Below are 57,671 nucleotides of genomic sequence, written 5' to 3' on the forward strand. Positions count from 1 at the left end.
ACCCCCCCCGCGTGGGGGGGGGGGGTTCCCCAAACCCCCCCCCGTGTTCGCCCCCCCCCCCCCCGACTGCAAGATAGGCTACCCGGCTGGCATCACAAAAGGAGGGCGTTTGTTACCTGGAGGCCATTTGTAGCGCCTGCGTGGTGGTGTAGTATTTTGCCAGCATGTTGGGTACTTCCCAGGCGGGGAGCTTTCTGGCGCTCAGATACCGGAAGTACGCGTCGGCTACCTGTTTGAAATGGGCTTCGTGCCCCACCTCGTAGCGTTCGGGAATCCCAATCTGCCATTTGTCGCCCTGCCGGATGAGCGTCAGGCCGGGGTACGTTGTCTGAAGCGTTGCCAGAGCGGTTTGGAGTGCTTTCTCAAACGAGTCGGTGGTTTGCCCCGCCACTGGTTTTACGTACAAAACAGGCTTGTACTGCTGGGTGGCTCCTTGTTCGATAATCAGGTGGGCCCGGCTACCCCGCATGAGCGAGTAGTGAAGATCACCGGTACCAGCGGGTGGTTCAAAGTTCCAGCGAACGGCTACTTTGGCCGTTACTCCTTTGAGCCGGTACACCATTTCGCCGTTGGCGTACACGTCGAGCAGGCTATCGCGCCGACTGTTCTGAAGGTAATCCGGGTACGTAGATTGCCGGGTCACCTGTTTAAACTGGGCCGGGGTGAGGGTGGTGGGCCAGCGCCGGGCGCTGTGCATGGCTACATCGGTCTGGTAGTTGAGCTTCACATCCGGGAAACACGACCACTGAATCAGGTCGACGAGGTGGGTGGTCACATCAACCAGTCCTTCGCCCTGCTGACTGACATCGAAAAACCAGGCCGGGCGCACCAGCGGTTGGCCCGATACGTATTTGAAAAAATGGTGCACGCTTTCTTTGATCACGGCCGGGTTGTCGGGGGTGCCGCGCTCCAGTTGCCCAAACACGGCGGGTACCCCAGCCAGTGCGCGTTGCAGCGCGTTGGTAATCTCGTACCGCTCGGTCATGATGTCGTATAGGAGTACCTTTTTGCGCTCGGCCGTGGCAAATGCGGCTTTGAGCCGGTCAAAATCAGCCTTGTCGATCGCCATGGGTTTGTCGGACAACACGTTCATACCCGCCCCCACGAGCTGCGGAATGTAGCCGTTTTTGCGTCGGTTATTCCCCGACAGCACCACTACATTGCCCGGCTTGTCGGTCAGGAGCCGGTTCAGGTAGTCGGAGCCGGTGTACACAACAGGTTTCCAATGGGTCGGGTTATCGGCGCGGCTGTTGTACTGCCGGATACGGTCTTCGTAGGCCTGCAAGTCGGGCCCGGCGGGTGCAAACACCGATACCTGAGGGCTCACCGTGGGGTACATTGATTTTTGTACCAGCGCGGCATGAAAGTGGCCGGGGTCGAGCACAACCAGCCGAACCGGTGGAGCGGCCGGCCCCGGTTGCGAAGCGGGAGTTGGGATCAACATGGTGGCGGCAAGCGCGACGGTGGCGCTGAGGGTAGGCCAGAATAAAGTCATGCTACAGAGTCTTGGGCCGAGTGTTCATCGAGTACGGGCAGGAGCGAAGCGCTATCGGCATCCATAAACAGGGTAGCGTCTTCGTGTCGGCGCAGAATGGTCGATGGGTACAGTTCGGTAATGTCTGATTGTAAGGTATGCGCAATGGCCTGTGCCTTGTTGCGCCCCGGCACCATGCAAAACACGTGCGGAGCCTGCGTCAGGGCGGGTACGGTGAGCGTGAGGGCGTGTGTCGGTACATCGTCGAAACGGGCAAAACAGCCGTCGTTTACCTGCTGCTGTCGGCAGGCCGTGTCGAGGTCAACCACCTTCACCAGCACCGGGTCGTCGAACAGGGCCACGTGAGGGTCATTGAACGCGATATGGCAGTTTTCGCCAATGCCCATACACACAATATCGACGGGGAACTGAGTGAGCAAAATAGCGTAGCGGTTGCATTCGGCTTCTATGTCGGGGGCGTTGCCGTTCAGGTAATACACCTCTCCAAAAGGCACCCGGTCGAACAGGCGTTCGCGGAGGAAGTTGCCAAACCCCTGGGGAGCATCGGCGGGGAGGCCTACGTATTCATCCATGTGAAACGCCCGCACCCGGCCCCAGTCGATGTCGGGTTGGTCGCGGAGGTTTTCCAGAAACTCCTGCTGCGAAGGAGCTGCGGCAAAAATCATGGCAATACTATCCTGTTGGGCAAGTAGGGCGCGCATCTGCTCGGCAACGGCCAAAGCGGCCTGTTGGCCCAACTGAGCGCGGTTGGCGTGCAGGCGCAGGGCCAGTCGGTCGGTATGGGTTTGTGTGGGCATATCGTTTTCGGGTTATCTCGTGTTTGGTTTGCGTTAGAGAGGAGGTTTCTGCTAGAGTACGGTTTCGGGTTCGCGTTGATACACAATTCGGCCACCGACCACGGTAAGGGCTACCCGGCAATCGTCGTCGAACACCACCAGATCTGCGTCTTTTCCGGCTGTAAGGGTGCCTTTTCGGTGGTCCACGCCCATAATGCGGGCGGGGGTGCTGGTGAGCATCTGCACGGCATCGAGCAACGGAATATCGGTTTGGGTTCGGATGGTCTGCAGCAACCTGTCGGCCGTAGCCACACTCCCCGCAAACGCCTGTCGATTGGGCATTTTGGCGACACCATCCTCCACAATCACGGGCAGGCCATTGTCCCGGTTGCCCAGTATGCTCGGCCCCGGCGGCATACCAGCTGCCCGCATGGCGTCGGTAATGAGGGCGGTGCGGTCGGGGCCTTTGATTTTATACGCCAGCTTGAGTAGTGGCCCCGGCAGGTGAGCCCCGTCGGCAATCAGCTCTACGTCCAGCTCATCGATCAGGTACGCGCTTTCAACCACTCCCGCAAACCGGAACCCATGCCGCCGTGTCACTGTCGACATGGCGCTGTAGAGGTGCGTAGCCAGGCTGTAGCCATTCGCTACGGCGGCTACCACTTCGTCGTACACGGCATCGGTATGGGCAATAGCGGCTATCACGCCGTTGTCGAGCAGATACCGGCCAAACGCCAGCGCCCCCTTGCGTTCGGGGGCGGCACTCCAGCGGGTTACGGCATTGCTATAGCCCAGCACAGCCCGGTACTCGGCCGGGTCGGGGTCGCGAATGTAGCGCGGGTCCTGAGCGCCACGCTGATTCAGGGCAAAGTACGGCCCCTCCAGGTGCATCCCCAGAAACTCGGCCCCTTGCGTGTTCTGGCTGTGGGCTCGTTCGTAGCAATCGAGCGTGTGCAGTAGCTGGTCCTGCGTACTGGTGAGCGTAGTGGGTACCAGGGCAGTGGTGCCATGCCGGGCGTGTAGCTCGGCAATGCGCAGAAACGCCGTTTCGGTGCCATCCATAAAGTCGTGCCCCCCGCCCCCGTGTACGTGAATGTCGATAAAGCCCGGTGCGATGTATGCCCCGGCTACGTCGATTTCAACCGCGTCGGGCACATCGAGCGGGCCTTCGCAAACCTCGGTAATCTGCCCGCCTGTGACCAGCACCGTTCCGTTCGGGATGATGCGTTGGGCCGTTACCACCTGCCCATTGGTTAGTTTAAGGCGTTGCATAGCCGCTTCCCTGTTGTTCATGAACGAGCGATTTAGTGGTGACCGGCAGGCCCCACCGGCGCAACCGATGCCCCCGGAAGGCGTAGTACGCCAGATACAGATAACAGGGAAATAGAACCCAGTAAGCTTCGCGCAGGCCGTATTGATCGGCCAGCAGGCCATACACCAAGGGCAGCAGGGCATTGCCGCTAAGGCCCATGATGAGCAGGGCGGCCCCCACTTTGGTAAACCGACCCAGTCCGTCGAGTGCCAACGGCCAGATACTGGCCCAGACGAGCGAGTTGGCAAGGCCCAGCAAGACCACAAACCAGACCGACAAGTCGGCTTGCAGGCCCAGCACCGCGAGGTTGCCCCGGCTGAACAGAATCAGTAATGTAAACACCATCCCCAGCACCGTGCAGATTCGGAACATGTTTACCTGACTGATAACTTTCGGGATGAGGGCGATACCGATGATGTAGCCGCAAATGGTAGCAAACAGGGTGTACGAAGGCAGCACTTTGGCGTCGAGCAGGGGAATACCCATAGAGCCCGCGTACCCGATAATGGTGTCGATGGCGATAACCTGTGTACCCACGTGCAGAAAAATGGCCAGGGCCCCTAAAATCAGGTGCGGAAACTGAAAAATTGAGGTTTTGTCGACGTTGGCCGCGGCTACATCGGCTGTTTCGTGCTCGGTGTTGATTTCGGGCAGGGGCGATATCCGTACCAGAATCCCCAGCCCAATCAGTACGGTGCCGATGACCGAGTAGGGAACAATAACCCGGCGCACCAGCTCGTCGAGGGCGGCTGCTTTTTCGGTGGCAGGCATGGTGGCGAGTTGGCTGAACAGGTCGGTGTCCGTAGCGCGCAGAATCACGGCCGCAAACAGTAACGGAGCCAGAATACCCGCGCCCTTGTTGCAGATGCCCATGATACTGATGCGTTGAGCCGCCCGCTCTTTAGGCCCCAGAACGGTGATGTACGGGTTAGCCGCTGTTTGCAAAATGGCCAGCCCGACACCGATGGTAAACAAGCCGAGCAGAAACGTCGGATACGAACGGGCGAGGGCGGCCGGTACAAAAATGAAGGCCCCCAGTGCCATCACCCAGAATCCCAGCATCATGCCTTTTTTGAAGCCGACCCGCTTGAGCAGGTACGACGACGGCACCGACATGATGAAGTACGAAATGTAGAAGGCAAACGTGACCAGATACGAACTGAAGTTGGTCAGCTCGCAGGCGATTTTGAAGTAGGGTATCAGAATGGCGTTGACCCAGGTTACGAACCCGAATACGAAGAACAGCACCCCAATCAGCAGAATCGATACCAACGTATCGCGTTCGCTGAGGGAGCTGACTTCAACAACCTCTGGCTTATTTTTCATGCTTAATGCTGGTTAATGGTTTTTAGCGGCCGGCGCTCCGGGTTTTGGTAAGGCCAGTTTCGCTCCTTAAACGCTTTTCAGTACTGGACATTCGGACTTCAGACACTGGGCGTTAGACTTATTACCTTTATAGAGGGAGGTCTAACGTCTACTATCCAACATATAATGTCCAGTACTGAGTAAATGCTTGACTGTCCACTTGTAAGGGTTTGGTTTAAAGTAGTTTAGGGTTTGTTATTTGGTTTGGCTACTCGTTATCAGATAACAAATTGTGTGAAACATTAAACCCGAAACCCAAACCTACTTAACGTATTTACACCGTTGGTTCCCAGCCGCGTTGATACTCGCGTTTCCAGAATCGCTCGGCGGCCTTGTTATTTTTGATACGTCCGGTAGCGGGGTCAACATCGAGCGTACTGCCTGACCGCAGAGCGATGTTGCCCAACTGACAAAGCAGGGTGCTCTGATGCCCGCTCAGAATGTCGGAGTTGAGAGCCGCGCCCTTCCGAATGGCGTCGAAAAAATTTTGAATATGCAGGGCATCGAGGGCTTGCGAGGGGTTCATGCGGTCGCGGGCGTTGATGGCCAGGTCGTTTTTAACCTCTTTTACGAGGTTATTATCGAGGTCGTACACCTTGTACGCATTGCCCCCGTCGATTTGCAGAGCCCCTTTGTCGCCGTAAAAAATGACCCCTACGCTGCTGCCTTCGACCGTACGCCCGTTACAACTGCGGCCCTCCCAGGTCATGCCGGTGTTGTTGGCAAATTCAAGGCTGATGACCTGCGTATCGGGCGTCTCCCAATCGTCCTGATACCGGTAGCGGCCTCCTGTTGAGGTCACGCGGGTGGGGTAGTCGACGTTCAGGCCCCAGCGCATCAGGTCGAGCATGTGCGTGCCGTTGTTGAGGGATTCGCCCGTGCCCCAGTTCCAGAACCAGTGCCAGTTGTAGTGCAGAATATTGTCTTTAAAGGCTTGCCGGGGCGCGGGCCCCTGCCACAGGTCGTAGTTGAGCCACGACGGAGCGGCCGATGCTTTCCCCGTTCCGATGGAAGGCCGGTTGTTGGTGTACCAGCCTTTGGCAAAGTACGGCCGCCCGATGATGCCGTCGCGGACGGCCATTACCCCGGCCGCTACGTTGGGCCACGACCGGCGCTGATTGCCCATCTGAATCACGTTTTTGTATTTTTTCTGGGCGGCCACCAGCAGTTCGCCTTCGTGGGGGTTGTGCGAACAGGGTTTTTCGAGGTACACGTGTTTGCCCGCCTTAGAGGCCAGCAGGGCGGCCGGTGCGTGCCAGTGATCGGGTGCGGCCACAATCAGGGCATCGAGGTCTTTGTCTTCCAGGGCTTTCCGGAAATCGGGTACGACCTGCGGTTTGGCCCCGGCCAGCTTCTCAACGGCGGCAATACATTTGTCGGCCGCGCGCGTGTCTACGTCAGAAACCGAACGAACCTGACAGTTGGGTTGCAGGGCAAAGTTGCTCGCCAGGGCCAGCCCCCGGCTGTTTACACCCATCATGCCCACCTGAATGCGGTCGTTGGCACCCTGAATCCGGGCGTAACTTTTCGGGCTAAAACCGGGCAATATACCGCCGAGGGTGAGGGCCGCTGTACCAGCCAATGCCTGTCCCATAAAGGTTCGGCGGGAGGGCTGTTGCGCAACGGCGTTGGGTTCGGTTGGGTTGTGTGTGTGTTGAGGCATCTTGATGGAAGCGAATCAGGTTGATCGAATTAGATGAGTGTACGTTGGGAACTTAGGAATAGACACTAAAGCAGCCGGATAGGGGTGGGATACTGCCCGGCCAGAGCCCGGTTTTCAGCTGTAAATGATACGCAGGCTTGCCGGTTGGGGTACGTACCCGAAACAAGATCCGGGAAAAAGGTTTGCTGGTTGATTAGCCGCCAGTAAAACGACCTGCACAGGAGCCTGATAGCCAGGTCGGTTGGCGGTAGTGCCGACAGGATCGTTGACAGAGGTTAGGTTAACTCGTTGGACGAAAAAAAGGTGGAAAGTAGGGTGAGCCATATAAAATTCGGCAAAAGAGTAGTTAAGTAGGTAACGTGTACGTACCCGAAAAGTAAATGACAGATTATTGAAAACGAAATTTGCCGTAAAAATTTAATGCACGGCACACAGGAGTGCCGGGGAGGGGGCTACCCCTTATCGGTGCGCTACCTGCGCCCTGATGCGGCTCAGCGATGGCCCTTTAATGCCCAGATAAGAGGCAATATGTCCGAGCGAAACCCGGTTCAGAATATCGGGTTGCCGGGTTAAAAGGTCCACGTAACGCTCCTCGGCCGATTGGGTTAGCAAACTCTCCGACCGGGTTTGGTTAAGCAGAAAATAATGCTCGGCCAGTAACCGCCCAAACCGTTCCCAGCCGTGCGATTGGGTGTAGAGCTCGCGGAGCCGGTCGTGTTCAATGACCAGCAGCTCAGTATCTTCGAGGGCTTCGATCAGGTACGGGCAGGTGGTTTGGGTCAACAGGCTTTTGAGGGAGGTCAGAAACGTGTGTTCGGCCACGAAATACAGGTTATGCTCTTGCTCCGTTTTGGGGTCGATGTAATACACCCGGAATATGCCGTTGAGCACAAAGCCAACGTGTCGGCAAACCGAATGGCTAAACGTAAATAAGCCCTGTCGGGGAATAATCCGGCTCTGCCAGAGCGGATCGGCCAGGTACAGGTCGGTCTCGGTAAGCTGGGCAAATTGGTGTAAATGGTGATGGAGTATCGTTTGCTGAGACGGAGACATAGAGAGGAGTTCAGTGATAACGGGCCAAAACAAAGCCTAAAGTAGCGAGTTATAGGTCAGACGTCGCAGCGTATACGTCAGGCTATCGCTTTTTAACCTATGTGAAAAATAAAGGCAGAAGGCCTGTCTACTTTTGAGTCATCAAATTGAAACATAAACCAACTTAAGTCGCACATCATGAAAATTACCCGCAACGCATCGGCACACTGGGCCGGCACTGGCAAAGATGGTAAAGGCACGCTGACTACCGCCAGCACGGTACTGAACCAGACGCAGTACTCGTTTAACACCCGGTTTGAAGATGGTATCGGTACCAACCCCGAAGAGCTGGTAGCAGCTGCCCACGCTGGTTGCTTTGCCATGCAACTGGCCTTTAATATCCAACAGGCGGGTTTTGCTGCCGATACCCTCGACGTGCGTTGCGATATTACGCTCGAAGATGGCGGTATCAGCAGCTCGAAGCTGACGCTCAAGGCGAGTGTCCCCAACCTCGACCAGGCGAAGTTCGATGAACTAGTGGCCCATGCCGAGAAAAACTGCCCCATCTCGAAGCTGTTCAACACCAGCATCTCGGTCGACGCTACCCTGGCGTAAGGGGTCGTTCGGATAATAAACCAACATGAGTCATCCCGAATTTTCGAGTTCTTGCTGATTTTAACCCAAGTTCCTCCTTGGTTGCCCCGTTAGGGGCCTAATGTTGGTAGCTAACCCGAAAAATAGACCGAACACCAGAGCCCCGAAGGGGCGTAACCTTAAAAAAGTTACGCCCCTTCGGGGCTCTGGTGTTCCGAGGAGACGTCTTTGCTACCCATATTGGGCCCCTAACGGGGCGTTCGAGTAAGGAACCTCCCCCTAACCTAAAATTCGGGATGACTCATGTTTTTGATGCCCTGCCGGGTGTGCCGTTGGTTCGGGACTAAACGAAGGATTAGTTATCGGCTTGCGCCCCGGAGCCGGAAGCCGTATTTTTGCGGCTTCGTTTGGAGGGCTTTTGTTCTGATTATCAGTGCCTCCGCTTCGTTTCACAACAAATCATCAATTTGCAGACACTCCTTCTTGCCCTCGTTTGCGTGCTCTCGGCCCTGAGTCCGCCCGGCTTTCTGACCGGCGTAAACCGTTCTCCTGAATCGGCGGCTGCCCCCCGCAAGCGACCTGAATCCGCAGCCGAACAGCCTGATAAACGCCGGGGGAAGAACCCGAAGAAACTGGCTAAGAAGCAGTCGGCAGCGAGCCGTAAACCGTTAAGCGGAGCGGTGTATTACCTGGCCTCGGGGCATGGTGGCCCCGACCCCGGTGCCATTGGCCGTTACGGTAAGCACCTGCTACCCGAAGATGAGTATGCCTACGATGTGACCATCCGCCTGGCCGACCTGCTGAAACAACAGGGAGCTACGGTGTACATGATTGTGCACGACCCAAACGATGGGATTCGGAATGAGGCTATCCTCAAAATTGACCGCGACGAGGTGGCTTACCCGCGTCAGCGTATCCCGCTCGATCAGAATGCCCGGCTCGATCAGACCACCTCGGCCGTGAATCGGCTCTATGCCCGACACAAAGGGCGGTTTCAGCGGTTTATTACCATTCACGTCGACAGCCGGAGCGTGGGCGAGAAAATCGACGTGTTTTTTTACCATCACAGCCAAAGTAAATCGGGGGTGCGGCTGGCCCGGCACATTCACCGACGCTTTCGGGCCAATTACAAACGCTACCAGCCCGACCGACCCTACTCAGGTAACGTATCGGCCCGGAACACGCTGTATGTGGTTAAAAATAGCCATCCGCCTACGGTCTTTATCGAGTTGGGCAACATCCAGAATAAGCTTGACCAACGTCGGTTCCTGATTCCGTCGAACCGGCAGGCACTGGCAAACTGGATGATGCAGGGTATTGTGGATGACCACCGCACGAGGTGATTGAAATGAATACCACGCGGGTGACATGAATTCGGCAGAATGGATGTTTGCACGCGGATAACACAGATTTAGCGGATATACACGAATTTGGTTTGCCTGAGGGGAACGCTGCAGGTTTACATCATCCGTTCAATCCGTGTACCTACCTGTCACGGCACTTATCTGCGCTGATCTGGCCTATTCGCGTCATCTGCGTGCTATTCAATGGCTTCCTCGCAACCCATCCGAGGGCCGTTAACATCTCATCCAATCCGTGTGTAACTTTGTTCCATGAGGCTCCAACCCCGTAAGCCGGCTCAGGCACTGGATAAAGCGTACGCCAAACAATCCATTCCCCACCAACATTTCGACCGGTTCCGACAGGCCCTGTTGCGGCTATTGGCCCGGCTCGACGAGGGGGAGTCGGAGGTGTACCAGCGGAAAATAATCACCGAGTTTCTGAACAGTACATTTTACGATGCCGATTCGGGGCTGGCGGTGGCTAGCCGTGATCAGAACGATCTGGTGATTTATACAGGCCCCGAAGCCTCGCCCGGTGTGCTTATTGCGGCCAAGAAAGTGTTTGCCGGAGAGATGATGACCATGTTGAAAAACAACGTCAAGTCGCTCCACGAGCTTATTCTGTATTATTTCGAAGAAGCCGAACGTCGGCCCGACCGCCCATTTACGCGATTGGTCATTACCGATGTGTACAACTGGTTTTTCTTTGCCGAAGCCGATTTCCGGCGGTTTTTTTACCAGAACCCTCGCCTGCGAAAGCTGTATCAGGTGAAGAGGCAACAACAGAAAGACAACGCTTTTTTCTTCAGCGAAGCGGCCCGGATTCTGCGCGACATGGACGATGAGGTGCCTGTTACGTGGCTTAACCTGCGCGAACTCGAAAACGCGGCCCGCACCGATAATCCCGCCGACTGGCTCCCGCTGATTCCGGTCTACAAGTTGTTTTCGCCCGAACACCTGCTCCAGTTGCCCCCCACCGACAATGGCGACGGGATCAACAAGCTGTTTGTCGATGAACTGCTGCATGTGCTGGGCCTGCAGCGGACCGTATCGGGCGGCATACCCCGGCTCGAACGCCTGCCTGAACCCGACCGACAACCGGGCTCCTGGCTCGAAAACATAGTGGCGTGTCTGCGAACCACCGGTGCTTTGGCCCATCTGCCCGACCCTCTCCTCTACGGCCCCGACCCCGAAGGGCAGGAAACCCGCGTGGCCCTCGAACTGCTGTTTACCTGGCTCGGCCGGGTCTTGTTTCTGAAACGGCTCGAAGGACAGTTGCAAACCTATCAGGGCTACAACCGCGAGGGGGTATTTCTGACGCCCCGTCAGCTACGCACCTTTGCCGAGCTGGGCGAGCTGTTTTTCGATGTAATAGCCGTGCCTGTCTCAGAGCGGTCGGCGGGGGTGATGAGCCGGTACGGGTCCGATGCGACTGTTCCTTACCTGAACAGTGCGTTGTTTGAACCCACTCCGCTCGAACAGCGGGTGCTTCGGGTGAGTGCGCTGAACGACCGGCTCGCCTTGCCGCTGTTTGACCAAACAATCCTGAAAACCCCATCGGGCGACCAGCAAACGGGCGAGCTGCCCACGCTGACGTACTTGCTGGCTCTGCTGGATAGCTACGACTTTGCTACCGAAGGCGCGGCTACCATTCAGATCGACAACAAGCCCCCGCTGAGCCATACGGCCCTTGGGCTGGTGCTCGACCTGTTGAGTAATGCCCGTACGGGAGCCGCGTACACGCCCGGTTGGGTGGCTGTTGAGGCCGTGCGCGAACCCATCCGGCGGCTGGTGGTGCAACGGTTCAACGAGCGGTTTGGCTTGTCGTGCTCCGACCTGACCGACCTGCGCACTCAGCTTCAGACCGTAGAACCGGGCGAAGCCAATGCCCTCATAAACAGCCTGCGCGTGGTAGATCCGGCCGTGGGCGGTGGGCATTTGCTGGTGTCGGCTCTGCACGAGTTGATCGCGATTAAAGCCGAGTTGGGGATTCTGACCGACCCGGCCGGCCGATTGCTGAGTGGCTACACGGTATCGGTGGAGCAGGATGATCTGGTGGTCTGGACTGCCGATGGTGAGGTGTTTGCCTATCAACCAACAACTGCCCAAAGCCGGTTGGGTGCGGGCCAACCCGTGGAGCGCGCGTCGGCCGGGCGCCGACGGACACCGGCAGCCTCCGAAAAGCAGCGGGTGCAGGAAACCCTGTTTGCCGAAAAGCTGGTGTTGATTCAGAACTGTCTCGTTGGCGTGGATTCCGACCCGCTGGCGGTGAGCATGGCCCGCCTACGGTTGGGGCTCGAATTACTCAAAAGCACTTATTACGCCACCGGCGGGAAAGCGGGCTGGTTGCTGCCGAACTTGCCAAATCTGGACGCTAATCTCAAGGTTGGCCATGCACTTATAGGCCAGCTGGGCCTTGGGTTTCGGCCCGATGCGGTGCGTAATGTAAGCCTGCGCGAGAAATTTGCGGGGGCGTTTCGGCAGTATCGGGCCGACCGACTGGCGTACCCGCCATGTAGGGAGGAAGCAGAAAAAGCCCAGTTACAAGCCCGAATGGCCGATTTTGAGGCTCTCCTGCCGCAGTTGGCCCTGATCGACCGGAAAGACTATGCCGAGATTCGCGAACTCGAAACCCGGCGGGCGCAACTTGCCCTCACCTTCGATTTTGTAGAAAACGACAACCGGCTGCAAACACTGGATGACCAATTGGTTGCCCGGAAAAAAGCGTTGGCCGACAAACAACGACCTTACGAGCAGGCGGTGGAATGGCGCTTTATGTTTCCCGAAGTGCTCGATGAGGCCGGGGTATTTGTCGGCTTCGATGCGGTGCTGAGTCGTCCGCCAATCACCGGTCCCGATGAGCCTTCAGGCCGCCGGGCCGTGCTGAGTAAATCGTTTCCGAATACCTACACGCTGGGTATTGGAGCCTATGGGTTGTTTGTGGAGCAGGGGCTGAACCTGCTGCGGCCGGGCGGGCAGTTGGCCTGTGTGCTGCCCACCGATTGGATGCGCAGCCCGCACGGCGCCAATCTGCGACATTGGTTGAAAACAGGTGTGGCCATTGAGCAGGTGACCGATCTGGGCGACGACCCGGCCGGAGAGGGGCCGGTTTGTGTACTGCACCTGCGCAAAGCCCCTGCTGTCGGTAGTTTCCGGGTGGCTCAACGGAGGGCCTTGCCACCTCACACGTCTGAAAGTGATACTCGCTCGTTTGTGATCCCGACCGATTCGCTGCCCGACGACGGGTGGCTTCTGTCGGACCCTACCGGGCAAAATCTGCTGACGCGCATTCGGCAGGCCGGGCAACCGCTTACCAATTACGTGGCCGGGCGGCTGGGGAGTGGTATCAAAACGGGTCTGGACGAAGCCTTTGTTGTCGACGCTAAAATCCACAATCGGCTGGTGGCCGAAGACCCCCGCTCGGCCGAAGTGCTGAAACCCGTTGTGTTGCCGCGCACTATTCGAGGGTACACCGTTGACCCACCCACGCGGTTTCTGATTGCGTTGGAACGGGGCCTGACCACGCAGCTAAGGGGTGAAACAGAGCCCGAAACCTGGCTGGCCGAAACGTATCCGGCTGTGTACAACTGGCTGAAACCGTTTGCGGCTAAAGCGCAGGCGCGGGTTAGTCAGGGCGTGTTTTGGTGGGAACTCCAGACCGATGCTGCCGTCGCGCAGTTTCGGCAGCCGTATATCGTGTTTAATCCGGCGGTTCCGGCCCCGGTTTTTGCGTTGGCGGATGCCAACACGTACCCACTCGACAAAACATTTGTCATCGGGTCGGGCGACCGGTACCTGCTGGCCGTGTTGAACAGCGCAGTAGTGGGGTATTTTCTGCGTGTAACGGCCCCCGTAACCCCCAAAGGCCCCGCCCGGTCCCGGCCCGACCGTTGGGCGCAGATTCCGATCCCATCTGCCACCCCTGAGCAACAGGCATCTGTTGTGGCACTGGTCGATCAGATTCTGTCCTTGCGGGCAGCTGGGAACAGTACCGAGGGGCTTGAGGCCGAAGTATCGACGTTGGTAGGTGCTCTCTACGGCCTCAGCCCCGACGAAATGGCCTCTATTCACCCGGCCGATAGAGGAGAAACTATTGGCTAAAAATGCCCCCAAAAGAGGGCTTTCGGGTTTCGGGAGGTGGGCAAAATTTCGTAAATTGCCGTATCTGACTATTCCTTTTCGAGAACGCGGCCCCGCTGTACCCGCCCGCCGGGACGGGGCTGTGTTCGCCTTTTTCCATGCAGCGTCTCCATCGCCTGACGGCTATTCTGATTCACCTGCAAACCAAGCGGGTGGTGCGGGCACAGGAACTGGCCGACCGTTTCGGTATTAGCCTACGTACTGTGTATCGCGATGTTCGCTCGCTCGAAGAAGCCGGTGTGCCCATTGGGGCCGAGGCCGGGGTGGGCTACTTCCTGACCGATTACCACCTGCCTCCGGTCATGTTTACCAATGCCGAAGCGGGCGCGTTGGTATTTGCCGCCAAACTGATTGAAAACTGGGCCGACGAATCGGTGCAAACGGCCTTCGACTCGGCCCTGTACAAGATCAAATCGGTGCTCAAACAAACGGATCAGGAACACCTCGATGAACTGGCTCCGCAGGTGGCTATTCAGAAGCCGGTAACGGGTAAATACCGAGCGGGTGGTTTGCTCAACACCATTCAGCAGGCCATTGGGCGGCAGCACATACTCCGAATGCACTATCAGGCAGGCTATACCGATGCCGAAAGCTGGCGCGAAGTGGAGCCCGTGGGCCTTTATCATTACAGCATGGCGTGGCACCTGATTGCCTTTTGCCGACACCGGCAGGATTACCGCGACTTTCGTGTGGACCGGATTCATGAGCTGACAGATACGGGCCAACGGTTTGCCCGTCATGCCCGGATGACCTTACGCCAATATCTCGATCAGATGCATTCCGATATGCCCCTTACCAACGTGACGGTGGTGTTCGATAAGTCGGTGGTGCGGTTTCTGAACGACCAACGGCATAGTTGGGGCTTTTCGGAAGAGGAAGACCTCGGCGACCGGGTCCGAATGCATCTCTGTACACCGTACCTGTGGGGGCTGGCGCGTTGGCTGCTGGCGTTCGGCTCGGCCGTCACGGTCGAGTCGCCCGACGAGCTTCAGAGTATATTACAGCGGCTCGCCCGCGACATTCAGGCGCATTATCTCGTCGGAGCCGAGGTGTAGGGTTTATGGTTTTTGGCGGCTGTCAAAAACTATAAACCCTACCGGCTCGCGGCCGATGGTGCCTTGGCCTGTTTGCGTTCGGCTTCGCGGGCCGCGTTCGGGTCGGCAATGAGTTTACCGCCCCGGACCGTTGCGCCCAGCACAATACCCGCCGATACCAGCACCCCGTTTTTGATGATGTATTGACCCACAAGTGTCGGGACGAAGGGGTATTTCCAGGTCTCGTCGGGGAAAAAAGCAAGTGGCAGAAACGTACCGATCATCTGTAGAAACAATAGCCCCAGGGTCAGGCGCATAAACCGCCCTGAGAGTAGGCCCAGGCCAATCAGGCACTCCCAAATAGCCAAAATAATCCGGCTGGTATCGGCCGAAAGCATCCCAAAACTAAGTTTGTCGATGGTGCGAATGGCGAGGGTTTCGGCTTCGCTCAGGGCCGGAAAAAACTTTTGCCCACCGAACCACAAAAAGACAACCCCCAGCGCCAGCCGGAGCAGGGTGAGGCCGTGACGGGCCATCCAGTTGGCCAGCCGGGTATCCAGCCGGGCCACTGGCGGGCTGGCGTTGACAATATCTTTCTCGTGCATAGGGTCGGAGGAATGATTCACCCATTCAACCCCTTAACTCCTCTATCATTCCCGCAAAAACTTCTCGTCGGCCGAATCCTCATTTTGAGGAATAGGGAATTGTATCCTGTATGGGTTGATGCCTGGCGCAGCGTAAGTAGTTTATTTTTGCCGGTAAACTACTGAATTTTAATGTGTTGTGTCAGTCGAAAATGGCGGGTGTTCTGGCCTGGGCCGGTGGGTTTATAGCTACAGCCCCGGCTACATATTACTGTCTTTAAATATTTTCTACGGACTTAATAGACTTTTTGAATAGGGCCGGGTTCTGGCATAAACAGTCCTTTTTCATGCTCAACAACTTCCAATTTTATGAAAAACAACGATCAACTACTGCGCCCGGCAGTCGGGCCGAGTGTACCGGCTATTCCCTCGGTCGAACGGCGGCTTTTTATGCGTCAGCTTGGCCTGGTATCGGCCTCTACGGCTGCTTTTCTGGCTTCCTGTACCCGCGAACCACTCGTTGATCCGCAGACGGGTAAGCGGCAGGCCCGCCTGGGGGCCGAGGTGCTCCCCGACGGAACCGTTGACCTGGGTTCGGGCGATATTGGTATCTCGAATCTGGCCTACACGCTCGATCAACTCGAAACCGCCTTTTATGCCACGGCCCTGCAACGAGCCATGAACGTGACGCCTGAAGACCGCAAGGTGCTGGCTGAGCTGCACGATCATGAAGTGGCCCACCGCGAATTTTTCAAGACGTTTTTGGGCGGTATGGCTATCCCAATGCTCGACTTCGATTTTAGTAGTGTTGATTTCAGCAATCGCAACAGTGTGTTCGATGCGGCACAGCAGTTTGAAAATGTGGGGGTGGCTGCTTTCAACGGCACCGGACCGCTCATTCACGATGTGGAAGTGCTCAAAATTGCCGGCAAAATGGTGTCTATTGAGGCTCGGCACGCCACCCTGGCCCGGCACATGATCGCCCCCAAAACACCGTTTGCGTTGAGCCATGAGTTGGTTGACGCGCAGGGCCGCGACTGGCACCTGACCCCCGGCGAAGTGGTAGCCCGCGCACAGAAGTATATCAAACAGAAAATCAGCATAGCCAACCTGCCAACGTATTGAGTGGACGAGGGCACTCCGTGGCTGTGAACTGACTCAACTGCCAACTTCTTAACAACAAGACGTTTATGAATTTATTCAACATACTTTCGGAAATAGAACAACGCGATGCTGAGGCTTACGAAAAGTTTACCGTATCGCGTCGGAAACTGTTCAAAACAACAGCGGTAGCCGCTGCCGGGTCGACGGGTCTGCTGGCGGCTACGCTCAATAAGGCCTTTGCCGCCGATGGCGATGTGGCCGATGTGCTCAACTTTGCTCTGCTGCTCGAATACCTCGAAGCAGAGTTTTACGCTATTGGCCTCAATACGCCGGGGCTGATTCCGGCCAATGACCGGAATGTGTTTGCCAAGATTGGTGAGCACGAGCGGCAGCACGTCGATTTTCTGCGGTCGGCACTGGGGGGGAGCGCCATTCCGAAACCCACGTTCGATTTTACCGCGGGTGGCCGTTTCCCCACGGCGTTTAGTAATTACGGGACATTTCTGGTGCTCTCACAGGCATTTGAGGATTTGGGCGTGCGGGCGTACAAAGGACAGGCTCCCCGGCTGAAAGGTAACCGCGATGTGTTGCTGGCTGCGCTCAAAATTCACTCGGTAGAGGCTCGGCACGCGGGTGAGGTGCGCCTGATTCGGGGGCTACGCGTCTGGACATCGGAGCAGGAGACCGGTGGCGCTCCCGCAGCCGTGTACATGGGCGAAAGCCCCACCATGCAATGGACGGTCGATTTGCCCCCGGTTGTAGGCCCTAAGCTGGTACAGCGCGAGGGTAACGTGGGGCAAACTGTGGAGCGCGTGGTTCGCGAAGCCTACGACGAGCCACTCACCAAAGAGCAGGTTCTGGCTATTGCCGGGCCGTTTGTACGCGGATAGCTCAGTACTGGACATTAGATGTTGGACATTAGACCTCCCTACAGAATGGTAGTAAGTCTAACGTCCAGTGTCTGAAGTCCGAATGTCCAGTACTGAACGTGGATAGCGACGTCTCGAAAAATCTATTGATTGACAGAGTTTTGTTTGTTAGTCCCGGTTCTGTTTTGGGCCGGGACTTTTGTCGTATGGGCTTCGGGGCAGGCAGAGTGATTTAGGTCGGATAGTTGGCAATGTGGGCTTTTCGACGTATACTCGTAGTACGTTAGGGTTCACATACTGGCCATATTTACCCACTGCGTTATGGCTGGTTTCCACCCAAACCCATAAAAAAATGAGAAAGTTACCCGGCGACGCATCGCCCCGGACCAATTTCAGGAATGCGCAGCTGTTAATCATCGAAGACGATCCCGATCACGGCCAAATCATCGAAAAGGCCATTCGACAGTGCCTTCCCGAAGTAAAACCTGTACTGGTTGGCTCAAAAGACGAAGCCCTCGCTCAACTGGAGCAGTACACCAGCAGTAGTTGGAAATTGCTTAAAGTGATCTTGCTGGACCTGTACTTGCCCGGCCGCGACGATGGCTGGACTATACTTGAAACAATCCATCAAAAAGCGGCTACCCACGGTAAAGTCCCCGTAGTTTTATTGAGTTATTCGGATAACCCGAGCGATGTGGAACAAGCCTACGATATGGGGTGCGCGTCGTACGTGGTAAAGCCGAGTGGTTACCCCGACTGGATCGCCTATTTCGAAACTTTCCGAACGTATTGGTGGGAAACGGTGGTGCTGCCGGGTATGCGCTAACCGCTTACCCAATAGCCAACATCGGCTGTGCGACCAGCAACCAATACCGGCATAGTTGCTCAATGGCCTGCCCAAACAACTTCGGATCGTCAGGAATTTGGACAACCGAATTGGCACCCAGCGTGTACGGTTGGTCGGGGTCATCGTCGGGCGAAGCGAGCCAGATTACGGGTATGTTCTGCAATTTCGGGTGGCTCTTGAGCGACCGCAACGTCAGGCTCCGATCCGCGCGGTTGGTGCGGGCATCGAGCAAAATAAGCGACGGATTTTTGTGGACCGGGCGTTGCAGCAAATCGGTAGCTAATGCTCCACCCAGCTCCACCGACTGAATCTGGCAATGGGCCCCGAACCGCTCTACCCGTTCGCGGGTGAGCAACAAGGCGTTGCCCGTCATCACCACCAGCATACGAAGCGTGGCCACCGCCCGAATACCCGGCGTGGCCACGGGTAGGGTAGCCGTATGGCCAGCCTGATTCAATAGCTGTTGGCCTACCTCAGTCCACCGTCGGCGGCTCACGGGGAGTTCGGCACCGTCCTGCATTCTGACGAGGCCCGGCATTTTCGGGCGGGGGGGCGGCAACACGGTGGCAATAAAAACCGGGTTGATAAGCACCGTTTTATGCACCCGAATAAACGAAGGCAGGCGCTCTTCGAAGTACGTCAACGGTTTGGCCAGCAGTCGGCGGTCACCATTTCGGAACTGGAGCCAGGTGTAGTTGTTCGCGCCCGAGAAGTAGGCGAACAAGGAAGGGTGTTCGAGGAGGTCGCTGAGAAATTGCACGGGTGGTCGGAAGCGGAAGTGGAACAAGAGGAATAGCCAACCGACGGAGCCGGAAAGACCCGCCGGTTGGCGCTAAGGGGACAACTGTGACTCAGCCTTTTGTGTTAGCCGAGCTATACCCAACGGGCCAAAAAGTTTGTCAAAGCCCTTGATACTAAGAGAATGAACAATGAATAATGGACGGTGAATGAATAATGAACAATGAACAATCGGGTTACCTACTGATAATCAACCGTTTCATTATGCATTTTTCATTGTTCACTGTTCATTCACCATTGTTCATTTAAAAGCCGGAATTCCCGTGATCTCGGCACCCAGAATAAGCAGGTGAATATCGTGCGTACCCTCGTAGGTCACTACCGATTCGAGGTTCATCAGGTGCCGCATAATCGGGAAATCGCCTACAATACCCATGCCCCCCAAAATCTGCCGGGCTTCGCGCGCTACCCGCAGGGCCATGGCTACGTTGTCGCGCTTGGCCATCGAAATCTGAGCCGTTGTCGCCCGGTTATCATTCTTGAGCATACCGAGCCGCCAGCACACCAGTTGGGCCTTGGTGATATCGGTGAGCATTTCGGCCAGTTTTTTCTGCACCAGCTGAAACGAGGCAATCGGTTTGCTGAACTGCATCCGTTCGAGAGCGTAGCGCCGGGCGGTTTCGTAGCAGTCCATTGCTACCCCGATAGCCCCCCAGGCAATGCCGTACCGGGCCTGATCGAGGCACTGTAGCGGACTCCGAAGTCCCCCCGATTCGGGCAGGATGTTCTCTTTCGGAATGCGCACATCCTCAAACACCAGCTCACCCGTGATGCTCGCCCGCAGCGACCATTTGTTATGGATCTCGGGCGTGGAGAACCCTTCCATGCCGCGCTCCACAATAAGCCCCCGAATTTTGCCCTGCTCGTTTTTGGCCCACACCACGGCAATGTCGGCCAGTGGAGCGTTGGTGATCCACATTTTCGAGCCATTCAGAATATACGCCGAACTGGTTTCGACAAAGCTCGTTTCCATACCGCCGGGGTTGGAGCCGTGGTTAGCCTCGGTCAGCCCGAAACACCCCAGTAACTCGCCTTTAGCCAGGCGGGGCAGGTATTTCTGTTTTTGCTCATCGGAGCCAAACGCCCAGATCGGGTACATCACGAGCGAACTTTGCACCGATACCGTGGAGCGCATACCGGAGTCGCCCCGCTCAATTTCCTGCATCATCAGGCCGTACGAGATGTAGTCGAGGCCACCGCCCCCGTACTCAACCGGAATGGTTGGCCCAAACGCACCAATCTGACCAAACTTCGGCACGATGCTCGCCGGAAATTCGGCCTTCTGTGCCTGCTCCTCGATGTTGGGCGTGATTTCGCGGCTCACAAAGTGGCGAATCGACGACCGGACAAGCTTATGTTCGGGCGTGAGCAAATCATCAATGTCGTAAAAATCAGGCGACTCTACGGGGGCTACCGACCGGGCAGCGCCGTTGGTTCGGGTGGCGGTTGAGGGGAACGTTTGCATAGCGTGTCAACGAATGATTCATAAAGGTTGTTTGGCAAAACGGTGCGGAATGACGGGCTGCGCAGGCCGGGCCGCGTAGGCCGGGGTACGACTGACAAAACCCGATGAGCCGGAAATTTAAAAACTTCAACAACGGCATGAAATAATAACTATATTTATCGTTGTATTCCTACAAAGACCGTTCGCGTATGAAGCCGTTGCTAGTTACCCTATTCTTTATGCTGGTGTGGTGCTCGGTGGCTCCCGCGCAAACTCGCATCATCAGTCTGTCTGACACAAGCCAACAGGGGGTAAGCCTTGCTGCGCTGAACCGGCAATATCCACCCGTCGAAACCTTGTTTGCGAGCCAGCCCAAAGCCCGGCAAGAGCTTCGGATGCGCGCTATACAGCAATTCAACGGGTTTATCCGCGAGCATAACCTGGCGCAGAAACGGGTGGCTTTTGGGTTACGCGAATACTACGAGCCAACCGGTGAGGCCACTACCGTACTGGTGGATTGGCTCGTGCCAACGCCCGATTCGACCAAAACGCAGATTCTCGAAAAGCTAACCCAATACTACCGGGCTAATCGGTTTCCGGCAACTGCCACAACCCGGTTTCGGAATCAGATGACCCATGTGGGCAACATTCCCGAAAAACGAACGGTACGCACCGGGGCTGGGGTACTTAGTTCGGTGGAACAGGCCCGGAACACTACTCGCCCTGATACCGTCACGAAACTCTATTTCAATCAGCTCGAACTTCGGCGTATTCCTGAAGAAGTGTACCGTTTTCCCAACTTGCAGGAACTCGACCTGTCCAGAAACCGAATCAGCCATTTGCCTGCCCGTCTGACGGCCGACCTTCCGAAACTGCAACGGCTGAGTTTGCTCTACAATGCCCTGCCCGACGATAGTGTGTTTTTTAGCTCGAATAAGCACTTGCTGGCGCTCAATCTGCAAGGTAACCGACTGACGCAAATACCCGCGAGCGTACGCCAAAACCGGCGGCTCGAAAGCCTCTGGATAGGCAATAACAAGCTGAAAACGGCCAATTTGCGGGGCCTACACCGACTCAACGACCTGAACCTGTATAATGCCGGGTTGGCCGAGTGCCCGCCCTCGCTCACGCGGCTCCGGCGGCTCAAGGTGCTCGATCTGTATTACAACACCCTGACCGAGCTGCCCGCCCGGCTGTCGCGGCTCCGGCGGCTTGAGCAACTGGCCCTTTCGCACAATCGGTTGCGAGCCTTACCCGACCGACTCGCCCGCCTGAAGCGGTTGCAGGTGCTGTATGCTCACCATAATCAGATTGGTGGCCTGCCCGACCGGTTCGACCGGTTTCGGAGCCTGCGCCTGCTCGATTTGAGCTACAATTACCTGAGCACCACCCCGCCCGTGCTCGACCGGATGCTGACCCTCGAAGAACTCGACCTGAACAGCAACAATTTACAAACGCTTTCGCCCGGCCTAACCAACCTCCCGAACCTCAAAAAACTGTATCTGCGGAGTAACCCGATTGTGGACGATAAAAGCCGGGTTGGTTTGTTTGCCCAGACTATTCAGCAGCTCGAAGCCGGTAAGGTTGAAGTGTTTCACTGAATCAGTTTTGGGTGCTAACCTGTTGGTAATCAAGTATAAATGAAATTTTACTGATTTGAAATCTTGGAAAATTTTCGCACTAAATTTTCATTGTAATTAGTTGACAATAAACGTCTTGTGTGTTTTTTGGGCTTAGGGCTGGCCTTGGCGTCAATGAAAGGGTAAAATATGGTATGGTTTGTGGTAACGGGCAGGGCATTAGAACCTTTCCATACTCAGCCTATCATGAAGTACAATTTTCCACGGTTAGCAGCCTTCGTGGTTTATTGTTGCCTGCTTTGCGGATTTGCCCGGCAGGCAGCCCAAGCGCAACGATTAGACACCCTGATGGCCCGCCCGGCCCCGGACATTGTGGTGCCTTATCACGAAATCAGACTCGATGGGGCCTTATTTTATCTCGCCGACGACGGCCAAACGGGGTACGAACTCTGGCGTACCGACGGCACCCCGGCCGGTACCCGCCGGGTCAAGGACATTCGGCCGGGGCGGGCAAGCGCCTTCGTTTCAGACTCAACCCATAGCGCCCTGACCGACGCGAACACCCTCAGCCCCGCCAAAGTAAAGCTGGCCCTGCGCGATTTTCGGCCGTTCAGGCACGGGAATCGCCTGTATTTCTGGGCCGACGATGGGGTTACGGGTATTGAACTCTGGCGTACCGACGGCACCGAAACCGGTACACAACGGGTTACTGATCTGATTCCGGGCGTGCTGAGCAGTGGTACGCAAGCCGATATTCTGTACGGGGGCGGTGGGCGTTACCCCAGCCGGTTTGCGGCCAACGGCCAAAAACTGCTTCTCTGGTCCGACGGGTTGGCCAATTACCTTATCGAAGCCGACGGGGCAACGGGTGCGGTGCGTACGTTCAACGTGCAAAGCAGTCCGTATCTCAACGTACAACCCAAATGGGTGCAGGTAGCCAACAACCGGTTGTTTGTGCAAACGGCCTTCATGAGCAACGGTAAATCGTTTTGCAGTCTGCTCGAAGTAAGCCGCGACTCGGTGCGGAGCATCGTGGTCAACCAACCGGGTGCCGATGTGTTCGGGTTGGTGTCGGCCGATGACCGTGGCCTTTTGTATAGTATTCAGACCGAAGACGCCCGTAGCCGGTATACTAACCTGTTTCGGCGCGATACCGGTGGCCGAACCCGACTTATCTGGAGCATTGGTATGCTAAAACCGACTTCCGGCACACGTACCCAACAGGTGGCTACTATGGGGTCGGTGGGGCCATACGTGCTCCTGCTCCAGACCGATCTGCCCAACGACAACGGCAAGGGGTATCAGGAGGTGTGGCGGCTTGATACCCGCACTGACCGCTATACCCTAGCTCGGCGGTACGACCGCGAACTGAGTACCGGCCGTTTGTTGCGGGGCTCGGAGCTACTGAGCGAATTTGTGGCCGGGCCGGGTGGTATGTTGCTCGTGGGAGCCCGCGCCGACTCAATGGCCGCCACGCCAAACCGGTTTAGTGTACAGGCTTTTGATCCAGCTACAGCCCGGCTCGTCATGCTCGACGATAGCCTTGACCAATACACGCACCAACCAGTAGGCGGGGCGGGTAAGCAGGTTTTTCTGACTCGTAAACGCATGACCGACCGGGTACGGGCATGGCTCACCGATGGCCTTGTTCGTCAGCCATTGGCCGATTTGGGTTCGTCGACATATCCCGTGGGCCTCACCCGCACCGAAGCGGGCCTGGTGGCTCCGGTTTACAATGCCGTGCGACTGGGTAGCCGCGCACTGGGCTACAAGCTCGACGTTTGGCAAATCGACTCGACAGCCGCCCGGACAGTTCGCGTGGGGCAGGCCCGGTTCCGGCCGGGCGGGCTGGGGGCGGTGGTCAGCTCAGGCGGGCGGTTGTACGGCTTCGACGGGAATGGACTCCTGCTGCTTTCGGCCGCAGCCCCTGACTCCATCCGGCCGGTGGCCAGCCTGGTATCGGCCGCTAGTTTGTTCAATACTAACGTCACCACTCAGGCCGAAACTGTGCATCTGGGCGTCGTAAATGGGCGGGTACTGGCCCGCCGAAGCAGTGGCGGTTTAGCCAATCTGATTGCGTTGAACCCAGGTGCGCCCCCGCGTCAGTGCCTCATTGGACTCAGTCCGCAAACGCCTGCTTCGGTAACCGACAGCCGGGGTAAGCACCTGGCTTACTGCCCGCAAAAAGACTCGGTGCTGGTGTTCAGACGCCAACAGCCGGGCTACGGCGGCACGCAGGTGGGCGAGGTGACACAGATTTATTACAAGAGTATTCAGTGGTTGCGCGACAGTACACTGCTGTCGGGCAGCTCTACGGATAGTATCCGGTTGGTGAAACAAACGGGTCTGTACACGCTCTCGGTCCGGGGAGTGGCCGATGGTTGTGTGGCAACGGATAGCTGGCAGGTGGCCAACGACGTACCCCGTGTGTCGATTCTAGTGCAGAACGGCCTGCAAGGCACTGCCCGGGTGATAGAGACCAATCTGGCTGCGCAGGTTACGGGGGGCTTTCCCCGGCCCACCGCCCCTTACTATGCCGGTACCTGGTCGGTGCAAACGGCGGGCGGTATTGTGAAACCCATCGGAGCCCAGCAGGAAGTCAACACGACTAACACCGCCAGTTATCCGAGCACAATCAAGGTGGTAGAGCTGGGTACGTACTCGCTCCGCATTACCGACGCGACTGGTTGTACGGCCGTTGGATCGGTAGTGCTCGATCAGGCCCTGAAAGAGTTTGTGGTGTCGGCCCGGCTGGTTGAAGGTAAAAATGAGTATTGCGCAGGCTCGCCCATTGCCTTCGGGGCCGATGTTTCTGGCGGGAAAGCCCCGTATCGGATGCGTTGGCTCAATTTAGGGCAACCCGTCACCGACATGACGGGATTAGCACCTACCATCACCGCTACGTATGCCCAAACCGGCACTGCTGCCGACCAGAAAGTGTATCTGCTCGAAGTGACTGACGCTACCGGCCGAACGGCGGTCTCATCCCTGTTGCGGGCGTACGTGTACCCTCGCCCGGCGGCTACGCTCGTAGCCAGCAGCGCGCAGGTGTCGGCTACCCGAACGGCAACGCTCACGGCCGGATCGAGTAATTATCCGAATCCTTCGTTCGGATGGTCGTTCAACGGAAAAGCGATGATTGGGGCTACGGCCAAATGGATTACAGCCTCGGCTGCAGGGCTCTATTCGGTAACGGTTGGGTCAGGGACGAGCCAGAATTGCCGGGCTACCCTGAGTACTACTCTGACCGATGCGGGTGCCCGTGGCCGATTGGCGACAACCACCGATTGGCCCGAAGAGGTCACCTCCGATACCGACGCGCTGACGGTGATGCCTAATCCGACTGATGGAGTAAGCCGGGTGCAATTACGGCTGCCGCAGCATCGGCTGCCGCAGCAACGGCTGCCGCAACCAATTCTGGTGACGGGGGGCGTGTTTACCCCTGATGGGCGCACGCTCCGTACCTGGTCTGCAGAGTCGACCTCAACAACGTACGAAACGGAGCTGAACTTGAGTAGTTTACCGGCTGGTGTTTACATCCTCCGGCTCGAAGCCGGCTCGCGGGCTTATACCCGAAAGCTAGTTCGGCAGTAATTTTCGGCATTCAAAGAGATGGCATCTCTCTAAAGTAGTGTGAGTTATGGATAATTGCTGACGCAAGGGCCTTCGACAGGCTCAAGCCGAATGTCAGCCTGAGCCTGTCGAAGGCCCTTGCGTCAGCAATCATTTGTTAAACAGCTGGTTGTAATACAGATTATCCGTAATTCACGTTAAAGTAGTGTGAGTTAGGGTGCGAATCCCCATTTCTCACAACTCATGTTAACCTGGGCTGAAGCCGAAGAGATGACATCTCTCCAAATGAGATGTCATCTCTTGGAATGCCGCATGACGCGTGTTTCTACGTCGGTGGCCAATGGTTTTACGGGCGATACAGTTTTACGAGTTCTTCGGCGCAGCGTTCGCCATCCATCGCAGCCGACACAATACCCCCGGCATACCCGGCGCCTTCGCCACAGGGAAATAGGCGTCGGGTTTGTACGTGCTCGCAGGTCTGCCGGTCGCGCGGAATCCGAACCGGCGACGAGGTACGGCTCTCGATACCAATTAACTGCCCTTCGTTGGACAGATATCCCTTCATTTTACGGCCAAAATCGCGCAGACCCGCCCGCAAGGGTTGAGCAATGTGGTCGGGCAGCACCTCGGCCATGTCGGCCGACAGCAGGCCGGGCTGGTACGAAGTGGGCAACAACGCTGGTGATAGCTTACCGTTCACAAAATCGGCAATGCGCTGGGCCGGGGCCGTTTGGGTAGGCGTTTCGCTACCCCGGCTGGCCACCCGGCAGGCATTCTGTTCCACGGCCTGTTGCAGGGCCAGGCCCGCGAGAGGCCCGTGCTTGGCATAGGGGGCCAGGTCGTGGTCGGTGATGGCGACAACCAGCCCGGAGTTGGCAAACTTGGAATCCCGACGCGAGGGCGACATGCCATTGACCACCAACTCGCCGGGGGCGGTAGCCGCCGGTACAATAAACCCGCCGGGACACATACAAAACGAAAAAACGCCCCGTTCAACGCTCTCAAACCGGGTTTGGGTGACGAGGCTGTACGAAGCCGCCGGGAGGTAATCGCCCCGGCCCGCGGCCTGCGTGGGGAGGTGGTATTGCAGGCTGTCGATAAGTGACTGCTGATGCTCAATCCGAACGCCCATAGCAAACGGTTTAGCCTCAATCAGAATGTCGCGTTGCTGAAGCAGGTAGAAGATGTCGCGGGCAGAATGGCCCGTTGCCAGAACCACCCCCAGGCCCGTAAACTCCCCGGTTTGACCATCGGTCAGTCGCTGCGCCACAACGCCTTTCATTTCGCCATTGACCAGAATGAAATCGACTACTTTAGTGTCGAAATGCACTTCACCGCCTGCGTTCAGGATCTGCTCGCGCAGGGCGGCCACCACGCCCGGTAGTTTGTTGGTGCCGATGTGCGGGTGGGCGTCCACCAGAATCTGGTCGGTAGCGCCGTGAGCCACCAGAATCTCCAGAATCCGGCGCACATCGCCCCGTTTGGTCGCGCGGGTGTATAGTTTACCATCGGAGTAGGTACCGGCCCCACCCTCGCCAAAACAGTAGTTCGACTCGGGGTTGACGATATGGTCTTTGTTGATGGCGGCCAAATCGCGACGACGGGCCCGGACATCGCTACCCCGTTCCAGAATAATCGGTTTAATGCCCAGCTCAATCAGACGCAGGGCGGCAAATAAACCCGCTGGCCCCGCCCCGACAATAATGGCCGGTTGGGCGTTGGCTACATTGGGGTAGTGCAACCCGTGCTGAAGCAATGGAGTAGGGGCCTCCTTTACAAACACCTCGGTATCAACGTGTACGCGTACCTGACGGCCGCGGGCGTCGATAGACTGGCGTTTTTTACGGACCGTAATGTCGGGTGAATCGGGAAGCCGGAGCTGGCGAAGGGCCTCGGCGCGGAAGGTCGCGTCGGTGAAGGCTTGCTCAGGCGTGAGCGAGAGCGACAGTTGATGAATCATGCTTGCTTGGGTCAGTTTCTATCTGACAGTAGCACAAAAATACGGCTAAATCGCGGGGGAATCAAGGCTGGTGACGCCCCGTCGGAGTCCGCGTACGTCCATTGGCCAAATGACTAATTTGGTTGCGTTGCGGTTGAGTGGATTCTCACTATCGCCGTTTCAACCCTTCTTATCGTGAATGTAGGTCAGTGACTGGTTTTTGAATCACTTAGGTGACGACACCAAAAATCTGTTTCAATCCTTCTTGTCGTGGATGTTGGTCAGTGACGGTTCTTCGTCCTGCTATTGGGCGTTGCCTTCCTCCGGTTTCAATCCTTCTTATCGTGGATGTAGGTCAGTGACCTGCAAGCCACCAAGACCAACCGCGACCCCGGCACAGTTTCAATCCTTCTTATCGTGGATGTAGGTCAGTGACTGCTTTGTGAGCGAGGTAAGCCGGTTCCTAGGGCAGTTTCAATCCTTCTTATCGTGGATGTAGGTCAGTGACAGTGGGGCTGTGGGATATCTTACATAATACTATGTAAGTTTCAATCCTTCTTATCGTGGATGTAGGTCAGTGACTACGAGCCCCTACCCTTTAATGGCCTCCTTTTCTTCGAGTTTCAATCCTTCTTATCGTGGATGTAGGTCAGTGACTGCCCCGCTAAAATGGGGTTGCCACTCAGATCCTGCGGTTTCAATCCTTCTTATCGTGGATGTAGGTCAGTGACCGAGCAAGTTGACATGGTGCCAAAGGCCGAACTCGAGTTTCAATCCTTCTTATCGTGGATGTAGGTCAGTGACTTGCGGCCCAAAACGTGTGTTTGTCGTGCATGAGACGTTTCAATCCTTCTTATCGTGGATGTAGGTCAGTGACCATACACAATCAGTAGTCCGCCCATCAGATGGGGTAGTTTCAATCCTTCTTATCGTGGATGTAGGTCAGTGACTTACCGAACCGTTCGGCACTCTCCCAGTTGAACACGTGTTTCAATCCTTCTTATCGTGGATGTAGGTCAGTGACCATTGTGTCTGTTTTTGGGATGGGGTGAGCCGGGGAAGTTTCAATCCTTCTTATCGTGGATGTAGGTCAGTGACTTGAGGATTATTTGTTTGCCGACGTTCCGGGTGCTGGTTTCAATCCTTCTTATCGTGGATGTAGGTCAGTGACGATGAAGCAATATTATAGCCTAACCGACGGGCAGGTAGGTTTCAATCCTTCTTATCGTGGATGTAGGTCAGTGACGGTAGCGGCAATGCTCAGTAGAGCGAGAAATGCGATGTTTCAATCCTTCTTATCGTGGATGTAGGTCAGTGACGCTCAGACCAAAGCCCGGTTTGGCTACGTAACCAAGTTTCAATCCTTCTTATCGTGGATGTAGGTCAGTGACAGTTCATACTCCCCTACCTGAGCGAGACCCTCACGAGTTTCAATCCTTCTTATCGTGGATGTAGGTCAGTGACTCCTCCTTCCCGTATTCCAAGTTTCTTCTACATCCGGTTTCAATCCTTCTTATCGTGGATGTAGGTCAGTGACAATTTCACTGAGTCTTTCGACACGCCGTACAGGGTCGGTTTCAATCCTTCTTATCGTGGATGTAGGTCAGTGACTGGGCGAGTCCGTGAGGGCGTAGACGGCATTCTCCGGTTTCAATCCTTCTTATCGTGGATGTAGGTCAGTGACAAACCAGCAACGGGTACTAGCGAAAGCCGTTCAGGTCGTTTCAATCCTTCTTATCGTGGATGTAGGTCAGTGACACCATCCGGTCGATTATTTGGAGAGAAACTGATGAGTTTCAATCCTTCTTATCGTGGATGTAGGTCAGTGACTGTACAGCCGAACTCAAATTACGGCGAATACCATGGTTTCAATCCTTCTTATCGTGGATGTAGGTCAGTGACAGTCGCAACTTCTTTAATGAGTGTCCGGATATGGGGTTTCAATCCTTCTTATCGTGGATGTAGGTCAGTGACGTGTAGTTTTTTCATTTTATGGCTTTCTTATTAATAGTTTCAATCCTTCTTATCGTGGATGTAGGTCAGTGACCACTCCATCCGCTAACCGGGTAACGGTGCTATGGGGGTTTCAATCCTTCTTATCGTGGATGTAGGTCAGTGACGCCGAATAGATAAGCCGTTCAACATTCGGCGCTTGCGTTTCAATCCTTCTTATCGTGGATGTAGGTCAGTGACTCGAGCGCCAGCCGGAAGTGAATCCAACCATTGCAGTTTCAATCCTTCTTATCGTGGATGTAGGTCAGTGACAACGCTGGTTAGACTGAAGCGATTTATGACTTATGCGTTTCAATCCTTCTTATCGTGGATGTAGGTCAGTGACAATCTGTCCGGTATACAATACCGGACAGATTTGTTATAGTTTCAATCCTTCTTATCGTGGATGTAGGTCAGTGACAAAATACGCTTCATTTCTGTAGCATTTTTAGTCACGGTTTCAATCCTTCTTATCGTGGATGTAGGTCAGTGACTGGCACTATTGCCGGTGAACTTGCTTCAAATATATAGCAGTTTCAATCCTTCTTATCGTGGATGTAGGTCAGTGACCAGAACGCATTGCGTTTACAATTTCATCCGCATCAAGTTTCAATCCTTCTTATCGTGGATGTAGGTCAGTGACATACACAACTTGATCACTCTAATCACTTGTTAACACGTTTCAATCCTTCTTATCGTGGATGTAGGTCAGTGACAGAGAATTCATGTGATTGTAATTTGAATGTTTGATACGTTTCAATCCTTCTTATCGTGGATGTAGGTCAGTGACTCAGCGAAACGGACATCTAAATCGTATTTCTCCGAGTTTCAATCCTTCTTATCGTGGATGTAGGTCAGTGACTATTGTTTGTTCGGTAGAGTGCCAACCATCTGGCTTTAGTTTCAATCCTTCTTATCGTGGATGTAGGTCAGTGACAGTAAATTTTGGGCATACTGGTAATTTAATGTAGATGTTTCAATCCTTCTTATCGTGGATGTAGGTCAGTGACGAAATGCGGGCAACTTGCCCTAATTCCTTGTGGTGAAGTTTCAATCCTTCTTATCGTGGATGTAGGTCAGTGACACTTAACTAACACACACGCTGCCTGTCGGCAGGTAACGTTTCAATCCTTCTTATCGTGGATGTAGGTCAGTGACGACAACATCAAGCGCACGGGAGGAAACCAGACCGTGGGTTTCAATCCTTCTTATCGTGGATGTAGGTCAGTGACAATCATCTTCGAACCGATTCCCAAACGACCCATTACGTTTCAATCCTTCTTATCGTGGATGTAGGTCAGTGACCTTGATTCCCATCGCCCGAGTTTGCTGATGTGGATAAGTTTCAATCCTTCTTATCGTGGATGTAGGTCAGTGACAAGATGTCCACCTTATTGCTACCCACGGTATTTTCTCGTTTCAATCCTTCTTATCGTGGATGTAGGTCAGTGACTGCGTCCACCAGATCGGCGGAGGTATCTCCCCTGCCAGTTTCAATCCTTCTTATCGTGGATGTAGGTCAGTGACTTCTACCAAGTTAGCTTCATCCCCGGTCGATCTTCTAGTTTCAATCCTTCTTATCGTGGATGTAGGTCAGTGACAACTAACCATCTGCAACCATTGAACCATGACAACCGCAAAGTTTCAATCCTTCTTATCGTGGATGTAGGTCAGTGACGGGGGAGAGGGCCGCATTGTCAAGCTGGTTAAAAGGTTTCAATCCTTCTTATCGTGGATGTAGGTCAGTGACCAGCGGCCCTAAGCTGATAGGACTTTAGGTTGTCCGTTTCAATCCTTCTTATCGTGGATGTAGGTCAGTGACATGCTGACCGTAGGCCGACGGGGGTGCAAACGTCATGTTTCAATCCTTCTTATCGTGGATGTAGGTCAGTGACAATTCGGCAATAGCTGCTGTCAACATGATTCAGGGGTGTTTCAATCCTTCTTATCGTGGATGTAGGTCAGTGACCCAAAGCGAGTAATCTACCAATTGATATACTACTCGTTTCAATCCTTCTTATCGTGGATGTAGGTCAGTGACCGGTAACGGCATACGGCGTACTGTTTGCCTGACTCTGTTTCAATCCTTCTTATCGTGGATGTAGGTCAGTGACAGCCGGTGCGGGTCTGATTGCTGCCGGTGGCCTTGTGTTTCAATCCTTCTTATCGTGGATGTAGGTCAGTGACTTCTTTTTTGTGGATCATTTTTCACTATGGATAGAATGTTTCAATCCTTCTTATCGTGGATGTAGGTCAGTGACCAACCAAACAATGTACGCCGGTCACCCACATCCGGAGGTTTCAATCCTTCTTATCGTGGATGTAGGTCAGTGACCCCCTTCGCCCAACAAAGTTGAGGGCTGATTCAAGTCGTTTCAATCCTTCTTATCGTGGATGTAGGTCAGTGACAATCTACTGTTTACAGACAAACAATAGTTAACAGTATAGTTTCAATCCTTCTTATCGTGGATGTAGGTCAGTGACTGGCGGGTAGAGGGGAATATTGCCCCAGAGGTGAGCGTTTCAATCCTTCTTATCGTGGATGTAGGTCAGTGACCTGAGCGAGGATGATTTGGTAAGCGTTCTGGCTACCGTTTCAATCCTTCTTATCGTGGATGTAGGTCAGTGACGGCGTGGACATTCTCACCTACCTACCCATTCAGGTAGTTTCAATCCTTCTTATCGTGGATGTAGGTCAGTGACTGTTAGGGGTTATGAAGCGGGCCACCACCAAACGGCGGGTTTCAATCCTTCTTATCGTGGATGTAGGTCAGTGACCCCCCGAACCGCGTCACGAGCGCGGTTTTTTCTATTGTTTCAATCCTTCTTATCGTGGATGTAGGTCAGTGACTCGGCCCGTTCCTGAGCCAGCTTAGACCGGTGATTTTGTTTCAATCCTTCTTATCGTGGATGTAGGTCAGTGACATACACCCTCAAACCGGGGAGTTGCGTGGCCGACAGGTTTCAATCCTTCTTATCGTGGATGTAGGTCAGTGACGGGACGGCAGGCGTTGGCCGGTGCCGTACTAAACTAATGTTTCAATCCTTCTTATCGTGGATGTAGGTCAGTGACCTTCATTGCTCATCGAGAACTCGCACGAAACAGAGCGTTTCAATCCTTCTTATCGTGGATGTAGGTCAGTGACTTAGGAAATGTGCAGGTAGGTTCCGTAGGTAGTGATGTGGAGTTGCATGGGTTAAAGAGTGAAAGGCGAAAGAGTGAAAGAGCAAAGCTGGAGTGCCGGAGCGACGTGAGCCGGTCTTTCACTCTTTCACTCTTTCGCTCTTTAAAATTGTCCCAAACCCCCGCGACACGGCCTTGCCCAGCCCCAGCCCATCGGGCAGCACCACGTTGGTAGTGAAGCCCCCCGAAAACACCACCATAGTCTGGTTTTTGAATTGGGTAGTGTGTTCCTCCGTTCGCAGCCGGACCATCACCCGCTCCGTGGGTTCCAGCCACACCCCAAACTCCCGGAACGTAGCCAGCAGCTGACTCGTCAGAATGCGTTTGAGTTGGGCTTCCCGTTCGGCTTCCGAGTAGCGTTGGTAATCGCGGTAGTTGGCCTGATTGAGGGCCATCCAGCGTGTCTCGAACCGGTAGTCGAGCAGGTCGTCCGATATACCGAGTGTGGCCTGTTCGTGTCGAATGTGCTTGCTCAGGACGGGGAAGCGTTCTCCCTGTCCTGAGCCACGGTCAATGTCGATTTCGCGTATTTTGAGAAACAGTTGTGCCAGCAGCCCGGCTCCTTCGCCCGCACCCACGAGCGTCGGCACGCGGTTGAGTACCTTGTACTGCACAAGCGGGTAGGCGTAGCGGAACTTTACATCGGCCGTTCCCTCTTCGGCTTCCAGATGGTTATGCAGCAGGGGCGAATGCTCCCGAAATAACTCGCCGAAATAGCCCCGCAGCTTATGCGCGTCCCGCGTCCGCAGGGCAATTTCAGGAAAGGTAATGGTGGTGAGGGGGAGAAGGATGGTGGAGGGCATGGTTAGTGGTGGTGGGTTTGTGGCTGGCTTACAGAAGCATAGCCTGTATTTTGGCGAAAATTGTCGTGGTTGTATTGATAGCAGGCTGACGGATTACTTCGACGCGAAACATAGAAAAAGTGCTCCTTTTCGCTGTCAAACACAATCTGTGATGCCTTACCAACTCCATTTGGTAAATAAGGAAGCGGTACGTTTACTACATATTCATAGAACCTAGCTTTGATCAATGCAAATTCGCGCTTACGCTCGTAGGGTTTCAAGTCCTGTCGATTACTGATCGCTACGTACTGCTCCCAAAGTTGTTCAGCTTCCTCATTCAGCTGTACATAAACAGACTCCGTATCCTGGTCTTCGACAAACTGAAACTTGCCCACTTTCTCAAATTCCAACGCCTGTAATGCCGTCAATTCTTGTGATACCAAGACATTAGCCTGCTTGCGAACTTCCTCAAAATAGGCTTCAATCAAGGATAGATAACCATGTTCGTCCGTCTCCGAAACAGCTTTTAATACATTACCCGTTTTTACCAGCAAGTCGCCCCCGTACACCATACCACTGGCTCGTTTCATTTCGGCAATAGCATATAGAAATACCTCACTTGGTACAGCTTTCTCATTGTACCGGTTGGCGCGGCCAGCTGCCTGAATAATAGAATCAAGCGGAGCCATCGTTCTGAAAACTGTATCTACCGACACGTCAACGCCAGCCTCAATAAGCTGGGTAGAAATAATTACCTGCTGTTTGGGCCCTTTGTACTTTTTAATACGGTCGATAATTCGTTTGCGTTCGTAAGGGGTAATGAGTGTAGTGAGGTAATAAACGTCGGTTTTGTCTTCGCCCAAAGTAGTCGCCACAGTCTTGAAGCACTCCAACGTAGCTTTTTTGGTATTCAGAATGACCAGTACGTTTTTAGTTGGGTTACCCTGGCAGTAGTCAATTACATCTTGCTGGAACTCTTTAAAACTGACCTCCTGACGGGTGCGGTTAATTAGCCGAGTTCGGTTAAAGTGTGGGCTTTTGAAATAATTGCGGTAGTTGGGCACCAACTCTGTAATCTCCTCATCAGGCGTGAAAATCAACGGTTGGGTGGCCGACATCAGCACGAAATAGCAATTGTACCGTTCGCCCAGCGTCTTAAATGTTTGCCGAATCAGGGGCCACAATTCGTACTTTACCTGCTGAACTTCGTCAAGTATGATAACTGAGTTAGCCAGATTGGGCAGTTTCAATAGTTTGGTTTTATCATTTGAAAATAGCGTTTCCAGCAACTGCACAAACGTCGTGACAACGATACCCGACTGCCACGTTTCAATCAAAAACTGACTTTTATCCTGGTCAAGCGTATCATCACCAACTTTGTAGGCCGGTTCTGCTAAATGATGATGCTTTAGCAAAATATCAGAAGTTGGATTGTTAAATACGTCCTGAAACACCCCAAAATTCTGGTCAATGATTGACGTAAAGGGGATGGTTATAACTAGGCGTCCGGCTTCCAGTCTCAGCTTCTGTTGTAATGCCAAACCAACCGCCAGCGACGTAAGCGTTTTGCCTAACCCTGTAGGCAGCGTAATGGAATACAGGTGCTGTTCGGGCTTGCAAATTCGGAAAACGGCCTCAAGTGTTTCCTGATAAGCCTGATTTTTCAGTTTATCCAGACTGCTTTGTGGCTTGTCAAAACCCTTCTGTTGCCGGTACGTTTCTAGCGCAGCCAAAGCCGGTTGAGTTGCCGACGGGACATCGATACCTTTCAGAATAACATCCGATTTGTCGGAGAGCAAAAGCGTGCCGTAGAACAACTGATGCCAGTAGAAATAGCGATTTTTGGCGTCAGCAGGAAGGTCTTCGTATTCGCCGAGGTCGAAAAAATCAAGTGAAAAATCCCCGTATTCGTCCAAATACGCTTGTTCTTCAATATAAAGTTTGAAGGACGCCCAATCAAAACTAAAGTCGACCACAGAGAGTAGTTCGTTTAGAATTGCTTCTGTTTCACTTTCGTCTTGAAAGGCTGAAACTTGCTCAGAAAGAATATTGGCTTTTTCTTCTAGAAACAGCTCATCTGCAAAATCTTTCAGATTGCCATGATGCCGTTTAACGGCCGTAAACACCAGATAAGGCAGAAGTTTACGATCACTTTCGTTAAGATCAAACCGGGCTAAATACTGTTCAACTACCACTTTTGCTAATAGGGCCGACAGTAAGGCGTGTTCCTTTGGCCCTGTTACTTTGTGGTCAGGGGAAAGCAGGTATATTTGAAAAAAACGCGTTCCTTTCGCAACATCATGGGTTACCCCAGCCAGATAGCCGAGGTCTGCCAGTAAGCCCTCAGGCAAACCAAAATCAGTGTTTCGGTTTGTCAGCAGTTGGCGACATGACTCAGCTACCTGCCGCAAGTGTACAATTAGCGGAACGCCGGGGTGTGAGTACAGCATCAGAGATAAAGAATATTGCCAAAATCAGACGTTTCAATCCAGGTGTTAGTACGAACCGCAACGGCTCCCCCGTCAGCATCTACAAGCACTTCTCCATATCGGGTAACAACGCGCTCTTTTGATAGCTCAATCGGCATAGTCTCGACGTAGTAGTGCGCCGTTTGATTGAACTCTATCGGTGAACTATCCGTAAGCGCTGACAGATTCACCGCCGATTGAATAGGAACCGTGTTACCTGCACTTGTTTTCAGCGTAGCCGAGCAAACCACCGTATTACTCAACACCGCTGTAAACTGACTCAAACCCAGATAAGGCGTAAAATGGTGCGCGTTATTGGTTAATCGTTCGCTTAGTTTGTCAATTACAGTCTCATCCTGATGCTGCACGAAGACCCGAAACGCAGGGTTTTTGAGTAGTTCAAATTCGATCTGTGTGCGTCCACTCTTTTTGATTTCAAAGAATGAGTTGCCTGTATCGAGCAGATTAAAGCCAATATTCACCTTTTTTACAGGAGACAACAGTTGTATGGCAACCCCACAAACGGCGCTGCTAAAGAGTTCCTGTACCGGTGTTACGTTGCCTGGAAAGCGGCCGGGGGCCGTTTCGCGTTCTATGCCCAGCACGGCCCCCAACAGCCCCGTTAGTGCCGTTCGCGTGGGAATCGGGTAAGTCAGGGGCGAGGTGGTGGTGTTGAACTTGCGAAAGTGGCCGTACTCGCCCGATACTTCGAAGACGATTAGCCGGTTGCTCATAATGATAGTTGTCCATTAGTCAGCGGATGCGAGGTTTTGAGCCGTGGGTCAATCCGCACTGTGACCGCCTTAATCTTGTTTTTGTTGCGCTCCAACTCAGCCAGTAACTCGGTTACGTCGAGTGTATAGTCGTCCGTACTGCGGAGTTGCATTTCGTTTTTATCAGAAGCCAGCTTCAGCCGTTGCCGAAGACCGCCAATATAGAATGGCTCGTTGTACTCCACCGTCAGTAACAGTAAGGGCGTTTGACCGAACTTTGACCGGGAAATCAGGTTTTTGGTGCCTTCCCAAATACCTTCAAGCAACAAGGCTTTGTCGTCGTCAGTCATTTGTGAGTAGGCTGCCGCTTTTTCATTAACAATTCCGTTGAAGCCAATCAGAGCGTACGGCACTTTGTACTCAGTGCGGAACGTAGCCTGCCCTTTTTTATCGCCTGAGGCAAAGGCTCCGGTTCCCTGTTCGGTTACGATGTCGGTCTTGTTAAGCGATTTACCCATCTGAAACTGGGTAGGGCCAACCAGGGTAATTGAATCTTTGTCGAGTGGCAATACACCCCCAAACGTCCGCACATCGATGCACTGATCAAGCACGGTTTGTTTGTTTTCCTGAAACGCTTTTGCCCGCCGTTTCCCATCTACAATGTAGGTTTTGTCGCCGTCCTGATACGTAGTTTCGCGCACAAAAATGTCTTTGCCGTTGGTGCCATTATAGCCCTTGTACTCGTACCAGTAGTCGCGGATGGTACGTTTCAGCCGCACGTCGGACACCAGTACGCGGTTTTCTTCTGAGTCGTAACGGGGGCGATTTTCGTTGAGAGGGTCACCGTTAGGATTGGCGTTTTCAATTTCGTACAAAAAGAGAATTTCGGTTCGGTTGGTCAGTGTAGCCATGTTGCTTATTTGTTTTCGTTGGTTTCAGGTTTTTCTATACGGAATCGGTGAGCCATCTCTAAGCCAGCTACGAAATAAAAGGATAGCTCATTGTTTGAGAGGGTTGGCAGCTTGTGGCTGTTCAGGGTAAAATGCTCGCTGATGATGTGGCTAAGTGTTTCGTAGCGTTTACCATAATCGCGGTATTGCGCCAGTTTTGCCATCGTTTCGAGATAGACCGTTTTCAGCGTTTCGGGATTCAGGTTGTATCCTTTCAGCTTTTTCTCAAAGGGGGTTCCGCCCAGTTCACGTTGCTGAATGTTAAGCAGCAAGCGTACCAGCACCCCTACTGCAAAAATGCCCACCTTGTAAGAGCTATCCAGAAAGTTTGGATTGTTGTTAACAAATTGCCTGAAAAGTGTCTCATCAAAAGCACGGCCGTACTTTGCCTCGACCTGTGCTTCGTCGGTTTGTTCGTCGATTTGCATGGTTATGGTTTGACTTGTGGTAATGAGTGATAGGTAAGTGAGGTAGTTGAGCAGTAAGTGAGCCTTAAGAATAGTAAGTCCTGCGGGTTCAACGTAGCCTTCTGAGGTCTGGGCTTTGTTATAATTAGCCCGAATTTGCGCCATGAAGCGGTTGTAAAGCGTTTGCCGATTAATGGGACGGCCTACGAAAACATCGTTGACGATGCCGTAGAAGTCATCTTCGTAAAACTGCTTGAATAGCCCAAAAGAAAACGTGAGGTGGTGCGGCTCTTTCTTGATGCGGTATGCCGCCTTGTAGAGTGGGTTCGGGTTCACCTTCGCCGGAGCCTCTGAAAACAACTTTCGGAAACGTGAAGGCAATATCTCTTCCAGAAGCAGCTTGATTTTGATTGCCTTTGTGGTCGGATTCTCCTCAAAAAACAGCAAGTTCAGCGTAAAGTAGTTATCTGCTTTACCGATCTCCTGCATGATTCGATCTTCAATCCGCTTTTCTTTCTCAGCTTCCGATAACTGAAACTCTAACCCAGTAATCAGCTTGAGAGCTTTTTCCAGTCCGTTGGTGTCAGAGCTCAATACGGTTTTCGGAATGGCGAAATAACTACTACCGTAAAAGTACTTCTTCAATTTCTGGGCGACGTACTTTTGCCCGTACTCAAATTCCAGCGAACAATCGGAGCAAATGGGGTAGTTTTTCCAGTTACCGCGTTGGTCAAAAAAGCCGCTCACCATACCCGGCTTATCGACTGTTGCATATTTGAATGGTGAGGCAAAGCCATGCAGCAACGGTTTTTTCTCGAGGCAAACCGAGCAAAACTGATCTTTCCCCTGCGACGTAACCCCGTATTTCTCCGACTTTCCAGAAGTTCCACTCAGCAGGACTTGCTGTTGAAAAATGGGAAAGTCTGCCAGGTAACGGCGAACGCCATCCGATTCAAAACAGATGCTAAATCCTGACGATTGCTGTCGCTTTTTATCCATTTGGCCGTAAGCACTCTGCAAGGCGGCAAGTACCTCGTCGTACTCAGCCGTTAGTCGATGTTGCAAGGCCAACAAAAGGTTCAGGTCCTGTTGGTTGTTATTGACCCGACAAAGTGCAACAGCATTTTTAACTTGAACTGTCAGGAGAGTATTAAGCTTTTTCGCCAAATCCCCCGCTTTTGTAGTAAACGTAATGTCGCCACCTCTAGGCGAACCACCCCGATACAGATATTTTGGGTATGTTGTTTCGCTGGCTTTTTCTACGTCAATACCTGTAAACCGACAAGTCAATTGACCATTCTCCTCATAGATTGAGAATACGGCCAATATCATGTCGTAGTTGATGCCCGGAAACATATTTTGCACGTACAGCATGTACGGCTCCGCTTGGCTCTCTTTTTGAAGAGCTAACCGGCCAATAGCGGCTATCGCTTTGTCCTGCATGGGTTGATAAACTTGTCTTGTGTGGACAAGGGATAAAGTGATACTAAAAACTAATGGAAGCAAGCGTTGCAAACATGGCATTGGCCATGTTCAAGGAAAGTGCAGATGATACAGTTGGGGCAACCGAAAGGGAGGTCCGAGGGGCCGGTATGCTCGTGAGAGGTCAGTGCGCCTGGATGTACTGGCTTGAAGTCCGGCCGAAAACGGCTAAATTTGCGATACGTTACCATAAAGCGTATGTTTTGTGGTGAAACCAACAGAGAGCAACGGTGAAGTTTGGCGACAGACCCGTTGCCTCTGTCATTTTTGTAAAGCCACCCCCATCACGGGCATAATTTCAATCCAATTTGCACTAAGGAAGTAAGTGTCGAAATCACTTAATTTTATATGCATCGGATGTGGGTTAGGGAGAAACCAACCTTACGGCACAAAGATGGGTGAATACTTTTCAGAATTCCAAATATTTTGAAATAATTCTTTTTCAACAGCCGCACTTGCTGCCGGTTGCTGATAGCCTCGTGCAGGCGCGTCACCATCGCGCTTTTGTGGCCGTCGAGCAGCGTATCGGCCATCGGAAACAAGGTGGAGCGGCTAAAGATTTTTTGCCGGAGCGGAGCCAGGATCGGATTCGTAGGGGGCAGGGCTGCGAGTGCCTGCTGAAGCAGTTCGGCCTCGTCTTCGGTGAAGTCGGTCCGTTGCCGACGTTCATCTTCAAACAGAAAAAAGCGGGGAGGTCGTTTCCCTTCTTTCTCCACAAAAAACCCAACCGCTTCGAGCGTTTCCAGAAACCGGCGGGCATGGCGCGGGTCGCAATCGAGGAGTTGGGCCAGTTGGCGGAGGGTTTTACCGGGGCGTTGTTTGAGCAACCGGATAAGCTTCAGGGCGCGGAGCAGATTTTGTTGGGCAGACATGGGTGGAAAAAAGTAGCCCAAATACCAGATTTCTCCTGAAAGACACAATCTAAGTCGTCGATTTTTCGTAAACGGTTGAAAGCCGACTCGCCAACGGATAGGGTGTATTACGTAGTTTTGAAAATTGCTTTTTTTGATAATCAGGTGTTTATAGAAGTCAAGGTGCAAGTCAGGATGTAAACCCAACAGCGGGGTTGTAAGCCCGGCCCGTTTCCCGGTACTACAACCCCGCTGTTGGGTATGGGGTGCTATTTATACGCTTCGGGTGCTTTGCGGGCTTGGGTCGCCTGCTCAAAGGCGTAGCCGATGTTCAGGAGTTTATCCTCGGCAAATGGCCGGGCAATAAACGTAATGCCAACCGGTTCGCCGTTGGGCCGGTAGCCCATGGGTACGGTCAGGCAGGGGTAGTTGGCCGCTGCGGCTAAGCCCGCACTCCGGTTGTTGATCGACAGAATTACGTCGAGCTCATGCTGTTTCATGGGTTTCTCGAAATAATCCACGCCTGTTTTGCGGATGCCCGTGCGCAGTTTGGCCACCTCGTCGGGGCTTAGCTGGGTTTTGGGTACCCCGGCAATGCGCCCCTGCCCGTATGGCATCCGCCGGGTTGAGTCCTGCCGGTTGTACGCCAGAATATCGTCGACTGAGCGGAATGTAAGCGCCGACGAACCGTAGTTTTTGATGTAATCGGGTAGGTCCACGTTCATGTCGGCATTGAGCAAGGTACCGAAACCCTCGGGGGCTACCTGCTCCAGCTCAATCTCGATCACGGTGCCGCCCTGCGCCCGGATTTTGGCCACGTTCTGCGCGTAGAGCGAGTCGCGCAGCATGGGTTTGTAGACCCCAAACCGAATGCGGTTGAGTGTGCCCGTTTTCACCGACTCCCAGTACGTTTTGTTTTTGGGGTTGTTTTTGGTAGCCGGGTCGGCGGGGTCTTCGCCGGTCATGGCCGAGAGCAGAATGGCCGCATCGGTCACGGTGCGGGTCATGGGGCCGGGGGTGTCGAGGGTGCTCGAAATAGGTACGATACCGCCCCGGCTCAGGAGGCCCGTGGTGGGTTTGAGGCCCACGAGCGAGTTGGCACTGGCAGGCGACAGAATCGAGCCCGACGTTTCGGTGCCCACGGCCGCAGCCGCGTAGTTGGCCGCAATGGTTGAGCCACTCCCCGAACTCGACCCGCCCGTATCGAACTGCCGGGGGCCGTAGGGGTTCAGCGTTTGGCCGCCCATGGCACTGTAGCCGTTGGGGCAGTCGAGGCACATAAAATTGGCCCATTCGCTCAGGTTGGCCTTTGCCAGAAAAACAGCCCCATTTTTGCGTAACTGCTCGACAATGAAGGCGTCTTTGGTGGTGTTGTTGTAAAACGCCTGCGCCCCGGCCGTGGTGACCATGCCGTTCTGGTTGATGTTGTCTTTCAGGATGATGGGCATCCCGAAGATAGGGTGCGTTGGGCTTCCCGACCGGGCTTTGTCGCGGGCGCGGGCTTCGGCAACGGCGTTGGGGTTGATGGCAATGAGGTTGTTAAGGGCCGTAGTTCGGTTGTTTTCAAACTGGGCAATTCGGTACAGGTACCATTGGGTCAGCTTCTCGTAGGTGAGCTTGCCGGTACGGATGTGGTCCTGCAACGTCGGGATGCCCTGCTCTAGAATGAGCGGCTTGAGGGCCACATAATCCGCTTCGGAAAAGCGGTTCAGCTGCGGGCCGATGGCTTTCCAGAATGTGTTTTTGTCGAGGTTTCGCGACTGAATCAGCTTGTAGCGCAATCGGGTAGATTCGTGGTTCGCGTTTTTGGCGAGTTCGGCTGTTTCGTCGTAGGGTTGCCAGACCGGGATGGTGGCTTTTTGCGCGACCTTGCACGAGGCTAATGTAAGCAGAATCAGTACAGTTGTTTTTCTCATCGGGTACGTGTTTGCCGTCTGTTTATTGATGGGAGTTTTACCACAAAAATGAGCATTTACGTCCAGATTTCGAGTAAATACATGCCAATTGAAAACCCTGCAAGCCGGGCGGCCGGTGCCGTCTCGAAGACCTTGCAGGGTTGCGTAACTGCTACCCGTCTGATTAACTTACATTTGGGTGGGTTTGGCGTTGGTAAACCTGTAAGGTCTTTGAGACCTTGCAGGTTTGGGTGGAGTTGGTAAACCTGCAAGATCTCGAAGACCTTACAGGTTTTTGTACTGGCTACTGCTCGAAACGAATCACCTCGGAGTAGCAATCGCCAAAACCGGGCGTGGGCAGGTAATACGCCTGAAGGCTCTCGGGTCGAATGGATAGGCCCTTTTTTGTCGCCTTCACCACAAACCGACCGTCCCAATCGAGCCGAACTTCGTCGTAAACGGTCAGTGGGTTTTTGGGGTCGTCGGTGTTGCGGTAAATGAGCAGCACCCGGCCTCCGTTGACTCCGGTTGGACGTCGGTTATCGAGCACCACCCGGCCGCCAATCTGGGCACCGTCTTTGTAGAAATAATCGAACTTGGTTCGGCGGCCGGTGACAATCTCGGCCTCAGCCCCGCTAAACCGGTAAGCTGTATGCAATTCGGGGTCGCGCGGGTCTTCGATAAAGGCCGCCAGATCGACACGGTTAGGCTTGGCGCCAAACAGCTTCAAGGCCCGTCGGGCTAGTCCTTCGTTTTCGCGTTTTTCGGGCGTTATCCAGCCATACTGGCCCAGGCTCATAGGCGTGCGGAACACGTTGCTGTTGTCGTATTCATACATAACCTCTACCTGACGGGTTTCACCCGGTTCGAGCCGAAGCGAAGTAGCTCCGAGGTAGGTCCGGTACAGTGGGTTCGACTGGCCCGGCCGGATAAACACGCGGGTGGCTTCGCTGTAGGGGTTGCCTACTTCTACAAACGTAATCTGGCGGGTGGCAGGAGAGCCCTCGGCCGAGATAAACCGGTCGTAGTTCGACTGGGCGAGGTTGTTGTGGGGCGACATTTCGGTGACGAGGGTACCGTCGGGGGCCACAAACGCAAACGTATCAATGCGAACAATGATGCAGTAGTGGCCGTTGCCCGGCGGATTCCAGGTGGTGGTAAACTCCACCGTACCGAGGGCCGGAATGGTCTGGGTCATTTCGCCCAGCGGGGTTTCGGGTGCTCCGCCCACATTGTAGTTTTTGACCGAAAACAACACGCGCACGTTGGGGGCTGCCAGATTACCGTTGTTTTTTACCCGCGCTACGACCGTGTTGGGGTTGCCAGCCCAGGGTACGTTGAACCAGGCTGGGTCGGCCGCGTTGCGGGTGTTGCGTACTTCAATGTCGGGGCTTTGCCACTGCCGGGTGGGGCTTGCTGGCCACGGCCGAATAGAGGGGTCGGGGCGGCTGTTGACCCCGTACTCCACCTTCACGTCGGCCTTGGTACCGTCGATACCGCTCACACTTAACCGAAAATCGGTCGGGAAGGTCGGGTCCGATACATCCACGGCCCGGTAGTTGAGCCCATTCGTCAGCACGCTGCCGTCGCCGTCGGGGTCGTTGGCCACGCGCAGAATCCGGGGGCGGCTGATGGGCGCGTCGTCCGGTGACGAATCAACGTCGGTCACCAGCACGGCATTGTTGGTGGGCAACTCCTGATCGCTGGCGTGGGTAGCCTGCCGGTTTCGGTACTCCACGTAGTAGTTCCAGCCATCGGCCACCCGCACCTCAACGCCGCCCATGCGCCCGGCCGGGGGTGTACCGGCCTGAATGGCGCTGAGGCTGATGGTTTCGTTAACGGGCGACCCGCCCAGGGCAAAGTTGTAGGTTTTGAGCCAGCCCGCAGGTACCCAGCCGAGCATCATGCGGTGCGCCAGCGAGAAGTGTGCCAGCCCGTCTTCGCTGTGCATATTGTCCCACTGAATGGGGTTGCGGCCGGGTACGTCGGGCGTGTACTGATCGCTCAGGCCGAGGTTGTGGCCCAGCTCGTGCGCAAACGTTTCGTGTACAGCGCGGGTGGTCTCAAAGGTGGTGCCCCAGCCCACAGGTATCGAAATAACGCCGAGGTTACGGCTCCCTTCGGCGGTGGTGTAGGTGCGGGTGCCAATGCTCGCGTAGGGCCAGGCATCCTGCGTGGCCGTGTTCTGCGATACGCACAGTACGGTATCGAAGTTGCTGAAATTGACGTCGCTGTCGGCGGCCGTAATGCAGGCCTGATAGTAGTTAGTATTCGGCGACCAAAGGGTATTGCCGTTGCGGGTAACAGCGGTAAAGTAGCTGTCGAAGTTGCCCGATAGCTGGTAGGGACCGAAAATCTGGGCCGAGATGTCGAAATTGTTGTACGAAACCTCCTGAAAAAACCGGCGACTGCTGCGGGTTTGCCCACCTACAGCGACGCCATTGATGATCTCGTCCATCCACCGCTGCCGGATGGTGTCGAGGGTAGGCGTATCGGTCGGGAAGCGTTGCGACGACGTGTCGACCAGAATAATGGCAATGCGCCGGGTGCCGGTTTGGGGAAATACGTTCAGGTTTTGCGGGTCGGGGCCAGCCGGGCCACCCCCCCAGGCCGGGGCCGACTCACCCCCCGTTACCACGCCCACCACCGAGAGCGAGGGGCCGGTTTTCTCGTCGGCCCAGTCGGTGGTCAGTTCAAACTTCTTCTCGGCTACCACCACGTTGGTGGCCCGGTCGACAACCTGAAACACATACGTGCCGGGCCGGTAGCCGAAACAGAGCATCACGTCGGGGCGTTGCGGGTCAAAATTGGCGTCGCGGCAGAGCGATACTACCCCGGCCTGCGGGCCATCGGGCAACCGAAACTCCAAATCCTCCAGCGTGTAGCCCCGGAGTTTGAAAAAGACTTTGGTGTAGGCACCCACAAAAAAAGAGTGCCCCATGTCGATGCTGACCCGCTTGCGAAACAATGGCAGTTCGGGCCGGGTTGGGCGTCGTGACGGAATGACTAACATGGCGATTAAGGTTGTTGGGGGCCGTTGTTGACCCATACAGCCTGTTAGTCGGAGAGCGAGCACTGGCGCAAACAACCCTTGAGCGAACGGTAACGGTTGAAGTGGCCAGGTTCACAAACATGAGTCATCCCAAATTTTAAAGTCTTGGTGTTTTTGGCTCAACGCTCGTTTTGACGCCCCGTAGGGGCCTAACATTGGTAGCCAACCCGAGCATGGACCCAACACCAGAGCCCCGAAGGGGCGTAACTTGTTTAGGGTTACGCCCCTTCGGGGCTCTCTGGTGTTCCGAGGAGACGTCTTTTCTACCAATATTGGGCCCCTAACGGGGCGTTCGAGTAAGGTATCTCCCCCTAACCTAAAATTCGGGATGACTCATGTTTGTGAACGGAATCCACTGTCGTTCTTAATCTTTCTTCGTACCGGAGCCGACGCTCGAAGCGGGCTGCTGCTCGGCTACTTTTTTGGCCGCTTTAGCAAAGTCGCCCGCCTGAATGATGGTCAGTTTGGCCGGGTCGATGTGCTTTTTCATGGCCGCGTTGACCGATTCGGGTGTCAGGGCGGCAATCTTCTTCTCGAAGTCGGCGTCCCAGGCCATGGTCCGGTTCAGGTACAGGTAGTTGTTGAGGGTACCGGCCAGGCTGGGGTCCTGCGCCCGCGTTACCTGCCGCGACTGCAAGAAGCCGGAGCGAGCCGCGTTCAGCTCTTCGGCCGTAAAGCCTTCTTTCTGTACTTTTTCCAGCTCCTCGCGCAGGGCTTTCACCAAACGCTCCGAGTTTTCGGGGTTGTAAATGGCGTAGGTCATAAACATACCCGCTTTGTCCCAGGGGCTGGCGTTCACGCTCGACCCAACGCCGTAGCTGATACCTTCTTTCTGCCGAATCCGGGTCGCCAGCCGTGAGTTCAGGAAGCCACCGCCCAGCATGTAGTTACCCATGACGAGGGCCGCGTAGTCGGGGTCATCGTCGCGTACGGGCAGGTTCAGGCCCGCCAGCATCAGGGCGTTGGCTTTGTCGGGGGTTTCGATATTCTGGGCACCCGCCGGAATCGCCTTGAACTCGGTTACCACCCGGCTAAACGGCATTTTCGCCTTCCAGAGGCCAAACTCATCCGAAACAATCTTGCGGATTTTAGGCTCGTCGAAATCACCCACAATTGAAACTGTTGCGTTTTGTGCGCCGTAGAAATCTTTGTGGAATTTCTTCACGTCGTCCAGCTTCAGGGCTTTGATGTCGGCTACTTCCTCGTCAAACGTTTTGGTGTACCGAATATCGCCCTTGGCGTACGGGTTCATGGTGCGCTGGAACAGGTTCGAGGCAATGGCGTTGGGTTCTGACCGCTGCGATTCGACCTGCGCCAGTTGTTCCTGCTTCAGCTTTTCGAACTCGTTGGCGTCGAAGGCGGGGTTCTTGAGAATATCACCCACAATCCGCATTACTTCAGGCAGTGTTTCTTTGGTGGCCTTAATCGATACCGATGCGTTGTTACCGGCCCCAAACACGCTTACCTGTGCTTTTAGCTTGTCGAGCTCATCTTTAATCTGCTGACGGCTGCGGGTAGTGGTGCCTTTGTCGAGCAGGGCGGCCGCAAAGCTGCTGACGGTGCTCTTGTTTGCCAGATTTTTTACATCACCCATGCGGAGGGTCATCCGCACGTTGACCTCGCTGCCGCGCGTCGATTTGGGTAACAGGGCCATCTCGATGGTGTTGGGCATCTCCACGCGCTTGGTCCGGCCGTCGATATTGGCGGGCGATGGGTCGAAGGCTTCACCCTGCGCCATAGCGGCCCGCCCTTTGTAGTTTTGGGTCAAAGCGGCCAGATTGGGCGCGTCGGGCATCTCGGCCCGGTCGGGCTTGGTTTCCGGGATAAACTCACCGATGGTCCGGTTCGAGGGCTTGAAGTAGTAAGCCGCCACGCGCTGTACATCGGCGGGGGTTACTTTTTCCAGCTGGTCGCGGTACAGGAACAGCAGCCGCCAGTCGCCGGTAGCAATGTATTCGCTCAGGCTGCGGCCCAGTTGCTCCACGTCTTTAAACGCCATTTCAACGTACTTCAACTGCTTGGCCTTCGAGCGGTCTACTTCCTCTTTGGTGGGGGCTTTGATCGCAATCGAGTCCAGCGTGTTGAGCAGAATCCGCCGGGCTTCATCGGCCGACTTTTCTTTCAGCATTTCCACCGCGAAGTACGCATGACCGGGGTCTTTGGTCATAAACGAATAGCCGTACTGCTGCGAGGCTTTCTTGGTCTCGATCAGGGCTTTGTACAAACGGCCGCTCGGTTCGTCGGTCAGAATGTCAATCAGCACATCCATAGCCGGGTAGTCGGGGTGCGAGCTGGGCATGATGTGGTACAGGGCCGACACCACGCGGGTGTCGCCTACGCGCCGGAGCGTCACGGAGCGTTCGCCATCCTGAACCGGCTCAACGGTGTAGGTAGGCTGCAATACGCGCGCCGGGCGGGGAATATTGCCAAAATACTCGTTGACCATCGCGATGGTCTTGGCTTCGTCGATCTTACCGGCCACTACCAGCACAGCGTTGTCGGGCTGGTAATATTTCTTGTAGAACGCCTGGAGGTTTTCGATGGGTACTTTCTCCAGATCGGAGCGGTTGCCGATGGTCGACTTGCCGTAGTTGTGCCACAGGTACGCGGTTGATACCACGCGTTCGTTGAGCACGTTCTGGGGTGAGTTTTCGCGGCTTTCAAACTCATTGCGCACCACCGAAAACTCCGACATCAGGTCTTCTTTTTTGATGAACGAGTTCACCATCCGGTCCGATTCGAGGTCGAGCGCCCATTTGAGGTTCTCGTCGGTAGCGGCAAACGTTTCGAAATAGTTGGTCCGGTCGAGCCAGGTAGTGCCGTTGGGGCGGGCACCGTGGGCGGTCAGTTCCTGCGGAATGTTGGGGTGCTTGGTGGAGCCCTTAAACACCATGTGTTCGAGCAGGTGAGCCATCCCGGTTTCGCCCAGTCCCTCGTGCCGTGAACCGACCAGATACGTGATGTTGACCGTGATGGTGGGTTTCGATACGTCGGGGAAGAGCAGGACTTTGAGTCCGTTTTTGAGGTTGTACTCCGTAATGCCTTCCACAGTGGCACCTTTGGTTACGCCCGCAGGCAGGGCAGTCGAAGCCTGGGCGTACACCTGAGCGGTGGTGCCGTTGAGCAGGGGCTGAGCCAGCAGACTACCCGAAGCCAGGGCACTCACGACCAGCCATCGCCGGATGTTTGGTGTTAGAACTGTCATGGTAAAGCTTGATGAATTGGTTTTTTGTTTTGAATTCGCGGTTCCGAATTACCAAAAAACAAGGTTTTTACCAAGTGGTTTTTGATGGATGGCTGTGCTATCCTTCGAGCCACTGCCGGAAAGCGGGTGCTTTTTCTTTACTCACGAGCAAATCGACGGTTTGGAAAGGCGGGTGCAACCGAACCGCCAGCTTACCGCTGAAATGGGGCTGATACCCGGCCACGGCTTTGAGGCTAACCAAAAACTGCCGGTTGGCCCGGAAAAAACAGGCTGGATCAAGAAGCTCGTCCAGCTCGTCGAGGGTGCGGTAGTCGGTCACCAGTTTCTGACCGGCGAGCGTGTAGAGATAAATCAGTTCGTCGCGCTGGAAGTAAGCGACCTGCTCTTCCAGTACGGGTACAATTTGCCGCAGGTGGTGCGCCGTAAACCGACGTTTGTACGTGGGGGTGTGGGCGGGTTGGCCCAATTGATGCAGCAACGACCGAAACTGATCGGCAAAGTCGGTGCCGGTCGGTTGCCAGCGGTGGTATTTGTTCAGAGCGGCCCGCAGCTCGTCGGGGTCGATTGGTTTGAGCAGGTAGTCAATGCTATTGAGCTTAAACGCCCGAATCGCGTACTCGTCGTAGGCCGTTGTAAAAATGACCGGTACGTTGAGGTTCACCTGCTCGAAAGCCTCAAAACTCACCCCGTCGGCCAGTTGAATATCCGCAATGACCAGGTCAGGCCGGTGTTTCTGAAGGTACGCCTTCACGTCGCCGACCTGCCCCAGCGGCCCGTCGATGTCGGCTTCGGGTTCGAATTGCCGGACCAGCTTCAGGAGCTGCCGGGCAATCAGGGGTTCGTCTTCAATGAGGAGAATGGTCATGGGGGTAACAATAACGGTACACGAACCCGAAAGGTGGTTTCGTCTTCCTGAATCTCGATGGTTCGCTCGCTTAGAAAGCTATACAACTGCTGTAGGTTCTGCAAGCCTTGCCCGTTGGAGGTGGCTATCTGTTTTTTGCGCTGAATTGGATTGGATACTTCCAGGTAGCCATCCCTAACCCTCAGGCCGACGGTCAGGGGAGTGGCGTCGCTGATGACGTTGTGCTTGATGGCGTTCTCAATCAGAATCTGGAGGGTTACGGGCACAATTTGCCGTTCGAGGGGCTCGCTCTCCACCGCGCAGTCGAGCCGGAATGTGCCTTCGAAGCGGGTTTGTAGCAGGGCTACGTAATGCCGGATAAAATTGAGTTCGGTTTCGAGCGTAACCAGTTCGTGGTCTTTATGCTGGAGCACGTACCGGTACACCCGCGACAGCTGTTGCAAAAACTGCCGGGCCAGCACGGGGTTATCGTCAATCAGACTATCGAGCGATGAGAGGCTGTTGAACAGAAAATGGGGGTTGAGTTGATTCGTCAGGTTGTCGTATTGTACCTGTGCTTTTTCCTGTTCGAGCCGGGCGGCCCGCACGAGGTTTTCCTGCCAGCGGTTGAACAACTGAATAGCGATGAAACTGAGGCAGATAACGGTGTTGGCCAGAAAGGCTACCAGACTCAGGGCTACCAGCGTGAGCCGGTTGATGGAGTCAGTCAGGGCGGGTAAAATCTGGCGAACAATCAGTAACCCACCCAGCATCAGCACCGTTTTGACGACACCCCAACCCACAATCAGTTGAATGATTATCCGGTTGCGTACATTTCGTTCGAACGGATACCGGCGGTTCAGGTACTCATTAAACCAGTAATGAAAGAGTAAAATGGCGTTGAAAATGAACAGCGTAACCCCAAACAGGAGCACCTGCTCTTTCCAGCCAATACTCGGCAGTATCCATTGCCTGCCCAATACGCCCAGTAAGGCCAGATACAGAAAAGCGATCTGAACGTTTCGATTAATGCGAATTTTCATGGGTAGCAATAATCTGACCGTCCGACATTTCGATGACCCGGTCGCTGCCGGCGGCAAAGTCAGAGTCGTGCGTTACGGCAATAATGGTTTGTCCTTTGCGGGCCAGATCCTGAAAAATTGCAAACACATTTTCGGTATTGGCCCTGTCGAGATTACCGGTGGGTTCGTCGCCCATGATGATGGTCGGGTCGTTGATAAGGGCCCGCGCAATAGCTACCCGCTGCTGTTGGCCCCCGGAGAGCTTACTGGCGGGTTTATGGGCGTATTCGGCCATGCCAATGAGCCGCAGTTTTTCCATGGCCCGTTCTTCCACGTCTTTGGCTGAGTACTTACCCAGTTTAAGGCCGGGTAGCATTACGTTTTGCAGCGCCGAAAATTCGGGTAGCAGAAAGTGAAACTGAAACACAAAGCCGAGATGCTCATTGCGAAACCGGGCCAGAAAATCCTGCGAGCGGCCGGTGAGGGTAGTACCCGCCATGGTAATCTGCCCTTCATAGTCGGTGTCCATGGTTGAGAGTAAGTACAGCAGGGTACTTTTGCCACAACCCGATTTGCCCACGATCGACAAAAATTCGCCCCGCTGCACATCGAACGATACATCGCGCAGGACATGAAACTTCTCCGGGTCGTAGAAGTATTTGTTGAGGTTTTGGGCTGAGAGAACCGACATGGTTTTAATGCGTAATGATGAATGCGTAATGCGTAATCAGAAAAGGTAATACGTGAGGAACGCGAGTAACGTCAGGGCAGAGGCAGTTTTGGTGGCGAGGGTTTTCTTCCGGGTCACAATTGAGCTTTTAATAAGCCTCAGAATTTCTTCTGTATCAGCGTAAATAGACTCGTACTCATTTGCCGCTAAGTAGTTAGTCCTGAACAAAAGCTCAAGCCAATACAAGGTTTCTCCTGCTTCCTTTTGGGCCACACTTAATTTGTGGATAAAATCAAGTCCTGACTCTGCATTGGCTGCTTCTCTTACCATAGCGCCAGGATTTGTGCCCGAACGAAGTACCTGTTTACTAATGGTATACTCGTTCTTTTCCTGCATTAGGTACTTACTCAGATTGACAATGCGAACAGCCAGGTTCAACGTCTTTTCCCGGAGTGGATCGGGTTTCTTGCCGTATTTGTGCATGACATGGTAGGTTTAGGGACTCGATGTATTACGCATTTATCATTATGCATTACGCATTAAAATCACCCCCTCAAAATGGCTACTGGATCAACTTTTGCCGCTTTGCGAGACGGAAAGTACCCCGCCAGCACCGTGGTGATTACCCCAAACAGAAGCCCCATGATGTAGTATTTGGCCGCGAAAATGACCGGGAATGTGTCGAGACTCAGAAAATCGCCCGCGTCGAAGGGCGTGATCGAGAGCAGGTAACTCAACCCGAAGCCAATAGCGAGACCTAATAGCCCGCCGGAGAGGCCAATAAACGCGGCCTGAAGCAGGAAAATAGCGACCACATCGCGCCCGTCGAAGCCGGTAGCTTTCAGGATGGCAATGTCCTTAATCTTGTTGATCACGGTCATGTTCATGATGTTATAAATCCCGAAACCGGCTACCACCAGCAGCGTAATCGATACAACGAAGGTGAGCATGTTCCTGATTTTTTCGCCCGCCAGAATTGCCGTGTTCGCCGTGGCCCAGTCTTCGGTGTAATAGCCATACATAGCCCGGAGCCGTTTGCCGAAGGGTAGGGCCTGCATCGGGTCGAGCATCTTTACGTGGATATCGGTAATGTAGCTTGGGTCGCGCAAGAGCATCTCCTGCACCGTGGAGAGATTGGCGTAGCTTTTTGTATTGTCGACCGTACCCACGCCGAAGCCAAACGTACCTACCACCCGCAGCACCCGCGTATTGCCCGTGGGGGTGGTTACAGTTACTTTGTCGCCCAGCCGAACATTCAGTTTGCGGGCCAGCACGTTGCCCATAATCAGGCCGTCGGGGTTAGTTTTTAAGGCGTTTAGCGAGCCCGACTTGAGCCGGTTGGTGAGTTTGTAGAGCTTGTTTTCGCGGTTAATATCCACGCCCGAAATGGTGCCCGAAAGCTGAATGGGGCCGTTGTTGTAAAACGCCTGCGTAGCTACCTGGGGCGACACCCCCTGCACGCCCGGTTCGCGTTCGATGCGCTCGGCAATAAACAGGCCGTTTTTGAGCCGGGCCTGTTCGTTTTTGGGTTTCTGGTGATGCACCACGTTGAACCCGTTCGGCCGTAGCTCGTCGATCAGGCTGGGTCGTTGGGTGTTTACCTCATTGTACATCCGAATATGCGGGCTGGCATCGAGGGCCGAGTCTTCCAGAAACTGGTTGACCCCCTGCATAAACGAGATCATGGTGATAAACATGGCGATCCCGAACGTAACGCCGAGCATGGCCACGAGCGTTTGCCGCTTTTTGGCCATGAGGTGCGTTTGGGCAATCTGGGCTGCAATGGATAGATTCATTGTTCATTGAGTGAATGCGCGAATGAGTGAATGAGTGAATAAAAGCCGTTTAGCCATTCACTAAATCGCTCATTCACTCATTCACAATTAGTTTAGAGGTTTCTGTCAGGCCGCCACGCACTTCCACGAGGTCGAAGTTTTCGGCACCTTTCTGGAACCGGATCTTCTGCTTGTTGCCGTTCTGCTCTATCCAGACGCTGTCTTGCCCTATCACGTACGATTTAGGGATGGTGAGCACCCGCGGCCGCTGACTGATAATGATGTTGGCCTCTACCGTCAGGCCGTAGTATGCGTCGGGTGTATCGCTCGTAAACTCGGCATCGACCCGAAACGACTGGTCGGCGCGGTTCAGTTTGGGGTACACCTTACTCACCCGGGCGTTGAACACCTTGCCGGCGTACACATCGGCCTTGAGCAATACCGATTGCCCCACCCGAATCCGGCCAAAATCGCTTTCATCGACCGATAACTGGGCAAACAACCGGTTGCCGCTGCCCACCAGCGCGAGCGGATCACCGATGCGTACCACCTCGCCGGGGTCTTTGTACACCTCGTACACCTTGCCGTCTACGAAGCTGCGCACGCGGGTGTTGCGCCCGGCTACCTCCGATACCACCAACTGGCTGCGGCTGTTGGCCACGTCGAGCCCAATCTGGTTTTTGCTGCGCTGAAGGGTGTTTAGCTGGGCGCGCAGGTTGTTGCGGGCGAGAGTATAGTTAAGCTCAGCCCGTTCGAGTTCGGCCCGCGAGGTGGCGTTTTGGTTGTACAATTCCCGAAACCGGGCGTAGTTAATCGAGTCGTTGCTCAGCCGGGTACGGGCGTTGCGCACCTGGGCTTCAAGTTCGGCCAGAACGGGTGAGTTGGGGCCGAGGTTGGCTTGGGCCTGCCGTAACGCGCTGGCGGCTGCCTGTTGCCGGGCGTTTTCGGCTTCGCTTTCGAGCACAAACAGGAGCTGATTCTGGCGGATGGTGTCGCCCTCGTTCACGAGCCGTTGCTGCAAAATACCGGTCGCATCGGCGGTCACGGTATATTCCTGGCGTGGATACACGTTGCCCGATGCGTACACGGCCTCGGTCAGTTCGCGGTACGTGGGCGAAAGGCTTTCCGGGCTGCGGTTACACCCCGCGAAAAGTGCCAGCAGAAGAAGATAGAAACGTGGTTTCATGGTTTATAGTATATCGTTTATAGTTCTTAGTTTATAGTTTTTAGTTTATGGGTCAGGGGAGGTAATTCGCTGACTCTAAAAACTATACACTAAAAACCATGAACTTTAAAGCCCCCGAATTTGCAAAAGGGTCTGATTGATAAATACGTTTGAGAGATTGTTCAGATACCGGTTCTGTGACGAAAGGGCCTCGTTGAACACGTTCAGGTATTGATCGTAGGCAAACAGGCCCGACCGGTACTTGACCAGCGCGATCTGCACGTTTTGGGTACTGAGGTCGTAGTGTTGCCGGTTCAAGTCCAGCGAACGTACGGCCTGATTGTAGCTGTTGCGGAGGTCGTCGGTATCGGTTTGCTGGCGGTTACGTTCGTAGGCGAGTTCGGCCTCGGCCAGTTTCAGTTGCAGGCGGGTGCGGGTCTGGCTGGCTTTGCGGGCTCCGCCTGCGTAAATGGGCCAGTTGAACTGTAGGCCAGCCACCCCAATGGTAAACCAGCGTTGGTCAACATTCAGGAAGTTTAGCTTGTCGCGTTGTGCCTGCTCGGAGTACCGGGCATAAGCCGCCAACGTGGGCCATAGCGTAAGCCGCTCGCGCTCCATTTGGCGCCGGGCCAGCTCAACGCGGGCCTGCCGAAGTGTGATTTGTGGCCGTTGCAAGGGGCTGGGGCCGGTGGGGGCTATAGGGGCCGACGCGGGCCGGTCGGCTAGGTTTTCGGGCAGGGCGAGGCTATCGGTGGGAGCGAGGCCCAACAGTAGTTTCAGTTGCGCCAGGTTGCGGGTGTAGGCCAGTTCGTTCTGGTAAAGTACATCGGCCGTGTTGAGTTGCACCGTTCGGATTCGGTTCAGTTCGAGGGGTTCAACCAACCCTTTGTCGAGCCGGTTTTGGGCAATCTGCACCAGCGTATCGGCTACTGAGAGGTTGCGCCGGGTGAGCCCAATGGCTGAGCGGGTGAGCAGCACGGCATGGTAAAGCCGGGCTGTTTGGGTAGCTACTTCATCCTGCAAAACCAAGTTCTGATCGTCGATCAGGCGTAGGTTTTGCTCCACAATGCCCAGGTCGGCACGGGCGGCCCGGTTCAGAATAGGCATGTTGACTTCGGCCCCGGCGGTCAGAAAAAAAGGAAGCCCGAACCGGAGCTGTCGGAAATCGCCCGGTTGCCCACCCAGAAACTCGGCCGGTACCAGCTGAACGGGCAGCGCATAGTTGTAATCAAAATTGGTGAAGGCGCGGGCCGACGGGAGCAGGGCCGCGCGGGCCGTAGCCTGTTGCAGGTCCTGCACGGCCCGATTCTGGCGGGCGTTGGCCAGCTCGGGGTTATTTCGGCGGGCCAGGTCGAGCGCTTCCTGCACCGTTGAGACCACGGTCTGGGCGGGCGCGGGCAGAGCCGCCAGAAGGATAAATAGGTAAAGCAACCGATGCATAAAGGTGGTTTTACGTGTCGGTTTCAAAGGAATAGCTTACGGAGCAATCGATCTATGACTTTTGTCGCGAAGCGGCATAATTTTAATACGAAACCGACTGCCCGAAAACGAAAAAGCCGGGACCTCGGCCCCGGCTTCATGCAAACCTGCAAGGTCTCGGAGACGGCCCCGGCCGCCCGGCTTGCAGGTTTTATGGAATACTATTACAAATCCGCAACGGCTTTGTGGATTTCGTCTTTGGTTTTACCCGTTTTCTGCTGGAGCCGACCCCACATTTCGTCTTCTTTGCCTTCGGCATACGTCAGGTCGTCGTCGGTCAAATCGCCATAGGCTTGTTTGATTTTCCCTTTCAGTTCGTTCCAGCCACCTTTGAGTGTTGTCTCATTCATGATTGTAAATGGTTAACGTTGAATACGCGTACCCCGTCGTGAGGCACACCTATAAAAGTATATTGTTTCAAAAAAGTTGGATAATGTGAGGAAACGGGCGGACCAAACATTAAACACTATAGCGAGTTGGTAGAATACTAACCAAACTCAACGTATACGTTATGGCTCAGGCTTACCCGCAGACGATGTTGCAAAACACGCTGCAAGCATTTTCGCAAACGGAGGACAATGAAGTGCCAGCCAACGGCACCGATCTGGTGAAGGAGTGGATGTCGGTGTTGAAACATACCGACGGTGCCGAGGATATTCACGCCAAACTCACCGACCTGTACGACGAATTACTCAATCCCTCGCCCGACCCGCAACGGGTGAAGGAGTGTCTCAACACGCTGGCCGGACAGATGCAGGCAATGGCCCGCGCTACTGAATCGGCCACGAGCGAGCAGGTAGCACAACTGGCCGACACACTCCGGGCGTTTGCCACCGATCTGGGTCGTATCAACGACGATGACCAACTGGCCCAAAACGAGCCCGACCCGACACCCGTGTACGCCAACCCCGGCGACCACCTGCAGGTATTGCTCACCAGCACGCAGGAGACCCTAGCGGGTGGGCTGGCGGCCGTAACACCGGAGCAGGGAGTAGCGATGTTGCACGAATGGATGTCGGTGGTGCAGGCCGAGCCGAGCGCACAATGGCTCGAAGCGCCCCTCCGCGAACTAACCGACGCGCTGGCCAAAGGAGATATGCGCAGCACCGAACGCCTGATGCGTGAACTGGCCGGCACAGCTCAGGAATACGCGAACAACAACGATAATGGCCCTTTCACCACCGGCCTTACCAATCTGGCCACTGCCCTGATTCAGTTCGCCGGGCCGTTGAGTTAAGCTGTTTTCTGCAATCCCAAAGCTCTGACTTACCAAATACGTAAATCAGAGCTTTTTTTTGTGCCTATTCCAACCATTCTCGTTTAAATTGACTCGTTGAAAATACGGAGTTTCCTCACCCTCACATTCCTATGATTCACTATCTACGCCTACTTATCTTTTCGTTAGTTTGTCTGAGTTTCACCTTTGTAAACGGGGCTTCCTCACCTGTTTCTGTGACTCCCTGTGCTGTGCCAACTGGTTTCACGGCTAAGATGTAAAACCCAGTCGCGCCACACTGTATTGGTATCCCCAAGTCTCTAATCAGCCTTACGATTTGCAATGGCGAGCCCTGGGAGCGGCTGACTGGCAAACGGTTCGGACAATAGCCAACGGATCGGGTTACCAGGTACTTGATCTGGCCAACAATACGACGTATGAGTGGCGGGTCCGCCTGATTTGTGCGCCCGATCAGGTTGGTGATTGGTCGGCAGTGAGTACGTTTCGTACGATTTGCCCGAAACCTACAGAGCTAACGGTCCCAGAAATCGGTACGAATCAGGCATTGGTACAATGGTTAGGGGCCACTGCGCAAACGGACTATGTATTGGAATGGCGCAGGGTAGGCGATCAAGGTTGGAAAGAAGAATATGTGACTTCCTCAGGATACGCTGATTTTTTGTTGACAGGACTCACCAACCAGGCTACGTATGAGTGGCGTGTACAGGGTGTTTGTACCGACGGAGGGCGCTCGGAAGTAGTCAATGGCCCTTCTTTTACCACAAAATGCCCGCTGCCAAAGCAGCTATATGTTGAAGTGGTTACCCCGCTTCAGGCGCGGGTGCGTTGGGCAAACTCGGAGGACGACGCTCGGTTTGACCTACGCTGGAAGGCAAGCAGCTCGACTACCTGGACGGAGATAAACGATTTGAATACAACCGCTTATGTCTTCACGTCGCTCTCTGTGGGCAGTAGCTACGACTGGCAGGTACGCCGACACTGCCCCGATGGATCGCGGACGGCGTTT

Annotated in this window: 38 protein-coding genes and 1 CRISPR repeat array (1 of these 39 running past the window's edge); of the genes, 11 read left to right on the forward strand and 27 right to left on the reverse strand. The window is 54.6% G+C overall.

The features are described from left to right. Positions 1-112: 112 nt before the first annotated feature. The 6 genes from F5984_RS18415 to F5984_RS18440 form a co-directional block, all read right to left on the reverse strand. Entirely contained in the window at positions 113-1,495 is a 1,383-nt protein-coding gene (locus F5984_RS18415) for a putative oxidoreductase C-terminal domain-containing protein (protein WP_152125698.1), read from the reverse strand. After that, positions 1,492-2,292, reverse strand: a complete 801-nt coding sequence (locus tag F5984_RS18420) for a glucosamine-6-phosphate deaminase (RefSeq protein ID WP_152125699.1) — start codon at positions 2,290-2,292, stop codon at positions 1,492-1,494. Before F5984_RS18420 ends, F5984_RS18415 begins: the two co-directional genes overlap by 4 nt. Positions 2,293-2,343: 51 nt before the next feature. Further along, positions 2,344-3,543 carry an N-acetylglucosamine-6-phosphate deacetylase gene (nagA, locus tag F5984_RS18425; protein ID WP_152125802.1) on the reverse strand — a complete coding sequence of 400 codons (1,200 nt, stop codon included), beginning with the start codon at positions 3,541-3,543 and terminating at the stop codon, positions 2,344-2,346. Further along, the gene (locus tag F5984_RS18430) at positions 3,530-4,909 is read right to left on the reverse strand and encodes a sugar MFS transporter (protein ID WP_152125700.1); all 1,380 of its coding nucleotides are present in this window, start codon (positions 4,907-4,909) and stop codon (positions 3,530-3,532) included. Before F5984_RS18430 ends, nagA begins: the two co-directional genes overlap by 14 nt. A gap of 313 nt (positions 4,910-5,222) precedes the next feature. Beyond that, complete coding sequence (locus tag F5984_RS18435) at positions 5,223-6,542, reverse strand: Gfo/Idh/MocA family protein (RefSeq protein WP_185155570.1); 1,320 nt, start codon at positions 6,540-6,542, stop codon at positions 5,223-5,225. 528 nt (positions 6,543-7,070) lie between these two features. Further along, positions 7,071-7,664 (reverse strand): Crp/Fnr family transcriptional regulator, encoded by a 594-nt coding sequence (locus F5984_RS18440; RefSeq protein ID WP_152125702.1) that lies wholly within the window; start codon positions 7,662-7,664, stop codon positions 7,071-7,073. Positions 7,665-7,841: 177 nt separating this feature from the next. On the opposite strand from F5984_RS18440, the gene F5984_RS18445 reads away from it, so the two are divergent. From F5984_RS18445 to F5984_RS18460, 4 genes are all read left to right on the forward strand, one after another. Continuing rightward, positions 7,842-8,258 (forward strand): OsmC family protein, encoded by a 417-nt coding sequence (locus tag F5984_RS18445; protein ID WP_152125703.1) that lies wholly within the window; start codon positions 7,842-7,844, stop codon positions 8,256-8,258. A 446-nt stretch (positions 8,259-8,704) separates the two neighbouring features. Further along, positions 8,705-9,580: an N-acetylmuramoyl-L-alanine amidase family protein gene (locus F5984_RS18450; protein ID WP_152125704.1), complete on the forward strand. Its 876-nt coding sequence runs from the start codon at positions 8,705-8,707 to the stop codon at positions 9,578-9,580. Positions 9,581-9,850: 270 nt separating this feature from the next. Next, positions 9,851-13,681 carry a DUF7149 domain-containing protein gene (locus tag F5984_RS18455; RefSeq protein WP_152125705.1) on the forward strand — a complete coding sequence of 1,277 codons (3,831 nt, stop codon included), beginning with the start codon at positions 9,851-9,853 and terminating at the stop codon, positions 13,679-13,681. A 137-nt stretch (positions 13,682-13,818) separates the two neighbouring features. Next, positions 13,819-14,775 carry a helix-turn-helix transcriptional regulator gene (locus F5984_RS18460; protein WP_152125706.1) on the forward strand — a complete coding sequence of 319 codons (957 nt, stop codon included), beginning with the start codon at positions 13,819-13,821 and terminating at the stop codon, positions 14,773-14,775. 38 nt (positions 14,776-14,813) lie between these two features. Here the strand turns inward: F5984_RS18460 and F5984_RS18465 are convergent, their stop codons facing one another. Beyond that, complete coding sequence (locus tag F5984_RS18465; protein ID WP_152125707.1) at positions 14,814-15,359, reverse strand: DoxX family membrane protein; 546 nt, start codon at positions 15,357-15,359, stop codon at positions 14,814-14,816. A gap of 348 nt (positions 15,360-15,707) precedes the next feature. On the opposite strand from F5984_RS18465, the gene F5984_RS18470 reads away from it, so the two are divergent. From F5984_RS18470 to F5984_RS18480, 3 genes are all read left to right on the forward strand, one after another. Beyond that, positions 15,708-16,463 carry a ferritin-like domain-containing protein gene (locus F5984_RS18470; protein ID WP_152125708.1) on the forward strand — a complete coding sequence of 252 codons (756 nt, stop codon included), beginning with the start codon at positions 15,708-15,710 and terminating at the stop codon, positions 16,461-16,463. Between the two features lie 65 nt (positions 16,464-16,528). Beyond that, positions 16,529-17,332, forward strand: coding sequence for a ferritin-like domain-containing protein (locus F5984_RS18475; RefSeq protein WP_152125709.1), 804 nt, complete (start codon positions 16,529-16,531; stop codon positions 17,330-17,332). A gap of 331 nt (positions 17,333-17,663) precedes the next feature. Continuing rightward, entirely contained in the window at positions 17,664-18,137 is a 474-nt protein-coding gene (locus F5984_RS18480) for a response regulator (RefSeq protein ID WP_152125710.1), read from the forward strand. A gap of 4 nt (positions 18,138-18,141) precedes the next feature. Here the strand turns inward: F5984_RS18480 and F5984_RS18485 are convergent, their stop codons facing one another. Continuing rightward, complete coding sequence (locus F5984_RS18485) at positions 18,142-18,918, reverse strand: response regulator transcription factor (protein ID WP_152125711.1); 777 nt, start codon at positions 18,916-18,918, stop codon at positions 18,142-18,144. A gap of 279 nt (positions 18,919-19,197) precedes the next feature. Then, on the reverse strand, positions 19,198-20,421 hold the full coding sequence (locus F5984_RS18490) for an acyl-CoA dehydrogenase family protein (protein WP_152125712.1): 1,224 nt from the start codon (positions 20,419-20,421) through the stop codon (positions 19,198-19,200). Between the two features lie 188 nt (positions 20,422-20,609). Here F5984_RS18490 and F5984_RS18495 point away from each other — a divergent pair, with 188 nt between their 5' ends. Both F5984_RS18495 and F5984_RS18500 read left to right on the forward strand, forming a co-directional pair. Beyond that, the gene (locus F5984_RS18495; RefSeq protein WP_152125713.1) at positions 20,610-22,001 is read left to right on the forward strand and encodes a leucine-rich repeat domain-containing protein; all 1,392 of its coding nucleotides are present in this window, start codon (positions 20,610-20,612) and stop codon (positions 21,999-22,001) included. Positions 22,002-22,226: 225 nt separating this feature from the next. Beyond that, positions 22,227-25,574 carry a T9SS type A sorting domain-containing protein gene (locus tag F5984_RS18500; protein WP_185155560.1) on the forward strand — a complete coding sequence of 1,116 codons (3,348 nt, stop codon included), beginning with the start codon at positions 22,227-22,229 and terminating at the stop codon, positions 25,572-25,574. Positions 25,575-25,899: 325 nt separating this feature from the next. On the opposite strand, the gene F5984_RS18505 is transcribed toward F5984_RS18500, so the two are convergent. From F5984_RS18505 to F5984_RS18590, 18 genes are all read right to left on the reverse strand, one after another. Further along, positions 25,900-27,513, reverse strand: coding sequence for an NAD(P)/FAD-dependent oxidoreductase (locus F5984_RS18505; protein ID WP_152125715.1), 1,614 nt, complete (start codon positions 27,511-27,513; stop codon positions 25,900-25,902). A gap of 156 nt (positions 27,514-27,669) precedes the next feature. Further along, a CRISPR array of direct repeats spans positions 27,670-32,630; the repeat unit is 37 nt; unit sequence GTTTCAATCCTTCTTATCGTGGATGTAGGTCAGTGAC. Between the two features lie 118 nt (positions 32,631-32,748). Beyond that, the gene (locus tag F5984_RS18510) at positions 32,749-33,471 is read right to left on the reverse strand and encodes a CRISPR-associated endonuclease Cas6 (protein ID WP_152125716.1); all 723 of its coding nucleotides are present in this window, start codon (positions 33,469-33,471) and stop codon (positions 32,749-32,751) included. A gap of 2 nt (positions 33,472-33,473) precedes the next feature. Beyond that, entirely contained in the window at positions 33,474-35,900 is a 2,427-nt protein-coding gene (cas3, locus tag F5984_RS18515) for a CRISPR-associated helicase Cas3' (RefSeq protein ID WP_152125717.1), read from the reverse strand. After that, a complete protein-coding gene (gene cas5b / locus F5984_RS18520; RefSeq protein WP_152125718.1) occupies positions 35,900-36,652 on the reverse strand; it encodes a type I-B CRISPR-associated protein Cas5b in 753 nt (250 codons plus the stop codon). The genes cas3 and cas5b overlap by 1 nt, the downstream gene beginning before the upstream one ends. Next, positions 36,649-37,542, reverse strand: a complete 894-nt coding sequence (gene cas7b / locus F5984_RS18525) for a type I-B CRISPR-associated protein Cas7/Csh2 (protein ID WP_152125719.1) — start codon at positions 37,540-37,542, stop codon at positions 36,649-36,651. Before cas7b ends, cas5b begins: the two co-directional genes overlap by 4 nt. A gap of 5 nt (positions 37,543-37,547) precedes the next feature. Then, positions 37,548-39,503 (reverse strand): TIGR02556 family CRISPR-associated protein, encoded by a 1,956-nt coding sequence (locus tag F5984_RS18530; RefSeq protein ID WP_185155561.1) that lies wholly within the window; start codon positions 39,501-39,503, stop codon positions 37,548-37,550. Positions 39,504-39,814: 311 nt separating this feature from the next. Next, positions 39,815-40,342, reverse strand: coding sequence for a helix-turn-helix transcriptional regulator (locus tag F5984_RS18535; RefSeq protein ID WP_246169149.1), 528 nt, complete (start codon positions 40,340-40,342; stop codon positions 39,815-39,817). A 248-nt stretch (positions 40,343-40,590) separates the two neighbouring features. Beyond that, the gene (locus F5984_RS18540; RefSeq protein ID WP_152125721.1) at positions 40,591-42,237 is read right to left on the reverse strand and encodes an amidase family protein; all 1,647 of its coding nucleotides are present in this window, start codon (positions 42,235-42,237) and stop codon (positions 40,591-40,593) included. A 283-nt stretch (positions 42,238-42,520) separates the two neighbouring features. Continuing rightward, a complete protein-coding gene (locus tag F5984_RS18545; protein WP_185155562.1) occupies positions 42,521-45,229 on the reverse strand; it encodes a CARDB domain-containing protein in 2,709 nt (902 codons plus the stop codon). A 403-nt stretch (positions 45,230-45,632) separates the two neighbouring features. Further along, positions 45,633-48,473 carry a M16 family metallopeptidase gene (locus F5984_RS18550; RefSeq protein ID WP_185155563.1) on the reverse strand — a complete coding sequence of 947 codons (2,841 nt, stop codon included), beginning with the start codon at positions 48,471-48,473 and terminating at the stop codon, positions 45,633-45,635. Positions 48,474-48,570: 97 nt separating this feature from the next. Beyond that, the gene (locus F5984_RS18555) at positions 48,571-49,338 is read right to left on the reverse strand and encodes a LytR/AlgR family response regulator transcription factor (RefSeq protein WP_152125723.1); all 768 of its coding nucleotides are present in this window, start codon (positions 49,336-49,338) and stop codon (positions 48,571-48,573) included. Next, the gene (locus F5984_RS18560) at positions 49,335-50,360 is read right to left on the reverse strand and encodes a sensor histidine kinase (RefSeq protein ID WP_152125724.1); all 1,026 of its coding nucleotides are present in this window, start codon (positions 50,358-50,360) and stop codon (positions 49,335-49,337) included. The genes F5984_RS18555 and F5984_RS18560 overlap by 4 nt, the downstream gene beginning before the upstream one ends. Continuing rightward, entirely contained in the window at positions 50,344-51,030 is a 687-nt protein-coding gene (locus tag F5984_RS18565; protein WP_152125725.1) for an ABC transporter ATP-binding protein, read from the reverse strand. Before F5984_RS18565 ends, F5984_RS18560 begins: the two co-directional genes overlap by 17 nt. A 36-nt stretch (positions 51,031-51,066) precedes the next feature. Further along, positions 51,067-51,492 (reverse strand): four helix bundle protein, encoded by a 426-nt coding sequence (locus F5984_RS18570; RefSeq protein WP_152125726.1) that lies wholly within the window; start codon positions 51,490-51,492, stop codon positions 51,067-51,069. 62 nt (positions 51,493-51,554) lie between these two features. Next, positions 51,555-52,805, reverse strand: a complete 1,251-nt coding sequence (locus tag F5984_RS18575; protein WP_152125727.1) for an ABC transporter permease — start codon at positions 52,803-52,805, stop codon at positions 51,555-51,557. A 73-nt stretch (positions 52,806-52,878) separates the two neighbouring features. Then, positions 52,879-53,970: an efflux RND transporter periplasmic adaptor subunit gene (locus F5984_RS18580; RefSeq protein ID WP_152125728.1), complete on the reverse strand. Its 1,092-nt coding sequence runs from the start codon at positions 53,968-53,970 to the stop codon at positions 52,879-52,881. A gap of 105 nt (positions 53,971-54,075) precedes the next feature. After that, positions 54,076-55,389: a TolC family protein gene (locus F5984_RS18585; RefSeq protein WP_152125729.1), complete on the reverse strand. Its 1,314-nt coding sequence runs from the start codon at positions 55,387-55,389 to the stop codon at positions 54,076-54,078. A 203-nt stretch (positions 55,390-55,592) separates the two neighbouring features. Next, positions 55,593-55,778 carry a CsbD family protein gene (locus F5984_RS18590; protein ID WP_019989983.1) on the reverse strand — a complete coding sequence of 62 codons (186 nt, stop codon included), beginning with the start codon at positions 55,776-55,778 and terminating at the stop codon, positions 55,593-55,595. 161 nt (positions 55,779-55,939) lie between these two features. Between F5984_RS18590 and F5984_RS18595 the strand changes: the two genes are divergently transcribed. Together F5984_RS18595 and F5984_RS18600 are read left to right on the forward strand one after the other, a co-directional pair. Beyond that, positions 55,940-56,665 (forward strand): hypothetical protein, encoded by a 726-nt coding sequence (locus F5984_RS18595; protein ID WP_152125730.1) that lies wholly within the window; start codon positions 55,940-55,942, stop codon positions 56,663-56,665. Between the two features lie 316 nt (positions 56,666-56,981). Continuing rightward, positions 56,982-57,671, forward strand: the 5' portion of a protein-coding gene (locus F5984_RS18600) for a fibronectin type III domain-containing protein (protein WP_152125731.1). It continues 3,207 nt past the right edge of the window; the window shows 690 of its 3,897 coding nt (coding positions 1-690); it begins with the start codon at positions 56,982-56,984; the stop codon falls past the right edge of the window.

The organism is Rudanella paleaurantiibacter, assembly GCF_009184635.1.
GTDB classification, from domain to species: Bacteria; Bacteroidota; Bacteroidia; order Cytophagales; family Spirosomataceae; genus Rudanella; species Rudanella paleaurantiibacter.

Bases quoted from the DNA above. Each gene is read 5' to 3' on its own strand.
- F5984_RS18415 (WP_152125698.1), bottom strand. From the start codon at position 1,495: ATGACTTTATTCTGGCCTACCCTCAGCGCCACCGTCGCGCTTGCCGCC.
- F5984_RS18420 (WP_152125699.1), bottom strand. From the start codon at position 2,292: ATGCCCACACAAACCCATACCGACCGACTGGCCCTGCGCCTGCACGCC.
- nagA (WP_152125802.1), bottom strand. From the start codon at position 3,543: ATGCAACGCCTTAAACTAACCAATGGGCAGGTGGTAACGGCCCAACGC.
- F5984_RS18430 (WP_152125700.1), bottom strand. From the start codon at position 4,909: ATGAAAAATAAGCCAGAGGTTGTTGAAGTCAGCTCCCTCAGCGAACGC.
- F5984_RS18435 (WP_185155570.1), bottom strand. From the start codon at position 6,542: ATGGGACAGGCATTGGCTGGTACAGCGGCCCTCACCCTCGGCGGTATA.
- F5984_RS18440 (WP_152125702.1), bottom strand. From the start codon at position 7,664: ATGTCTCCGTCTCAGCAAACGATACTCCATCACCATTTACACCAATTT.
- F5984_RS18445 (WP_152125703.1), top strand. From the start codon at position 7,842: ATGAAAATTACCCGCAACGCATCGGCACACTGGGCCGGCACTGGCAAA.
- F5984_RS18455 (WP_152125705.1), top strand. From the start codon at position 9,851: ATGAGGCTCCAACCCCGTAAGCCGGCTCAGGCACTGGATAAAGCGTAC.
- F5984_RS18460 (WP_152125706.1), top strand. From the start codon at position 13,819: ATGCAGCGTCTCCATCGCCTGACGGCTATTCTGATTCACCTGCAAACC.
- F5984_RS18465 (WP_152125707.1), bottom strand. From the start codon at position 15,359: ATGCACGAGAAAGATATTGTCAACGCCAGCCCGCCAGTGGCCCGGCTG.
- F5984_RS18470 (WP_152125708.1), top strand. From the start codon at position 15,708: ATGAAAAACAACGATCAACTACTGCGCCCGGCAGTCGGGCCGAGTGTA.
- F5984_RS18475 (WP_152125709.1), top strand. From the start codon at position 16,529: ATGAATTTATTCAACATACTTTCGGAAATAGAACAACGCGATGCTGAG.
- F5984_RS18480 (WP_152125710.1), top strand. From the start codon at position 17,664: ATGAGAAAGTTACCCGGCGACGCATCGCCCCGGACCAATTTCAGGAAT.
- F5984_RS18490 (WP_152125712.1), bottom strand. From the start codon at position 20,421: ATGCAAACGTTCCCCTCAACCGCCACCCGAACCAACGGCGCTGCCCGG.
- F5984_RS18495 (WP_152125713.1), top strand. From the start codon at position 20,610: ATGAAGCCGTTGCTAGTTACCCTATTCTTTATGCTGGTGTGGTGCTCG.
- F5984_RS18500 (WP_185155560.1), top strand. From the start codon at position 22,227: ATGAAGTACAATTTTCCACGGTTAGCAGCCTTCGTGGTTTATTGTTGC.
- F5984_RS18505 (WP_152125715.1), bottom strand. From the start codon at position 27,513: ATGATTCATCAACTGTCGCTCTCGCTCACGCCTGAGCAAGCCTTCACC.
- F5984_RS18510 (WP_152125716.1), bottom strand. From the start codon at position 33,471: ATGCCCTCCACCATCCTTCTCCCCCTCACCACCATTACCTTTCCTGAA.
- cas3 (WP_152125717.1), bottom strand. From the start codon at position 35,900: ATGCTGTACTCACACCCCGGCGTTCCGCTAATTGTACACTTGCGGCAG.
- cas5b (WP_152125718.1), bottom strand. From the start codon at position 36,652: ATGAGCAACCGGCTAATCGTCTTCGAAGTATCGGGCGAGTACGGCCAC.
- cas7b (WP_152125719.1), bottom strand. From the start codon at position 37,542: ATGGCTACACTGACCAACCGAACCGAAATTCTCTTTTTGTACGAAATT.
- F5984_RS18535 (WP_246169149.1), bottom strand. From the start codon at position 40,342: ATGTCTGCCCAACAAAATCTGCTCCGCGCCCTGAAGCTTATCCGGTTG.
- F5984_RS18540 (WP_152125721.1), bottom strand. From the start codon at position 42,237: ATGAGAAAAACAACTGTACTGATTCTGCTTACATTAGCCTCGTGCAAG.
- F5984_RS18545 (WP_185155562.1), bottom strand. From the start codon at position 45,229: ATGTTAGTCATTCCGTCACGACGCCCAACCCGGCCCGAACTGCCATTG.
- F5984_RS18550 (WP_185155563.1), bottom strand. From the start codon at position 48,473: ATGACAGTTCTAACACCAAACATCCGGCGATGGCTGGTCGTGAGTGCC.
- F5984_RS18555 (WP_152125723.1), bottom strand. From the start codon at position 49,338: ATGACCATTCTCCTCATTGAAGACGAACCCCTGATTGCCCGGCAGCTC.
- F5984_RS18560 (WP_152125724.1), bottom strand. From the start codon at position 50,360: ATGAAAATTCGCATTAATCGAAACGTTCAGATCGCTTTTCTGTATCTG.
- F5984_RS18565 (WP_152125725.1), bottom strand. From the start codon at position 51,030: ATGTCGGTTCTCTCAGCCCAAAACCTCAACAAATACTTCTACGACCCG.
- F5984_RS18570 (WP_152125726.1), bottom strand. From the start codon at position 51,492: ATGCACAAATACGGCAAGAAACCCGATCCACTCCGGGAAAAGACGTTG.
- F5984_RS18575 (WP_152125727.1), bottom strand. From the start codon at position 52,805: ATGAATCTATCCATTGCAGCCCAGATTGCCCAAACGCACCTCATGGCC.
- F5984_RS18580 (WP_152125728.1), bottom strand. From the start codon at position 53,970: ATGAAACCACGTTTCTATCTTCTTCTGCTGGCACTTTTCGCGGGGTGT.
- F5984_RS18585 (WP_152125729.1), bottom strand. From the start codon at position 55,389: ATGCATCGGTTGCTTTACCTATTTATCCTTCTGGCGGCTCTGCCCGCG.
- F5984_RS18590 (WP_019989983.1), bottom strand. From the start codon at position 55,778: ATGAATGAGACAACACTCAAAGGTGGCTGGAACGAACTGAAAGGGAAA.
- F5984_RS18595 (WP_152125730.1), top strand. From the start codon at position 55,940: ATGGCTCAGGCTTACCCGCAGACGATGTTGCAAAACACGCTGCAAGCA.